Annotated in this window: 56 protein-coding genes (2 of these 56 cut by a window edge); 29 read left to right on the top strand and 27 right to left on the bottom strand. The window is 67.5% G+C overall.

What is annotated here, in order from left to right; genetic code table 11:
* Positions 1 to 37, top strand: the 3' portion of a protein-coding gene (locus ACFWO8_RS19550; protein WP_378952826.1) for an FAD-dependent oxidoreductase. Its footprint begins 1,550 nt before the window's first position; only the last 37 of its 1,587 coding nucleotides appear in the window; its start codon lies beyond the left edge, outside the window; the stop codon is at positions 35 to 37.
* Between the two features lie 57 nt (positions 38 to 94).
* On the opposite strand, the gene ACFWO8_RS19545 is transcribed toward ACFWO8_RS19550, so the two are convergent.
* Positions 95 to 856 (bottom strand): glucose 1-dehydrogenase, encoded by a 762-nt coding sequence (locus ACFWO8_RS19545; protein ID WP_378952823.1) that lies wholly within the window; start codon positions 854 to 856, stop codon positions 95 to 97.
* Positions 857 to 1,381: 525 nt separating this feature from the next.
* Between ACFWO8_RS19545 and ACFWO8_RS19540 the strand changes: the two genes are divergently transcribed.
* Both ACFWO8_RS19540 and ACFWO8_RS19535 read left to right on the top strand, forming a co-directional pair.
* Positions 1,382 to 3,694 carry an Hsp70 family protein gene (locus ACFWO8_RS19540; RefSeq protein WP_378952820.1) on the top strand — a complete coding sequence of 771 codons (2,313 nt, stop codon included), beginning with the start codon at positions 1,382 to 1,384 and terminating at the stop codon, positions 3,692 to 3,694.
* 213 nt (positions 3,695 to 3,907) lie between these two features.
* Positions 3,908 to 4,705: an HAD family hydrolase gene (locus ACFWO8_RS19535; RefSeq protein ID WP_378952817.1), complete on the top strand. Its 798-nt coding sequence runs from the start codon at positions 3,908 to 3,910 to the stop codon at positions 4,703 to 4,705.
* A 4-nt stretch (positions 4,706 to 4,709) separates the two neighbouring features.
* Here ACFWO8_RS19535 and ACFWO8_RS19530 read toward each other — a convergent pair whose 3' ends face one another.
* Positions 4,710 to 5,108 carry a VOC family protein gene (locus ACFWO8_RS19530; protein WP_378952814.1) on the bottom strand — a complete coding sequence of 133 codons (399 nt, stop codon included), beginning with the start codon at positions 5,106 to 5,108 and terminating at the stop codon, positions 4,710 to 4,712.
* 94 nt (positions 5,109 to 5,202) lie between these two features.
* Here ACFWO8_RS19530 and ACFWO8_RS19525 point away from each other — a divergent pair, with 94 nt between their 5' ends.
* Entirely contained in the window at positions 5,203 to 6,141 is a 939-nt protein-coding gene (locus tag ACFWO8_RS19525; RefSeq protein WP_378952811.1) for a helix-turn-helix transcriptional regulator, read from the top strand.
* An 85-nt stretch (positions 6,142 to 6,226) separates the two neighbouring features.
* Here ACFWO8_RS19525 and ACFWO8_RS19520 read toward each other — a convergent pair whose 3' ends face one another.
* Positions 6,227 to 6,922: an SGNH/GDSL hydrolase family protein gene (locus tag ACFWO8_RS19520; RefSeq protein ID WP_378952808.1), complete on the bottom strand. Its 696-nt coding sequence runs from the start codon at positions 6,920 to 6,922 to the stop codon at positions 6,227 to 6,229.
* Between the two features lie 14 nt (positions 6,923 to 6,936).
* On the bottom strand, positions 6,937 to 8,355 hold the full coding sequence (locus tag ACFWO8_RS19515) for an MFS transporter (RefSeq protein WP_378952805.1): 1,419 nt from the start codon (positions 8,353 to 8,355) through the stop codon (positions 6,937 to 6,939).
* Positions 8,356 to 8,457: 102 nt separating this feature from the next.
* On the opposite strand from ACFWO8_RS19515, the gene ACFWO8_RS19510 reads away from it, so the two are divergent.
* On the top strand, positions 8,458 to 9,081 hold the full coding sequence (locus ACFWO8_RS19510; protein WP_378952802.1) for a TetR/AcrR family transcriptional regulator: 624 nt from the start codon (positions 8,458 to 8,460) through the stop codon (positions 9,079 to 9,081).
* A gap of 303 nt (positions 9,082 to 9,384) precedes the next feature.
* Here the strand turns inward: ACFWO8_RS19510 and ACFWO8_RS19505 are convergent, their stop codons facing one another.
* The gene (locus tag ACFWO8_RS19505) at positions 9,385 to 10,371 is read right to left on the bottom strand and encodes a hypothetical protein (protein WP_378952799.1); all 987 of its coding nucleotides are present in this window, start codon (positions 10,369 to 10,371) and stop codon (positions 9,385 to 9,387) included.
* Positions 10,372 to 10,488: 117 nt separating this feature from the next.
* On the bottom strand, positions 10,489 to 11,100 hold the full coding sequence (locus ACFWO8_RS19500; RefSeq protein WP_378952796.1) for a hypothetical protein: 612 nt from the start codon (positions 11,098 to 11,100) through the stop codon (positions 10,489 to 10,491).
* Between the two features lie 150 nt (positions 11,101 to 11,250).
* On the opposite strand from ACFWO8_RS19500, the gene ACFWO8_RS19495 reads away from it, so the two are divergent.
* Positions 11,251 to 13,050, top strand: a complete 1,800-nt coding sequence (locus ACFWO8_RS19495) for an FGGY-family carbohydrate kinase (protein WP_378952793.1) — start codon at positions 11,251 to 11,253, stop codon at positions 13,048 to 13,050.
* Here the strand turns inward: ACFWO8_RS19495 and ACFWO8_RS19490 are convergent.
* From ACFWO8_RS19490 to ACFWO8_RS19470, 5 genes are all read right to left on the bottom strand, one after another.
* Positions 13,008 to 13,793 (bottom strand): sirohydrochlorin chelatase, encoded by a 786-nt coding sequence (locus ACFWO8_RS19490; protein WP_378952790.1) that lies wholly within the window; start codon positions 13,791 to 13,793, stop codon positions 13,008 to 13,010. The two genes, ACFWO8_RS19495 and ACFWO8_RS19490, sit on opposite strands and share 43 nt — an antisense overlap.
* Positions 13,793 to 15,088, bottom strand: a complete 1,296-nt coding sequence (locus tag ACFWO8_RS19485; RefSeq protein ID WP_378952787.1) for a sulfate adenylyltransferase subunit 1 — start codon at positions 15,086 to 15,088, stop codon at positions 13,793 to 13,795. Before ACFWO8_RS19485 ends, ACFWO8_RS19490 begins: the two co-directional genes overlap by 1 nt.
* Before the next feature lie 115 nt (positions 15,089 to 15,203).
* Positions 15,204 to 16,181, bottom strand: coding sequence for a sulfate adenylyltransferase subunit CysD (cysD, locus tag ACFWO8_RS19480; protein WP_228537684.1), 978 nt, complete (start codon positions 16,179 to 16,181; stop codon positions 15,204 to 15,206).
* Complete coding sequence (locus ACFWO8_RS19475) at positions 16,160 to 16,879, bottom strand: phosphoadenylyl-sulfate reductase (RefSeq protein ID WP_378952782.1); 720 nt, start codon at positions 16,877 to 16,879, stop codon at positions 16,160 to 16,162. The genes cysD and ACFWO8_RS19475 overlap by 22 nt, the downstream gene beginning before the upstream one ends.
* A 20-nt stretch (positions 16,880 to 16,899) precedes the next feature.
* On the bottom strand, positions 16,900 to 18,684 hold the full coding sequence (locus tag ACFWO8_RS19470; RefSeq protein ID WP_378952780.1) for a nitrite/sulfite reductase: 1,785 nt from the start codon (positions 18,682 to 18,684) through the stop codon (positions 16,900 to 16,902).
* Between the two features lie 435 nt (positions 18,685 to 19,119).
* Between ACFWO8_RS19470 and ACFWO8_RS19465 the strand changes: the two genes are divergently transcribed.
* From ACFWO8_RS19465 to ACFWO8_RS19455, 3 genes are all read left to right on the top strand, one after another.
* Positions 19,120 to 19,548 (top strand): SgcJ/EcaC family oxidoreductase, encoded by a 429-nt coding sequence (locus ACFWO8_RS19465; protein WP_378952776.1) that lies wholly within the window; start codon positions 19,120 to 19,122, stop codon positions 19,546 to 19,548.
* 105 nt (positions 19,549 to 19,653) lie between these two features.
* A complete protein-coding gene (gene hemW, locus ACFWO8_RS19460) occupies positions 19,654 to 20,874 on the top strand; it encodes a radical SAM family heme chaperone HemW (RefSeq protein ID WP_378952773.1) in 1,221 nt (406 codons plus the stop codon).
* Positions 20,875 to 21,196: 322 nt separating this feature from the next.
* Positions 21,197 to 21,439: a hypothetical protein gene (locus tag ACFWO8_RS19455; protein ID WP_378918832.1), complete on the top strand. Its 243-nt coding sequence runs from the start codon at positions 21,197 to 21,199 to the stop codon at positions 21,437 to 21,439.
* Between the two features lie 66 nt (positions 21,440 to 21,505).
* Here ACFWO8_RS19455 and ACFWO8_RS19450 read toward each other — a convergent pair whose 3' ends face one another.
* The gene (locus tag ACFWO8_RS19450) at positions 21,506 to 23,005 is read right to left on the bottom strand and encodes a hypothetical protein (RefSeq protein ID WP_378952770.1); all 1,500 of its coding nucleotides are present in this window, start codon (positions 23,003 to 23,005) and stop codon (positions 21,506 to 21,508) included.
* The gene (locus tag ACFWO8_RS19445; RefSeq protein WP_378952767.1) at positions 23,002 to 23,415 is read right to left on the bottom strand and encodes a hypothetical protein; all 414 of its coding nucleotides are present in this window, start codon (positions 23,413 to 23,415) and stop codon (positions 23,002 to 23,004) included. The genes ACFWO8_RS19450 and ACFWO8_RS19445 overlap by 4 nt, the downstream gene beginning before the upstream one ends.
* A 352-nt stretch (positions 23,416 to 23,767) precedes the next feature.
* On the opposite strand from ACFWO8_RS19445, the gene hrcA reads away from it, so the two are divergent.
* From hrcA to ACFWO8_RS19400, 9 genes are all read left to right on the top strand, one after another.
* Entirely contained in the window at positions 23,768 to 24,802 is a 1,035-nt protein-coding gene (gene hrcA / locus ACFWO8_RS19440; RefSeq protein WP_378952764.1) for a heat-inducible transcriptional repressor HrcA, read from the top strand.
* A 130-nt stretch (positions 24,803 to 24,932) separates the two neighbouring features.
* Positions 24,933 to 26,087, top strand: coding sequence for a molecular chaperone DnaJ (dnaJ, locus tag ACFWO8_RS19435; RefSeq protein WP_378952761.1), 1,155 nt, complete (start codon positions 24,933 to 24,935; stop codon positions 26,085 to 26,087).
* Positions 26,088 to 26,091: 4 nt separating this feature from the next.
* Complete coding sequence (locus ACFWO8_RS19430; RefSeq protein WP_378952758.1) at positions 26,092 to 26,832, top strand: 16S rRNA (uracil(1498)-N(3))-methyltransferase; 741 nt, start codon at positions 26,092 to 26,094, stop codon at positions 26,830 to 26,832.
* Positions 26,833 to 27,032: 200 nt separating this feature from the next.
* On the top strand, positions 27,033 to 28,097 hold the full coding sequence (locus ACFWO8_RS19425) for a PhoH family protein (RefSeq protein WP_378952967.1): 1,065 nt from the start codon (positions 27,033 to 27,035) through the stop codon (positions 28,095 to 28,097).
* 63 nt (positions 28,098 to 28,160) lie between these two features.
* The gene (gene ybeY / locus ACFWO8_RS19420) at positions 28,161 to 28,709 is read left to right on the top strand and encodes an rRNA maturation RNase YbeY (protein WP_378952755.1); all 549 of its coding nucleotides are present in this window, start codon (positions 28,161 to 28,163) and stop codon (positions 28,707 to 28,709) included.
* Positions 28,706 to 30,064, top strand: coding sequence for a hemolysin family protein (locus ACFWO8_RS19415; RefSeq protein ID WP_378952752.1), 1,359 nt, complete (start codon positions 28,706 to 28,708; stop codon positions 30,062 to 30,064). The genes ybeY and ACFWO8_RS19415 overlap by 4 nt, the downstream gene beginning before the upstream one ends.
* Positions 30,057 to 30,392, top strand: coding sequence for a cytidine deaminase (locus tag ACFWO8_RS19410; protein WP_378952749.1), 336 nt, complete (start codon positions 30,057 to 30,059; stop codon positions 30,390 to 30,392). Before ACFWO8_RS19415 ends, ACFWO8_RS19410 begins: the two co-directional genes overlap by 8 nt.
* Positions 30,385 to 31,296 carry a GTPase Era gene (era, locus tag ACFWO8_RS19405; RefSeq protein WP_378952746.1) on the top strand — a complete coding sequence of 304 codons (912 nt, stop codon included), beginning with the start codon at positions 30,385 to 30,387 and terminating at the stop codon, positions 31,294 to 31,296. Before ACFWO8_RS19410 ends, era begins: the two co-directional genes overlap by 8 nt.
* A gap of 84 nt (positions 31,297 to 31,380) precedes the next feature.
* Positions 31,381 to 34,227: a hypothetical protein gene (locus tag ACFWO8_RS19400; RefSeq protein WP_378952743.1), complete on the top strand. Its 2,847-nt coding sequence runs from the start codon at positions 31,381 to 31,383 to the stop codon at positions 34,225 to 34,227.
* A gap of 12 nt (positions 34,228 to 34,239) precedes the next feature.
* Here the strand turns inward: ACFWO8_RS19400 and ACFWO8_RS19395 are convergent, their stop codons facing one another.
* On the bottom strand, positions 34,240 to 35,667 hold the full coding sequence (locus tag ACFWO8_RS19395) for an amidase (protein WP_378952740.1): 1,428 nt from the start codon (positions 35,665 to 35,667) through the stop codon (positions 34,240 to 34,242).
* A gap of 142 nt (positions 35,668 to 35,809) precedes the next feature.
* Here ACFWO8_RS19395 and ACFWO8_RS19390 point away from each other — a divergent pair, with 142 nt between their 5' ends.
* The 5 genes from ACFWO8_RS19390 (at position 35,810) to ACFWO8_RS19370 (ending at position 39,472) form a co-directional block, all read left to right on the top strand.
* On the top strand, positions 35,810 to 36,676 hold the full coding sequence (locus ACFWO8_RS19390) for an alpha/beta fold hydrolase (RefSeq protein WP_378952737.1): 867 nt from the start codon (positions 35,810 to 35,812) through the stop codon (positions 36,674 to 36,676).
* The gene (locus ACFWO8_RS19385) at positions 36,663 to 37,262 is read left to right on the top strand and encodes a TetR/AcrR family transcriptional regulator (protein ID WP_378952734.1); all 600 of its coding nucleotides are present in this window, start codon (positions 36,663 to 36,665) and stop codon (positions 37,260 to 37,262) included. Before ACFWO8_RS19390 ends, ACFWO8_RS19385 begins: the two co-directional genes overlap by 14 nt.
* A gap of 47 nt (positions 37,263 to 37,309) precedes the next feature.
* The gene (recO, locus tag ACFWO8_RS19380; RefSeq protein WP_378952731.1) at positions 37,310 to 38,098 is read left to right on the top strand and encodes a DNA repair protein RecO; all 789 of its coding nucleotides are present in this window, start codon (positions 37,310 to 37,312) and stop codon (positions 38,096 to 38,098) included.
* 118 nt (positions 38,099 to 38,216) lie between these two features.
* Positions 38,217 to 39,035, top strand: coding sequence for an isoprenyl transferase (locus ACFWO8_RS19375; protein WP_378952728.1), 819 nt, complete (start codon positions 38,217 to 38,219; stop codon positions 39,033 to 39,035).
* A gap of 83 nt (positions 39,036 to 39,118) precedes the next feature.
* A complete protein-coding gene (locus ACFWO8_RS19370) occupies positions 39,119 to 39,472 on the top strand; it encodes a YbjN domain-containing protein (RefSeq protein ID WP_378952964.1) in 354 nt (117 codons plus the stop codon).
* Between the two features lie 4 nt (positions 39,473 to 39,476).
* On the opposite strand, the gene ACFWO8_RS19365 is transcribed toward ACFWO8_RS19370, so the two are convergent.
* Together ACFWO8_RS19365 and ACFWO8_RS19360 are read right to left on the bottom strand one after the other, a co-directional pair.
* Entirely contained in the window at positions 39,477 to 40,229 is a 753-nt protein-coding gene (locus tag ACFWO8_RS19365; protein WP_378952725.1) for an LGFP repeat-containing protein, read from the bottom strand.
* Positions 40,230 to 40,338: 109 nt separating this feature from the next.
* Entirely contained in the window at positions 40,339 to 40,947 is a 609-nt protein-coding gene (locus tag ACFWO8_RS19360; protein ID WP_378952720.1) for a TetR/AcrR family transcriptional regulator, read from the bottom strand.
* A 103-nt stretch (positions 40,948 to 41,050) separates the two neighbouring features.
* On the opposite strand from ACFWO8_RS19360, the gene ACFWO8_RS19355 reads away from it, so the two are divergent.
* On the top strand, positions 41,051 to 42,025 hold the full coding sequence (locus ACFWO8_RS19355; RefSeq protein ID WP_378952717.1) for a hypothetical protein: 975 nt from the start codon (positions 41,051 to 41,053) through the stop codon (positions 42,023 to 42,025).
* 73 nt (positions 42,026 to 42,098) lie between these two features.
* Complete coding sequence (locus ACFWO8_RS19350; protein ID WP_378952714.1) at positions 42,099 to 42,821, top strand: DUF1152 domain-containing protein; 723 nt, start codon at positions 42,099 to 42,101, stop codon at positions 42,819 to 42,821.
* Between the two features lie 7 nt (positions 42,822 to 42,828).
* On the opposite strand, the gene ACFWO8_RS19345 is transcribed toward ACFWO8_RS19350, so the two are convergent.
* The 5 genes from ACFWO8_RS19345 to ACFWO8_RS19325 are packed head-to-tail and all read right to left on the bottom strand — an operon-like array spanning position 42,829 to position 47,138.
* The gene (locus ACFWO8_RS19345; RefSeq protein WP_378952711.1) at positions 42,829 to 44,013 is read right to left on the bottom strand and encodes a Fic family protein; all 1,185 of its coding nucleotides are present in this window, start codon (positions 44,011 to 44,013) and stop codon (positions 42,829 to 42,831) included.
* Positions 44,014 to 44,054: 41 nt separating this feature from the next.
* Positions 44,055 to 44,807 carry an ESX secretion-associated protein EspG gene (locus ACFWO8_RS19340; RefSeq protein ID WP_378952708.1) on the bottom strand — a complete coding sequence of 251 codons (753 nt, stop codon included), beginning with the start codon at positions 44,805 to 44,807 and terminating at the stop codon, positions 44,055 to 44,057.
* On the bottom strand, positions 44,794 to 46,170 hold the full coding sequence (locus ACFWO8_RS19335; protein WP_378952705.1) for a hypothetical protein: 1,377 nt from the start codon (positions 46,168 to 46,170) through the stop codon (positions 44,794 to 44,796). The genes ACFWO8_RS19340 and ACFWO8_RS19335 overlap by 14 nt, the downstream gene beginning before the upstream one ends.
* On the bottom strand, positions 46,167 to 46,547 hold the full coding sequence (locus ACFWO8_RS19330) for a hypothetical protein (RefSeq protein WP_378952702.1): 381 nt from the start codon (positions 46,545 to 46,547) through the stop codon (positions 46,167 to 46,169). Before ACFWO8_RS19330 ends, ACFWO8_RS19335 begins: the two co-directional genes overlap by 4 nt.
* A 12-nt stretch (positions 46,548 to 46,559) precedes the next feature.
* Positions 46,560 to 47,138 carry a DUF3558 domain-containing protein gene (locus tag ACFWO8_RS19325; protein ID WP_378952961.1) on the bottom strand — a complete coding sequence of 193 codons (579 nt, stop codon included), beginning with the start codon at positions 47,136 to 47,138 and terminating at the stop codon, positions 46,560 to 46,562.
* 136 nt (positions 47,139 to 47,274) lie between these two features.
* Between ACFWO8_RS19325 and ACFWO8_RS19320 the strand changes: the two genes are divergently transcribed.
* Positions 47,275 to 47,541 (top strand): hypothetical protein, encoded by a 267-nt coding sequence (locus tag ACFWO8_RS19320; RefSeq protein ID WP_378952699.1) that lies wholly within the window; start codon positions 47,275 to 47,277, stop codon positions 47,539 to 47,541.
* A 92-nt stretch (positions 47,542 to 47,633) separates the two neighbouring features.
* A complete protein-coding gene (locus ACFWO8_RS19315) occupies positions 47,634 to 47,963 on the top strand; it encodes a hypothetical protein (RefSeq protein WP_378952696.1) in 330 nt (109 codons plus the stop codon).
* 16 nt (positions 47,964 to 47,979) lie between these two features.
* Here the strand turns inward: ACFWO8_RS19315 and ACFWO8_RS19310 are convergent, their stop codons facing one another.
* The 5 genes from ACFWO8_RS19310 to ACFWO8_RS19290 all read right to left on the bottom strand — a co-directional run bounded on the left by ACFWO8_RS19310 (position 47,980) and on the right by ACFWO8_RS19290 (position 51,547).
* A complete protein-coding gene (locus ACFWO8_RS19310) occupies positions 47,980 to 48,477 on the bottom strand; it encodes a hypothetical protein (protein ID WP_378952693.1) in 498 nt (165 codons plus the stop codon).
* Positions 48,478 to 48,482: 5 nt separating this feature from the next.
* Entirely contained in the window at positions 48,483 to 50,342 is a 1,860-nt protein-coding gene (locus ACFWO8_RS19305) for an alpha/beta hydrolase (RefSeq protein ID WP_378952690.1), read from the bottom strand.
* Positions 50,342 to 50,635, bottom strand: a complete 294-nt coding sequence (locus tag ACFWO8_RS19300) for a type VII secretion target (protein ID WP_378952687.1) — start codon at positions 50,633 to 50,635, stop codon at positions 50,342 to 50,344. The genes ACFWO8_RS19305 and ACFWO8_RS19300 overlap by 1 nt, the downstream gene beginning before the upstream one ends.
* A 107-nt stretch (positions 50,636 to 50,742) precedes the next feature.
* Positions 50,743 to 51,225, bottom strand: a complete 483-nt coding sequence (locus tag ACFWO8_RS19295; protein ID WP_378952684.1) for a Fur family transcriptional regulator — start codon at positions 51,223 to 51,225, stop codon at positions 50,743 to 50,745.
* Complete coding sequence (locus tag ACFWO8_RS19290) at positions 51,197 to 51,547, bottom strand: ArsR/SmtB family transcription factor (protein ID WP_378952681.1); 351 nt, start codon at positions 51,545 to 51,547, stop codon at positions 51,197 to 51,199. The genes ACFWO8_RS19295 and ACFWO8_RS19290 overlap by 29 nt, the downstream gene beginning before the upstream one ends.
* A gap of 188 nt (positions 51,548 to 51,735) precedes the next feature.
* On the opposite strand from ACFWO8_RS19290, the gene ACFWO8_RS19285 reads away from it, so the two are divergent.
* Together ACFWO8_RS19285 and ACFWO8_RS19280 are read left to right on the top strand one after the other, a co-directional pair.
* Positions 51,736 to 53,136: a glycine--tRNA ligase gene (locus tag ACFWO8_RS19285; RefSeq protein ID WP_378952678.1), complete on the top strand. Its 1,401-nt coding sequence runs from the start codon at positions 51,736 to 51,738 to the stop codon at positions 53,134 to 53,136.
* A gap of 128 nt (positions 53,137 to 53,264) precedes the next feature.
* A complete protein-coding gene (locus ACFWO8_RS19280) occupies positions 53,265 to 54,581 on the top strand; it encodes an acyltransferase (RefSeq protein WP_378952675.1) in 1,317 nt (438 codons plus the stop codon).
* A 148-nt stretch (positions 54,582 to 54,729) separates the two neighbouring features.
* On the opposite strand, the gene ACFWO8_RS19275 is transcribed toward ACFWO8_RS19280, so the two are convergent.
* Positions 54,730 to 55,816, bottom strand: partial view of a TPM domain-containing protein gene (locus tag ACFWO8_RS19275; RefSeq protein WP_378952672.1) — the 3' portion only. It continues 929 nt past the right edge of the window; only the last 1,087 of its 2,016 coding nucleotides appear in the window; the start codon falls outside the window, past its right edge; the stop codon is at positions 54,730 to 54,732.

Below are 55,816 nucleotides of genomic sequence, written 5' to 3'. Positions count from 1 at the left end.
GGAGCGCTCGATGAGGCGGCTGTTCGCTCGCGGCTGAGAACTGAAAACCGAAGGCCCGCAACGTCACTGGGAGACGATGCGGGCCTTTTGTTTCCTACTGTGCGGTGAACCCGCCGTCCGTGGCGACGGCCGCACCGGTGACGAAGGACGCCTCGCGGCTGAGCAGGAACGCGCACAGCGCGGCGATCTCCTCGGGCTGTGCGATTCGTCCCAGCGGGTGCAGTGCCACGATGGCTGCTTCGCCCTCCGGCGTCGCGCCCATCGACGCGCGGAACGCCGGGGTGTCGACCGCGCCGGAGATCAGCGCGTTGACCCGCACTCCCGCCGGGGCGGTCTCGAGCGCCACCGACTTGGTCAGTCCGACGACGGCGTGCTTGGCGGCCACATACGGCGCCACCTGTGCCATTCCGACCACGCCGAGGTTGGAGGCGTTGTTCAGGATCGCACCGCCGCCCGCGGCGATGATGGCTGGAACCTGGTGGCGCAGACCGTAGAAGACGCCGTCGAGGTTCAGGTCCATGTCGGCGCGCCATGACACGTCGTCGATCTCGGCGATCGGCCCGAAGGCGTTCACCGCGCCCGCGTTGTTGAAGGCCGCGTCGAGGCGGCCGTATTCGGTGAGCGCGGCCTGGACGAGTCGTTCGGCGTCGGCGTCGATGGTGACATCGGTCGCGACGAACAGCGCGCGTCCGCCCGCCGCCCTGATCTGGTCGGCGACCTGCTCCCCCTGGTCCTTGCCGCGGGAGCCGAGAACCACGGCGGCACCTTCGGACGCGACCCGCAGTGCGACCGCCTTGCCGATGCCGGAGCCGGCGCCGGTGATGAGTACGACCTGGTCGGCGAATCGAGTGGACATGCGTAGTGCCTTCTTTCCCTTGGTGTTTCGAAGATCCGGTCGGTGTCTCTCCGCTCTCTCAGTCAACCGGCGGGCGCCGGGCCGTGCTGGCGGGAATCGGTCGCTGCGTTGACGTGTCACTGAGTAGTGGGCCTACTCCGAAATCAGGGAATGTAATTCGCCGTCAGTGAACGCGCATCGGTAGTAAATGAATTGGTTACCGGTCGGTAAGTGCGCTTAATGGCCGGGATAACAAACTCGAAGAATGTATTTAATGGGGGCTCTGTCCGATTACTCGCAGGTAGCTGCCTCTCGGAGTCTGTGAATCGCCGGTGGGGCGTTCAGGGGGGTGGATATTCCATCTTCAACCTTCTCACCTGCGTGAATTGTGTTGCCATGGCTCATGGTTGCGGATTCCGTATCAATCCGGCAGCAATTCGCGGACGTGCCAGTTAATCTGGGCGAGCTGTTTGGAAGACGACCGCGGCCACATGGTGCGCTCGCGTGCTGGACGTGGTCACGGTGCGTTGACGGGATAGCAAAAACATGACCAGAGGTCTGGGCTTGAGTATCGGTGCGGTCAATGCGATTTCGGCGGTAGTCGCCGATGATCCAGCCAAACCGGCGGTGCGCACACGACGCACCGCACTGACATTCGACGAAGCGGGCAGGCCCCGCATCGGCGCGATCAACGAATTCGCTTCGGCGATCACGGATTTCGCGGACCTTACCCGCGAACCGGAGCCGATGGTGATGGGTGGGCGGTTCTACTCGGCGACCAATCTGATCGCCGCCGTGGTCACCGGTCTGATCGAGCTCGCCGAACCACCTGCCGGAATCGTCTTGACCTATCCGGCGGTCTACACCGACAAGCAGGTCTCGTTACTCGGCCAGGCGCTGCATCTCGCGGGCGCCGGTGAGGTCCTGCTGGTGCCCGAACCGGTCGCCGCCGCGGAATGGCTCGAGGTCGATCGCGGCCCACTGGAGCCGGGCTTCGTACTCGTCTACGACCTAGGTGCCACCAGCCTCGACCTGACCGTGCTGCGCGTCGGTCCCGACTGGCCGCATCACCCGATGGTCGGAACCCCAACGCGGTCCGCCGATTTCGGTGGCAAGCCGCTCGGTGAGATGGTGGCCCGTTACGCGGGTGAACCGGGTCTGGGTCGGGCGACCCAGACCCTCACCTCCATGGTGAACATCGACGCGCTGCGCGCCGAACACATCCGCGACACTTTCCCGCTGGTCAGCAAGAGTGTGGCCGCGGCGGGCCTGCGGCTGGCCGACCTGTCACGCATCCTCGTCGTCGGTGGTGCCTCGCGCCCACCCGAAGTCGCCCGCACCCTCGCCGAACTCGGCGTTCCGCTCGTCACCGTGGCCGACCCCGGCCAGGTGATCGCCTCGGGCGCGGCAGGTTTGGCGGCTCGCAGCTTCGCGCCCGAGCAGCAGACCGATGGCCCGGTGCCGCACGTGGCGGTGTTCTCCAGCGCGGCAGTCGTTTCCGCGCTCGCCATGTCGGCGATGACGGTGTTCGGCAGCCCCTTTGATCCCGGCCTGATGCCGGTCCTCGACCGGTTCCCCGCTCTGGGCGCCCCTGTCGACGCGCTGCTCTACGACATGAGCGCCGACCTCCTCGCCGCTCGAACCGCCGGGCTGGTCAGCGATGTCGACCCGGTCACCGGCCGCATCCGGGTGGCGGGCGTGGCCGCGGCCCGCAGCGCCTACGAGAACTTCATCGCCCCGGCGACCGCGCCCGGCGGCAAGTCGCGTCCCGGCGTGTCCGCGGGCAGCGGCGCCGACCGCGGCGGCCCCGGCCACCAGGACGTCCGCAACGACTGTAAGTCGCCGATCCTCGCCCGCACCACCTACGGCGACCCGGCCCGCTTCATCAACCCCTTACCCTTCGGCCCGCAGGCCGCCCAACCCCAGAACGCACCGACGAACCCCGGGGCGCCCGAACTTCCCCATGGCGGCCCGATCTCGGCCCCCGGCACCCCGGAAGTGCCGGGCACTCCGACCGCACCCGGCGCAACAGTTCCCGGCACTCTGCCGGCGGCCGGTACCGCGCCGGCGCCCGGCACGGCGCCGACGGACGGCACATCCACACCGTCCGGAGGTACCTCCACTCCGACCGGTGGTACCTCCACTCCGACCGGCGGGACATCAGCTCCGAGTACGGGTGGTGTCTCCGTAGAAACCGGGGGATCGGCACCGACCGGTGGAACTGGCACTGGCACCACACCTTCCGATCCCAGTGGATCGGGCGGCGGCACCTCGGGCGGAACACCGACGGGCGGTACCACTAACGGCGGTGCCACGGGAGGTTCGACCGGCGGTGGAACCACCGGCGGTACAGATACTTCCGGCGGCGCTGCGGGCGGTGGCACTTCAGGTGGCGGTGCATCGACAGGCGGCAGCGGAGGCGGTGCGTCCGGCAGTGGTGGCTCGGGCGGTGGTGCATCGGGCGGTGGAGGCTCGGGCGGCGGTGCGTCCGGCGGTGGATCTGACAGCGGTGCCTCTGGTGGGGGCGCATCAGGTGGTGCTTCGGGTGGCGGTGCTTCGGGCGGTGGATCCGACGGTGGTGGCTCGGGCGGTGGCGCGTCCGGTGGTGGTGCTTCGGGCGGTGGCGCGTCCGGTGGTGGTGCTTCGGGCGGCGGTGCGTCCGGTGGTGGTGCTTCGGGTGGTGGTGCGTCCGGTGGCGGATCGGACAGTGGTGCGTCCTCCGGCGGCACATCTTCCGGTGGCGCATCGTCTGGCGGTACATCGTCTGGTGGCGGCTCCAAGGGTGGCGCGTCTTCGGGAGGCTCCGCTGGTGGCGGTGGTGGCGGCGGTGGTGGCGGCGGCGGCGGTTCTCGCCGCTGACCGACCAGCCATGTCGGAGCTCGCGACGGTAAGTGCCGCACCGGATGTCGGGTCGTCCCGCCTAGCGCAGGTGGAACGGGGCGGTTCTCGCCGCTGACCGATCAGCCACGTCGGGCCAGCGACGGCAATCGCCACATCGGATGCCGGGTTGTCCCGTCTGGTGCCGGTGGTGAAACGGGGGTGGGTGTCGGTGGGGGCGGGCACAATAGGGCGGTGGCTGTACTTGGGGGAGCGCCGAAACTGATCGCGCTCGATGTGGATGGGACCCTGCTGGCGACAGGGTTCGCGATCAGCGCGCGGGTGGGGGCGGCGGTACGAGCGGCGGTGTCGGCGGGGGCGCATGTGGTGGTCACCACCGGGCGAACCCTGCTCACCACGCGCCCGGTGCTGAGCGAGCTCGGCCTCGCCGAGGGACATGCGTTGTGTTCCAACGGCGCCGTGCACATCGATGTGGCGCGTGGCGAGCCGGTCGCGGTCCAATCATTCGATCCCGGGCCCGCGGTGCACGCTCTGCGCGCGCTGTTCCCGGAGATGATCTTCGCCGCGGAACGGGTAGGCGTCGGCACCTGGGCGACCGGGCATGGGCCGGGGGAGTTCTCGATCGGCGATTTCCAGCTCGTCGACCACCTCGAACTGAGCAGTGTGCCGACGCCGCGCCTCAACGGCTGGTGGCCCGACGGCAGCCCCGACGAAATGCTGCGCCTGCTGCAAACCTTCGACGTTCCCGATGCGTCCTGGGTGCACGGTGAGTACGGCCCATGGCTTACCGTCTCGCGCCGAGGCGTGTCCAAAGGCTGGGCGCTGGAACAACTTCGGCATCTTCTCGGCGTCGAAGCCGAAGCGACCCTGGCTATCGGTGACGGCTTCAACGACCGCGAGATGTTGCGCTGGGCAGCACATTCGGTGGCCATGGCCGGCTCGCCCGATGCGGTACTCGCCCTGGCCGACGAAGTGACCGGCGACGTCAGCGAGGACGGTGTCGCCACCGTCCTCGAACGCTGGTTCGCCTGAATCCCTAGGACGTCATCGCCACATAGTGCGGGTTGGCCATGATCCCCAGCACATTGCCGAACGGATCGAGAACCGCGGCGGTCGCGAAGCCCGCGCCTTCGCCGCGCTCGGTGATCGGCTCGTACTCGGTGGCGCCCAGCTCGAGCAACCGGGCGAAGGTGGCCGCGAGATCGTCGACCTGCCAGAAGACCACTCCGCCCCCGCCCGGCGCGTTGCGCGCACCCGCCGGGGCGTAGGCGCGATTGATGATTCCCGGCTCGGCCTGCAACGGCCCGAGCCGGAACTCGTAGTATCCGCCGGGAACTTCGTAATACGGTGCGATGCCGAGGAATTCGCTGTACCAGTCCTTGGCGGCGGTGAGGTCGTCGGCGTAGTAGGTGGTGGTGGCCATTCCGCGCAGCATGTCTGCTCCATTCGGTTGTCGCTTCGGTGTGAAAACGACTTTGCCAGCCAAAGTGCTCACCAAATGAGCACTTTATTCGGCAGAATTGCCGAGTATGCGAGCCGACCGATTGGTAGCCACCCTTTTGTTGATGCAGGCGCGGGGGCGGGTGACAGCCGCCGAGGTCGCCGCCGAGCTCGAAGTCTCGGTGGCAACGGCCCGGCGTGACCTGGAGGCCTTGTCGGCCGCGGGCATCCCGGTCTACCCGCAGTCGGGTCGCGGGGGTGGTTGGTCGCTGATCGGCGGCGCACGCACAGACCTGTCCGGACTCACGGCGGGGGAGACCAGGGCGCTGTTCCTGCTCGCGGGCCCGGCAGCACAGGCCGCCCCCGAACTGAAGTCGGCTCTGCGCAAACTGGTTCGCGCCCTCCCACACACCTTCCGCGCCGATGCCGCCGCCGCGGCCGACGCCGTTGTCGTCGATCCGGCCCGCTGGGGGCGCCCTGATCCGCAAGCTCCCGCGGTACTCGACACGGTGCGGCGGGCGGTGGTCGATCGCCGCCGCGTCCGCATCGACTATCTGCGCAAGGGCGAACGCACCGTCCGCACGATCGATCCATGGGGCCTGGTCGAGAAGGAAACGGTCTGGTACCTCATCGCGGGCACCGATCGTGGGCAGCGGACCTTCCGGCTCGACCGCATCGCCGAGGTCGTCACTCTCGATGAAACGGCCGACCGGCCGGCCGATTTCGATCTTCAGGCGCAGTGGGCGCAGATTGTCGAGCGGATGGAGGGCCGTCGCGCCGCCGTCGCCGCGACGGTCCTCGTCTCCCCAGGTCTCGCCCCGATCCTGGCCGACCAACAGGGCCGCAACTGCACCCTGCTCGGCCCGAGTCCGGACGGCCGGGTGCGAGCTCAGATCACCGCCGACACCGCCAAGATGCTCGCCAGGCAACTGGCGGGCTGGGCCGGGGACGTCGAGGTCGTCGGCCCCGCCGAGGTCAGATCCGAACTGGTGGCACTCGGCACTCGATTGGTGCTCGACAACAAGTAAGTGCCGCGTCGGCGGACCAGTCGTTACAGACTCAGCGGCGGGTTGGGGGCTCTACCGGGCGACCCCTTCGACCGCCCCGCAGCCACTACGACCTGTCGATGAGCGGGGCCAGCGACCTGACCACCTCACTGGCCACCACCGCGTGCCCACTCGTGGTGAAGTGGATGAGATCCGCGCTCATCAACTCGGGGCGCGACCGCAGCGGATGGTTCCAGAGCTCGGTGAGTACCGCTTCGAAGTCGGTGGCGAGCGACCGCAGCACTTCGTTGAGCGCGATCATCCGCGGCCGCATGCCTCGCATCGGCGCCATCCGCTCGACTTCCCACACGTCGGCCATGGTGAAAATCGACAGCTGTGCCCCGGTGGCGGCCAGCGCGGTGAGAATCGTCGACAGATTCTCGTGCAGCTGATCGACATCACCGCCCGCCGTGAACAGATCGTTGCCGCCGCAGCTGACATGCACGAGATCCGGTGCGAAATCCAGGATGTCGGACAGCTGCCGGTCGATAACTTGACCGCTGGTGGCCCCGATCCGGCCCGTATTCCGGTAGGTCAGTGTGGGATTCACCGCGGCGAGGTCCGCCGCGACCCGATCGGCCCAGCCGGTCGGGGCGTAACCGGGACTCCGATCGCCGGTCCCCGCGGCGATGGAATCGCCGAGCACCGCGAAGCGCTGCCACGGTGCCCCCGCGAGCAGCGCGGCCGTCTGCTCCGGCGCCAGCACGAGCGGGTCGTCGGCTTCGAGGGTGAACTTCACGGATAGTGGTGTGCTGGAAGACATATCGTTCTCCTGGTTCAGTTGATCGAACGGGCCTGTGAAGGCAAGGCGAGCACCACGGCGACGGCGACGTTGATCCCCGCGCCCACGGCGAACAGAAGGTGGAAACCCCTGAGCGGGTCGTCGGCCGTCGCCGAGAAGATCGCCGCCAGAACGGCGATGCCGAGCGCCCCGCCCACCTGACGAGCGGTGAGGTTCATCCCGATGCCCGCCGCGAACTGTTGCGGTGGAACAGAATTCGCGGCCGCCGTGCCGAGCACCGTGACGACGATGCCGATCCCGCCGCCGCCGAGCACACCGGCGGGAATCCACGCCGTCCACAGCGTGGGTTCGGGACCGAAGGCGTCGGTGCTCATCCAGGCCAGCGCGGCCGTCGACATCAGAGCACCGAGCACTCCCACCCACCGCTGGCCGCTCGCTGTCGTAATCCGCCCGGTGGCAACGGCGGTCACCATCGATGCCACCGCACCGACGGTCAGTGCCGCCGCCGACTCGAGTACGGAGTAGCCCCAGATCGCGTTCAGGAACAGCGGCCCGGCCAGCAACCACGCGAACATCGAGGCGCCGAACAGGAACGACCCCGCGTTCGCGAGCGCGAATTGCCGCTCACGCCACAGCGATACGGCGACAGCCGGGTTGGCATGCCGACGTGAGCGAGCCAGTGCGAACACCGTCAGCGCGATACCACCGAGCAATGCGACGAGGGTGCCGGGCGCGGTCCAACCCCATGACTGACCTTCGGTGACGGCGGCGACGATCGCACCGAGTCCGATCGCGATGGCGATCGTGCCGAGCGGATCGGGCAGCGCCGTCTCGCTCGCGGTCTTGTCGCCGCCGGGCAGCCTCAGCCCCGGCACGATCAACAGCAACGCGATCGGCACATTGATCAGGAAGACCGCACGCCAGCCGAACACCTCGACCAGCGCACCGCCCAGCGCCGGACCGACCACCGCCGCGAACCCGCCTGCCGCCGACCAAGCGCCGATGGCGGCGCCGATCTTTGCCCGAGGCGTGGCTTCCAGGACCAGTCCGAGTGCCGCGGGCACCATGAATGCCGCCGTGATGCCCTGCAGGACACGTCCCGCGATGAGCCAGTCCGCGCCGGGTGCGAGCCCGCACAGCAGGGAGGTGACGGCGAATCCGGCCAGTGCCAGGGCAAACAGCCGCCGACGGCCAAGTGCGTCGGCGATGCGCCCCGCCGGCGTGAGTAGTGCGGCGAAGGCGATCGCGTAGCCGCTGACGATCCAGGTCAGCGTGCCGGTGGAGGTGCCGGGATAACTCAGGGCGATCGTCGGGAACGCGATGTTGACGACCGAGAGGTCGAGGAAGGCGATGAATCCCGCGCCCGAGGCGACCGCGAGGGTGCGGCCTGCGGCGCTGTAGTCGGGAGTCGCTGTGCTGAGCGGATCTTCGGGCCGAGCTGACACGTCGGTCATGCGGAATCCTTCGAGGGGAGAAATAAGAACGTACGATCGTTCGTAAATAAAAGTACGACCGATCGTTCGCCTTTGCAACCCCGCGGTGGAACAATGATTCATATGACCCAGCTGACGGAACCGAGCGACCAGCGGTTGGCCAAGGGTGCCCGTGCCCGCGCCACCATCGCCCGTCGCGCCGCCGAACTAGCCTCCGTCGAAGGCCTCGACGGCCTCAGCATCGGCAGGCTCGCCACCGACCTCGGCATCAGCAAAAGCGGCATCGCCACCCTTTTCGGCACCAAGGAAGTCCTGCAACTCGCCGCCGTCCAAGCCGGTCGTGACATCTTCATCGAACGAGTCATCACGCCCGGCCTGCGCGCTCCACGCGGCGGAATCCGGGTTCGCGCGATGGTCGAGAGCTGGTTCGCCCACATCGAGAATCCCCCTTTCCCCGGCGGCTGCTTCCGGGTGGCCACCCTCACCGAATTCAGCAGCAAGCCAGGCCCCGTGCGCGACGCCGTCGTCGCCGACCACGACGACTGGCTGTCCTTCCTCGCCGACGAAGTCCGCAAGGCCCAAGCCATGGGCGAACTCACCGACGCCGACGCTGATCTCCTGGTCTTCGAACTGGACGCGATCCTGAGCGCCGCCAATATCGCCCGCCAGACCGGCGATTCGGCCCGCGTCGAGGCGGCCCGCACAATCGCGACCCGCCTGTTGTCGGACGCCCCGAGCGGGACCTAGCCGGGCGGTCTGTTGGCGCGTGTATGTCAGGTCTGGCACGGCGAGAACCCGCCGCTTCGGCGAAGGTAACTACGGCCAGTGATCTTCGGGTGCATGGGCAACTCAGCGGAAACGGGCTTACGCACCCTGTGCCACGCCGCCGACCGTCAACATCTCCGGCCGCCGACGCTCCCGGTGTGGCGCTGAGTACGCGGAGAGGCGGGCAGCGGTCGCCCGATGCAAGAACGGCGCCGCTACCGATGTGGTAGCGGCGCCGAGGTGTCGGATGTGTTCAGGACGTCGGGTTCGAGGTTATGCCTCGGATCAGTGGTGATTGCCGTGATCAGGCGCCTGCTGGGGAGTTGTGGTGAGGGTGAAGGCGGAGGTGCGGACGATGTCGTTGTGTTTGAAATCGAGGAATAGGCGGTAGGTGCCCGGGCCGGGAACTGCTGTGTGGAAGGTGATTTCGGGGCCCGAGGGGGTGATGCCGTCGCCGGGTTCGCCGTTGGGGTGTACGTGGACGTACGCGAGATCTCCGGCGCGCAGGATGACGAGGTGGCCGAAAGCGGCAAGGTAGGGCTGTAGATCGGTCACCGGCTCGCCGTTCTTGCGCACGGTGAGCGTCAGGAGATCGCCCTCGGCGCGCAACTCGCCGTCCACGGTCACCTCGTAGCCGTCGACCTCGGTGGCGCGGGCTACCGACGGAACTGGTTGCGGTGCATAGTGTCCCGCGATTGCCAGGTCGGCGCCGAGCGTGATCGTTCGGCCGAGTGCGCGCGGGGCGATGTCGGTGAACACGCGGTAGGCGCCAGCTTCCGGGAGGTCGAGGCGGATCGCCCAGGTGCCGTCGGCCTCGCGTACCGGATGGACGTGCCAGAACCCGGTCAGCTCCCGCCGCGCGACGATCAGATGCAGCTCGCGATCGTGAATCGGATCGAACTCGGTGACCGCGGTTCCGTCCGGCCCGAGAATCCGGAACCGGAAGTCGATACCGCCCGGCTCGGCGATCGTGGTCTCCAGATCGAGCGTGTACCCGTCCTGGGTGACCAGGAGGCCGCCCGGAGCTCCCGCGGCGTGGCCGGCGTGGCCGGCGTGGGCGGCGTGGGCGGCGTGGGCGTCTCCGTGGTTCGCGTGCTCACCGGTGGAGGCGGCCTGCTCGGGGGTGGTGTGCTTGCCGTGATGCTGGTGCGCCGCATGGTCGTTGGTATCGATTCCGTGTGCGGCGTGGTTGTCCTGGTGTCCGGCGGGCTGGGTCGCGGTGTCGGCGTGACCGGCGTGAGTGTGGTGTCCGGCGTGGGCGTTGGTGGTCATTGTTTCGCCTCTCTGAGTTCGCTGTGCGTTGCTACGAACATATACCCCCAGGGGGTATGCAGGGAAGGGGGATGGCTATGTGATGTGGATCACGGACGATCGACTGGTCGTGGTCGGTCAGCGCTGGGCGTTCCAGAAGCCGATGGCCATCGCTCCCCACCAGCAGGCTTGGGAGATCGCGCCCGAGGTGGCGCCCCACATCAGCAATCGGGGTGGCAGTGGTGCTGCCGAGTGGTCCGCCAAGCGCCTGCTCAAGACCGTGGTCTGTAATCCGTTGACAGTGAGCAGCGCGGTCAACACCATCTTGGTCTGCGTCAATGGGGAATCGAGGTTCGGCTCGAGTACGCAGCCGCTGGCCACCAGCGCCGCGAGGCCGAGCCAGATCGGCACGTGCATCCGGGAGACTCCGGTCATCGCCTCGGCGAGGGAGCTGCGCCCGAGCAGCCATAGAGCGGCCAGGTAGTCGGCGATCAGGACACCGCCGAAGCCGAGCGTCAGCCCGGCGAGGTGAACGAACAGTCCCGCGGTGTGCAGTGCCGGGTCCGGGTTCACATGGGTGGCGATCCACAGTGCCGCGCCGAGGAGTCCCGTCGATGCCAGTGCCGCGGCGGTGACGAGCCACCAGGAGTCGAGCAGGCCGATCGGCCCGGACGGTTCCGGGGCGGGCCAGCGACCGCCGCGCGGTATCGGGGCCGGGGCATGTGGCGTGCCCAAGACCGTCGGTGTCATCACGATATTCGGTCGTATGACCAGCAAACCCTCTGGCATGGATGCCTCCGCCTGGTGTCCCAACAAAATGTTAGGAGAGGCTAAACTAGATCTTCGGTTCAGGTAAAAACGTTCTCCGGTGGCACGTCGGCCGCGAGAGATTGGTGAGGGATGACAGTCGGCTGGGGAGTATCCATCGGTGCGCGGAACACCGTCTGCGCCGCCGTCGGTGGTGGCACCGATCCCGTGATCACCAGCGGTCGGACCACGGCGGCGACCGACTCCGGTGCGAACCACCGGATTCTCGGCTTCGGTGATCTGACCCTCGCCGCCGAGCTGTCCTTCGCGCCGGCCGCCGCTGCCGCTGATCTTGTCGCCGGGGTTCTCGGTGCGGCGATGGCCGCCGCGGGCGCTGTCGCCGAGCACACTGTGCTCGCGCACCCGGCGGTCTACACCGAGCAGCACATCACCGCGCTGCGCCAGTCGCTCGTGCGGGCGCAATTGGGCGAGGTCGAGCTGGTGGCGGAGCCGATCGCGGTCGCGATGGCTCTCGACCCGATCGAACAGTCGGCGGAACCGAACGAGAAATCCGGCGATGCCACGGATTCGATGCTGGTATACGACCTCGGCGCGACCTCCCTCGACGTCACCGCGGTCGTGCGCGACCGGCAGGGGCATCGGATTGCCGGTCGGCCGATTCGGTCCTATGCCTTCGGTGGCCGGTCCACCGCAGCGGCCGTAGCCGCCATGGAGCACGATCTGGCCCCCACGGACGAACCGGTCGCCTGCTCGCCGGATCCCGTCCGGACGGCGGCGGTTCGCGCGCAACTCGTGCGGGATTCGCTACCGCTGGTGCACGAATGCCTGCGCACCGCAGGGCTGTCCGCTGAACATCTCGGTGCGCTTCTCCTTGTCGGTGGCGCGGCCTCGCCGCTCGAGGTGGCGCACACACTGGCCGATGCGCTGGGCTGCCCGGTCGTTCGCGGTCACGTAACCGCCGAGTCGGTCGCCCGTGGTGCCGCACTGCTCGGGGCCGGGCGGTCGGCCACCGACACCGTGCTGGTGCCGGTCCGGCGTCCGATGTCGCGTACTGCGCTCGCCGGTGCCGCGCTCGCTGTGCCGCTGCTCATTCCGGCCGTACTCGGCTTGTTACGTGCCGACGACGGCAGGCCCGGAGTCGTGGCGGCGGCGCCCGGTCGGATTCTGCCTGCACTGCCTGTCGACGCGCGGGCAGGGGAACCCGCGCCGTTTCCGGGCGCGGTCGCGGCCCCACCGGAGCAGTTTTCGGTCGTTCCGGTGATGTGGTGGAACCGCCGCGCGGCAGTTGTTGTGCCGGAGTTGCTGCGAACGCAGGCGGCTTCCCCTGGTTCGGCGAACCAGCCTGCCATGGGTCCGTCCACGACGTCTCCCGCGCTCGAAGCCGGCGGGCCCGTCCAGGAAGGCTCATCGAGCGTGCCCATGCCCAACCCGCAGTGGATGTCGAATCCGGCTTCGCCCGGTGACCGCGAGCAGCAGGCGCCCACACCGTCGACATCGCCGCCGTCGACATCGCCGCCGTCGACACCGCCTCCGCCGTCGCCGTCGACACCGCCTCCGTCGACACCGTCGACACCGTCGACACCGTCGACACCGTCGACACCGTCGACACCGTCGACACCGTCGTCGCCGACACCGCCGTCGCCGTCGATCGAGATCCCGGCGCCAGCGCTACGCGATTCCCCCCGATCGCCACCTCCCGACCAGTCGGGATCGATCCCCGGCCCGGTGTCATCGACCACGGAAACAGTCACGCCCGCAATGGAATCGACTACCCGAACCGTCGCGTCGAGCACGGAGTCGTCCGCAGACGTCGTCGCGGATGCCGGGTCGACGGTCGATGCGGCCGCCGAGACGACCTCCGAGGCGAACTCGGCCGGAGCGCCGGTGGCTCAGGCGGACAGTTCCCATTCGGCGCCGAGCGCGGTGTCGTAGCGATCCCATACGACCTCGGCGAGTGCCGGGTGGGAGCCGAGTGCCGGGGAATGGACGAGTTCCGGTGCGGTGGTACGCAATCGGTCGGTCAGTAGACCCGGCGCCAGGAACCACGGCGCGACGACGATGTGCTCCGCGCCGTGGGCGCGCAGTCGTACGGTCGCGGCCGACACGGTGGGTTCGCTTGTCGCGAAGCAGATTTCGGTGCGCAACCCGGTGCGCCGGGCGACCTCGACGGCGACCTCGGCGGTGCGCTCGTTGGCGCCGGCGCGCGAGGAGCCAACCGCGGCGACGGCGATACCGATGCGGCCACCGGGGTAGTCCGTGGTCGCTTCGGTGATCCGCTCACACAGGGCGGCGATCAGTCGCGGATCGGGGCCGAGCACATCGGCCTGAACCAGGTCGAGCAGCGGGTGCCTGCGCCGGGCGGCATCGAGCAAGCCGGGCAGATCGACGCGGGCGTGGAACGCGCTGCCCAGCAGCAGCGGCACCACGATGGCATGCGAACAGCCTTGCGCCGCAACAGCATCGACCACCTGGTCGACGGACGGCGCGTTCAGATCGAGGAAGGCCAGCCGCACGAGACGATCCGGTCGTGCGGCGGCGACCCGATCGCGCACGGCCGCCGCGTTCGCCGCGGAACGCGGGTCACGGCTGCCGTGGGCGACCAGGATCAGCGCGGGCTCGCCACCGCCGCGCGGCGCCGAAGCGGCACCACGCGGCGGGGCGGGCAGGCGATACATCAGACCGCGGTACCGACCTCGACCGAAGTCAGCACATCGCCGACCAGGCCGGCCGCGAGAGTGTTGCCACCGGCGGGGTCGATCAGCAGGAACGATCCGGTGTGCCGATTGGTGCGGTAGTCGTCGGCCGGGATCGGCTCGGCCAGTCGCAGCGAGACCCGACCGATGTCGTTGAGCTCCAACGACTCCGGGCTCGGCTGTGCGGTCAGCGTCTGCTCGTCGAACCGCTCGACGAGCGCCCCGACGATGGCCTGGGTGGTCTTGGCGCCGTGCTTGAGCAGCAGTCGCGCGCCGGGACGCAAACCCTTGTCGCCGAGCCAGCACACCGTCGCGTCGAAGGTGTCGATTGACTCCGGCGCGTCGTGCACGGAGGCGATGATGTCGCCGCGCGAGATGTCGACCTCGTCGGCCAGGATCAGTGTCACGCTGCGCCCGGCCTGCGCGACGGCCAGTTCGCCGTCGGGGGTGTCGATCCGCTCGACGGTGGTCTTCTTACCCGAGGGCAGCACCACGATCTCGTCACCGGGCGAGACCGAACCGGCCGCGATCTGACCCGCGTAGCCCCGGTAATCGGGGTACTCGGCGGTGCGCGGACGGATCACGTACTGCACCGGGAAACGCAGACCCAGTGCGTGCGTGCCGGTCGAATCCGCGTCCACCGGAACGGATTCCAGATGCTCGATCAGCGAGGGGCCGTTGTAGTACGGGGTGTTCTCGGAGCGGCTGGCGATATTGTCGCCGTGCAGCGCCGAGACCGGGATCTCGATGACGTCTTCGGTGGCCCAGCCCAGCTTCGAGGTGAGGTCGTTGAACTCGGCGGAGATCTCGGCGAACACCTCGGCCGGGTTGTCGACGAGGTCGATCTTGTTCACCGCGAGCACCAGGCGCGGCACGCCGAGCAGCGCCAGCACGGCCGCATGGCGACGGGTCTGCTCGATGACGCCCTTGCGCGCGTCGGTCAGCAGGATCACCAGCTGCGCGGTGGACGCACCAGACACGGTGTTGCGCGTGTACTGCACGTGCCCCGGTGTATCGGCGAGCACGAAAGACCGCTTGGGCGTAGCGAAGTAGCGGTACGCCACGTCGATGGTGATGCCCTGCTCACGCTCGGCGCGCAGGCCGTCGACGAGCAGCGACAAGTCGGGCGTGGACAGCCCACGGTCGACCGAGGCGCGGGTCACGGCGTCGATCTGATCGGCCAGCACGGACTTCGTGTCGTAGAGCAGCCGTCCGACCAGCGTGGACTTGCCATCGTCGACAGAACCGGCGGTGGCCAGCCTCAATAGGTCGGACATCAGAAATAACCCTCTCGCTTGCGGTCTTCCATGGCGGCTTCGGACACACGGTCGTCGCTCGCCCCGAGTCGGGCACTGTGCGCCGCGTTCGGTCTGGTGAGTAGCTCGGAACGCATCAGAAATAGCCTTCGCGCTTGCGGTCTTCCATGGCGGCTTCGGACACACGGTCGTCGCCGCGAGTGGCGCCACGCTCAGTCAGTCGTGACGCCGCGACCTCGGCCAGGATGGCCTGGTTGTCGGCGGCGTCGGAGATGATGGCGCCGGTGGTGGAACCGTCGCCGACGGTGCGGTAGCGCACCGAACGGGTTTCCAGGACCTCGTTCTCGTTCGGGCCGCCCCACACGCCGGGCGTCATCCACATGCCGTCGCGGGAGTACACCGGACGCTCGTGCGCGTAGTAGATCGACGCCAGGTCGATGTCCTCGCGGGCGATGTAGCGCCAGATATCGAGCTCGGTCCAGTTGCTCAGCGGGAACACACGCACGTGCTCACCCGCAGCGTGCTTGCCGTTGTAGAGGTTCCACAGCTCGGGACGCTGCCGCTTCGGATCCCACTGGCCGAAGGCGTTGCGCAGCGAGAAGATCCGCTCCTTGGCACGCGAGCGCTCCTCGTCACGACGGCCGCCACCGAAGACCGCGTCGAAGCGGTGCTCGGTGATGGCGTCGAGCAGCGGCACGGTCTGCAACGGGTTGCGGATGCCGTCGGGGCGCTCGGTCAGGCGACCGTCGGCCAGGTACTCCTCGACCGAGGCGACGTGCAGGCGAAGGCCGTAGCGCTCGACCACCTTGTCCCGGAACTCGAGTACCTCGTCGAGGTTGTGCCCGGTGTCCACGTGCAGCAGCGTGAACGGCAGCGGCGCGGGCCAGAAGGCCTTGAGCGCCAGGTGCAGCAGGACGGTGGAGTCCTTGCCGCCGGAGAACAGGATCACGGGGCGCTCGAATTCGCCCGCGACCTCACGGAAGATGTGGATCGCCTCGGATTCCAGCGCCGCGAGGGTGTCGAACTCGGTCAGGCCGAGTTCGCGTTCGGTGGTGTTGGTACTCACAGGCTCACTCCCAGTGGTGGTGATGGTCATGATTGGTGCAATCCGCATTCGGTCTTGGCGATACCGGCCCAGCGGCCGCTGCGCGGATCGGACCCCGGCTCGGGCTTGCGCGTGCACGGTGCGCAGCCGATGGACGGGTAACCCTCCTCCACCAGGGGATTGACGAGAATGCCGTTGGCCTCGATGTAGGCCTGCATCTCGTCGTCGGACCACGGTGCGATCGGGTTGATCTTCACCAGGCCGAAGGCTTCGTCGAACGAGATCAGCGGCGCGTTGGCGCGGGTGGGCGCCTCGACGCGGCGGATGCCGGTGATCCACGCGTTGTAGCCGCTCAGCGAGCGCTTCAGCGGGACGACCTTGCGCAGGCGGCAGCATTCGGCGGCGTCACGGGCGAACAGATCCTTGCCGAGCAGTGCGTCCTGCTCGGCGACACTGGCCTCGGGCCCCACGTTGATCACGTTCACGCCGTACACGGCCTCGACCGCGTCACGGGTGCCGATGGTCTCGGCGAAGTGGTAGCCGGTGTCGAGGAACAGCACGTCCACGCCGGGGCGGGTCTGCGCGGCCAGGTGGACCAGCACGCCGTCCTGCATGTTCGAGGCGACGATGTAGCCGTTCCCGAAATTGCGATCGGTCCAGGCGATCAGGTCGGCCGGTGAGGCATCGGGGCCGAGTTCGGCCGCGCCCTGCTCGGCGAGCGCGCGCAGTTCGTCTTCGGACAGCTTGGCCGCGAGATTCGTTGTCACAGTGGGGATCTCCTCATCGACTATCGGAGGTCGGCCTCGTCGGCGCGTACAGCCCACACCGCGAAGCGTTCACCGGATTCCCGGTTCTTGACGAAGTTGCGGACGACGCGATCGATGTAGTCACCGAGCTCGACGCTGGTCACCTTGTGCTGACGCAACTTCCGGCCGAACGCGCTGTCCAGGCCGAGGCTGCCACCGAGATGAACCTGGAAACCCTCCACCTGATTCCCGGTGCCGTCGTCGACGAGCTGGCCCTTGAAGCCGATATCGGCGATCTGGGACCGGCCGCACGAGTTCGGGCAGCCGTTGATGTTGATGGTGATCGGCACATCGAGTTCGGCATTGATGTCGGCGAGGCGCTGCTCGAGTTCCGGCGCGAGCACCTGTGAACGCTTGCGGGTCTCGACGAAGGAGAGCTTGCAGAACTCGATACCGCTGCACGCCAGCAGGTTTCGACGCCAGACCGACGGGCGGGCCTGTAGCCCGAGCGGTTCGAGTTCGTCGATCAGCGCGTCGACCTGGTCGTCGGCGATGTCGAGGACGATCAGCTTCTGGTACGGAGTGAAGCGGATGCGGTCGGAGCCGTACTTCTCGGCGGCATCGGCGACCTTGTTCAGGATGGTGCCCGAGACGCGCCCGGCGATGGGGGAGAAGCCGACGGAGTTCAGGCCGTTGCGCAGCTTCTGCACACCGACGTGGTCGATCGGCTTGGCGGGCTGCTCGGGGGCGGGGCCGTCGATGAGCTTGCGCTTCAAGTACTCGTCCTCGAGCACCTGACGGAACTTCTCGATGCCCCAGTCCTTGATCAGGAATTTCAGGCGAGCCTTGGTGCGCAGGCGGCGGTAGCCGTAGTCGCGGTAGAGCGAGACGACCGCTTCCCACACATCCGGCACCTCGTCGAGGGGCACGAAGGCACCGACGCGCTGAGCGAGCATCGGGTTGGTGGACAGACCGCCACCGACCCACAGATCGAGGCCGGGACCGTGCTCGGGGTGGTTCACGCCGACGAAGGCGATGTCGTTGATCTCGTGCACCACGTCCTGCTGGCCCGAGATCGCGGTCTTGAACTTGCGGGGAAGGTTGGAGTACTCCTTCTTCCCGATGTAGCGCTTGACGATCTCGTCGATCGCCCAGGTGGGATCGATGATCTCGTCGAGTGACTCACCCGCGAGTGGCGAACCGAGGACCACGCGCGGGCAGTCGCCGCACGCCTCGGTGGTGTGCAGACCGACCGACTCGAGCCTGCGCCAGATCTCCGGGACGTTCTCGACCTCGATCCAGTGGTACTGGACGTTCTCGCGGTCGGACAGGTCGGCGGTGTCGCGGCCGAACTCGGTGGAGATCTGCCCGACGGTGCGCAGCTGGGCGGCGCTGAGCGCGCCGCCATCGCAACGCACCCGCATCATGAAGTACTTGGCTTCGAGCAGGTCGATGTTGTCGTCGTCGGTAAAGGCGCCGTCGTAGCCCTCTTCGCGCTGGGTGTAGAGACCCCACCAGCGGAAACGGCCACGCAGGTCGGCCTTGTCGATCGAGTCGAAGCCGCCCTTGGCGTAGATGTTCTCGATCCGCGCGCGAACGTTGAGCGGGTTGTCGTCCTTCTTGGACTGTTCGTTCGGGTTCAGCGGCTCGCGGTAGCCGAGGGCCCACTGGCCTTCGGAGCGGCGGCGGACCGGCTTGCCGGTGCGGGCGCGCGGCGCGACCGGGGCATCGGTGCTCGGGCGGGCCGGGCGCTGGGCAGCTGAACGCTCAGTGCGGGCCTGCGCCGTCGACTGTTCGGTCGAACCGGCGTCGGTGCTCGACGTCATGGTGGGGTCGCTCCTGCGGGGTGGTTGGACATCCGTGCTGAAGGCGCGAGGGGCTGGCTCGCGTCAGGCAGTCAGCGGGCCGATGAAAGTCGAAGGCACCGGGGGATACCCGGGCATGGACGCCGCTGCGCTACCGGTGGAAACCGGGCCGACAGCAGGCGCTACAGACACGCTGGAAGTCGACGTGGCGACGGGCCACGAGTCGTACTCCAGTTGCGTGCATGTGCCTATTGTGCCACGTCAGCCGGGTCGTTCCGACAGCAAGGAGATATTTCCCGCACTTTTGGGGGAAATCCCCTGGACGGCCGTCCTGTTCTGTGACGGGGGTCATAGCTCGCCGCCCGGAACCGGCCTGTGATACGCCCGAGCCCCCGCGTGTGCGGTGCGGCACAGCGCGGTTGACCTGGAGTGCGCTCGAGGTTGCACAGTAGTGGCATGAGCAACGACGCCACCACCGCCGGTCAGACCCCCGCCGATCTCGACACCGAACTCGTGGCCATCCGCGCCGTCGTCGACGGTATCGCGCACGCCCAGGCCAACGAACTGGCCGAGGAGTTCGTCGCAGTCTTCCGCGAAGACGCGATCTGGACCACCGGCCACGGCAGGCGTCTGTTCGGCCGCCCGGCCATCGCCGAGTTCACTGCTCAGGTGCTGCCCGGCGCGACGACGCACGGCACCGCGACCTACGAGGTCGAGCACGTGCTGTTCCTTCGGCCCGATGTCGCCGCCGTCAAGATCCGCCAGAGTTACTTCACCCTCGACGGCGAGCTGTCCGGACAGGGCACGCCGATGTACGTGATGACCAAGGAAGGCGGCGCCTGGGTACTCACCGCCAACCAGAACACGCCCGTCGTGGTCGAGTGACGCGCCGGCCTGGGTGGATTCCGCCGAGGGCCGCCGCGGGGATCGCGCGCTGTTCCGGGTGAGGGGGTGTGCTCGGCGTTTTCCGGGGCCCGGCAGACTGGAGGGGTGACTACCAGCGCTGCTTCCGGGGCTCCCGGCGTGACACCGGCCGATGCCGAGCGCCCGGCGCTGCGCGATTTCGGGGACGGCGCGTTCGGGGTGTACGTGCACGTGCCGTTCTGTGCCACCCGCTGCGGGTACTGCGACTTCAACACCTATACGGCGGGGGAGCTGGGTACTTCGGCGTCGCCCCAGTCGTGGCTGGAGGCCTTGCGCGGCGAGCTCGCGACCGCCGCGGTCGAGTTCGGTGCCCTGCCGAGCGCGACGCCCGAAGTGTCGACGATCTTCGTCGGCGGCGGGACACCGTCGCTGCTCGGTGGTGACGGGCTGGCCTCGGTGCTGGATGCCGTGCGAGCGAACTTCACCCTGGCCGCCGATGCCGAGGTGACCACTGAATCCAACCCGGAATCCACCTCGCCCGAGTTCTTCGAGCGGCTTCGCGCGGCCGGCTACACCCGGATCTCGCTCGGCATGCAGTCCGCCGCACAGCACGTGCTGAAAGTGCTCGACCGTACGCACACCCCGGGTCGCGCGGTCGCCGCGGCGAAGGAAGCGCGCGCGGCCGGGTTCGATCATGTGAACCTCGATCTGATCTACGGCACCCCCGGCGAGACCGATGCCGATCTCGACCTGAGTCTGGACGCGGTGCTGGCCGCTGGTGTCGATCATGTTTCCGCCTACTCTCTGATCGTCGAGGACGGAACCGCGTTGGCACGCAAGGTCCGCCGTGGTGAACTGCCCGCACCCGACGACGATGTCCTCGCCGTCCGCTACGAACGCATCGATGCCCGCCTCGCCGCCGCCGGTCTGACGTGGTACGAGGTATCCAATTGGGCCGCAAGTGATTCCGCCCGCTGCCGGCACAACCTCGGCTATTGGGACGGTGGTGACTGGCTCGGCGCGGGCCCCGGCGCGCACAGCCACGTCGGCGGCGTTCGCTGGTGGAACGTCAAACATCCCGCCCGCTACGCCGACCGGGTCGCCCTCGGTGGACTCCCCGCCGCGGGCTGGGAAGCCCTCACCGCCGACGAGCGCTACACCGAGCACCTCATGCTCACGGTCCGCCTCCGCACCGGCCTGCCCCTCGCGGACCTGGCCCCGTCCGCCGCCCCCGCCCTCGACCGGATCATCGCCGACGGCCTCGCCCACATCACCGGCGACAACCTGGTCCTCACCGACCGAGGCCGTCTCCTCGCCGACGGCATCGTCCGAGACCTGCTCAGCTGACCGTCGAAGGCCGCGCTGGAGGTTTCTCGGCCGATCCGCGGTGGTCTTGTCCGACGGTTTGTCGACTCAGCGGTTGCCGGTCGACAGGCTGTTGAGCACGTCAGGGAATCGCGCGGGCGGTGATGTCATCGTGATCTGAATTTCGAGATTTTTGCGGTTTGTGATCGAACCCGAAGATTGCCCGGTCATCGTGGGGTATCAAGCCAATGCACACCTGGTGAGGGGCCCGGAACATTGGGGTGCTCTAAGGGTATGTTCGGTGGGTTCGGGGTGGAAGATAACGATTAGGGGCGTACGCTTCAACTCGATCCTAGGGAGTTATATGTCCACCGAACGGCACATCACCCTCGTCCACGAGCAGAGCGAATTCGCTGAAGCGCGCTCCGCTGAGAAGGCGGAGAACGCGCGTCAGTGCGCGGTCGCCGCGAGGACGGTAGCGTCGCACTCCAACGACGCCGACGACTGCGGCGCGTTGCTGGCGATGCTCGGCCTGGATGCCCTCGCGGGCAAAGAGGTCGGCGCTCCCGACTCGGCCGCTCGCTGCGGCGCAGCTGCGCGAGTCTGATTCGGCATCGGCCGCCCGCCTGGGCGGCCATTGCTGAAGAGTCCCGTCGACTCGCTGACATCGCCGTCAGCCCCGAGTCGCCGGTGAGCGCTGCTCACCGGGCACGAAGTCATCGCCACCCCCGATCACCCCACCTGCTACCGCCGGTCGTGGCTCACCGAGCAGCTCCGCGGTATTCGCCGACGTGATCAAGTACTCCGGCAGCCCGCGCACGGCATCCACGCCCGGTGCCTGCGGTGTCGGCGGTGCTCCGCCGCAATGGAAGAAACGATCGCCCGACCTGGCTGGGGTATGCCCCGATGGCGGGTTTGCACCGATGACCGGGCCTGTCGATCCTGGAATGCTGTGCCCGGTACCCGGCCTCGACACCTCACGCTGATCGGGTGGTCGGTACCGCGCAGCGCCATCCGACGTTCGGTCATGGGCCCCCGTCGTGGTGACGATCGGCCTCGCACGCCCGGCCATCGAGTCGACCGATGGACCGCGCCCTCTCGAAACGAGCGCGGGGTCGATGGTCGCCGCCGAAGTCCCCGTAGGTGCTGTGAGCAGCCCTGAGCCGCCCGGTGTCGTCAACGTCGCCGTAGCGCTGGGCGGCGTCGTAACGGTGGCCACCGTCGACGCCGTGGCCTCCCGCGTAGCGCTGCCCGAACGCGCCGCCTCGTCATCGGATTCCGGCGACCGGCCTTCGGCTACGTCCGGACCGTCGGTGCGAGCTCCCGTTCCGCGACCATCGCGTCCCACCGTTTCCGAATCCCCGGTCGCCCTGTCCGGGGCCGTGCTCTCCCCGGTCGAGGCGGCCCCGTCTCCGGCCGAAACCTCGACCGGCGACGGCGCGCGTCGCCCGCCCCGCGATTGCCCCGCGGTACCGATCAACAGCTGTCGATCGCCCGGCCCGCCGGAGTCGAATGACCGAAACGGCGTGGATAGCAATGGAATACGAGCGATCAACTGGGCGAACGGCAACACATACCGCTGCCGCATCGCGGCTCGGGCATTCTCCTCCGCGGCCGAAGCCGCACCGTGCGCTGATGCTGAGCCCGTGGTGTGGACCGCTCCACCCACCGACCACGCCGAGGCTCCGGTTCCCTCGACAACCGGCGACCCGACCGCGTACTTGGTTGCCACGATCGCCTCGGCAGCCGCCCGAACCACACCCGGCAACTCCTCCAGCGCGACTGTCAGTTCGTGCGCTTGTGCGACATAGCCTTCGACCGCGGAACCGGCCGCGTCGGCCCCCACGCCCGACCAAGCCAGCGCGAGCGATCCATCCACCGCGTGCCGGAAAGCGCGTAGACCGTCGTCCCACCACCGCGCTATCTGCTCGAACCTATCCGCTTGCGCCAACGCATCGGTGACCTCGAGCGCCTCGAATGCCGCGACGATCTCCCCGTGTCGCCAAGAATGTGTGTTCTCCCCACCACCGGGAACACCGACCTGTGTGTGACCGCTAGCGCTACCGGGATGCGTGCTCTGGCCGACGCCGGGAAAACCCGAATCCGGGGCGCCGCTGGAAATGCTCGGATTCGTATCGCCGCCGAGAATGCCGCTCCGCTCGCGGCGAGTCATCGTGACTCCACGGAAATATGTTGCCCCGCAGAGAGTTCCACCGACGTAAGTCGGTCAGCCCACTCTTCGTCGGCAACCATCATCAGATCGCGCACGTCCCGGAACGACTGGCGAATATCGCGCACGATCCGCGTATGTCCATCCAATGTGGCAGCGATGCTGTCCTCCTTCGCCGCGGCCACGCAACGCAATCGCGCCACCAACGTGGCAGCGGATACCAACCCCGCTTCCGCCTCACCCAATCCCCAATGCGCCTGATCGCCGACTTCCACGGCAAGTGCCCGAATCCGCGCGATCGCCCGCAGAAACTCTTCACACGCATCGTCGATCCGGGCGAACTCCGCCGGCCGCACCGCGACCGCGCTCGATCCGATATGCCACGCCTCGTCGACCCCACCCGGACGCACCACAGTTCCCTCCCCGCACACTGTCGATAGCTGAAAATTGCTGGTAGAACGCCTGATCCAGTCCCGAACCTACGCCCGCCCCCAGAGCCCGACAACCCCCGAAATCCCATCTGTGGATAACTCGGGCCTGTGGATAACTCGCAGCCGTGCTCGACCGAATCGGCAGGCCGAACACCGCCACCGAAGCCGAATATCCCCGGATGACAGTTCGATGCCGGACACCCGTGCGATCCGGCGATCGGGAACAGGACAATTAGACTGGACAACAAGACGCTGCGAGCGTCGGCGTGCGACCCTGTGCGAACGCAGCACGGTAGGCATGACGTACCAAGCACGAGCGAGGAAGGTGGGGTCGATGGCGTCGAGCACCGAAGATCGACGTTTCGAGGTCCTGCGAGCGATCGTCGCGGATTACGTCGCCACCAAGGAACCGATCGGCTCCAAGTCCCTCGTGGAACGGCACCACCTCGGCGTTTCCAGCGCCACCATCCGCAACGACATGGCGGTGCTCGAGGCCGAGGGCTACATCACCCAGCCGCACACGAGCTCGGGCCGCATCCCCACCGACAAGGGCTACCGCGAGTTCGTCGACCGGATCGCCGAGGTGAAACCGCTCTCGGGCGCCGAACGCCGGGCGATCATGGAATTCCTCGAATCCGGTGTCGATCTCGACGACGTGCTGCGCCGTGGCGTGCGCCTGCTGGCCCAGCTCACCCGCCAGGTCGCCGTCGTGCAGTACCCCACCGTCTCGGCCTCGATCGTGCGCCACATCGAGGTCGTCGCACTCAACCCGGCCCGCCTGCTGCTCGTCGTGATCACCGATACCGGTCGCGTCGACCAGCGCATCGTCGACCTGGGCGCGGTGATCTCCGATGAGGACCTCGCCGCCGTGCGTGGGCTGCTCGCCGGCGCGATGGACGGCAAACTGCTCTCGGTGGCCAGCGCGTCGGTAGCCGGTGTGCCGGAACGGGCGCCTGCCAAGATCCGCGACGTGCTCGTTCGCGTCTCCACGGTCCTGGTGGAGACGCTGGTCGAACATCCCGAAGAACGCCTGGTCCTCGGCGGCACCGCCAACCTCACCCGCAATGTCGCCGATTTCGGCTTCCCCGGTTCGATGCGCAACGTGCTGGAAGCACTGGAAGAACAGGTCATCGTGCTCAAACTGCTCGCCGCCGCGCAGCAGCCGGGCCAGGTGATGGTGCAGATCGGCGAGGAGACCCAGGTCGAGCAGATGCGCGGTACCTCGGTCGTCTCCACCGGCTACGGTGCGGCCGGTGCCGTACTGGGCGGAATGGGCGTGCTCGGCCCCACGCGCATGGACTACCCGGGCACCATGGCGTCGGTGGCGACCGTCGCCCGCTATATCGGCGAGGTGCTCGCCGAAAGGTGAAGCCAGCTCGGGAACGACAACTACCGGACTGTTAAGGTCGATACTTCGGCCGGTAAAGTTGAGTGGATTCGACTAAAGGATGCGCCCGGCGCTCGGCCGGCCCACACCGACCAAGGACTAGAGAACTCACGTGGCACGGGATTACTACGGACTGCTCGGCGTCGGCAAGAACGCCACCGACCAGGAGCTCAAGCGCGCTTACCGCAAACTGGCCCGCGAACTGCACCCCGATGTGAACCCGGACGAGGGCGCACAGGCCCGCTTCAAGGAAGTCTCCACCGCCTACGAGGTGCTGACCGACCCCGAGAAGCGCCGGATCGTCGACCTCGGTGGTGACCCGCTCGAAAACGGCGGCGGCGGAGCAGGATTCAACGGTGCGGGCTTCGGCGGTCTCGGCGACGTCTTCGAGGCCTTCTTCGGCGGGATGAGCGGCCAGGGCGGTGGCCAGCGCAAGCCGCGTGGCCGTGTGCAGCCCGGCGCCGACTCGCTGATCCGCACCCGGCTGAGTCTGGCCGAATGCGCGGTCGGTGTCACCAAGCATCTGACCGTCGACACCGCGATCCTGTGCGATGTCTGCGTGGGCTCGGGTACCAACGGCAATTCCAAGCCGGTCCGCTGCGAGACCTGCGACGGCGCGGGCGAGGTGCAGTCGGTGCAGCGCTCGTTCCTCGGCCAGGTGCTCACCTCGCGTCCCTGCCCCACCTGCCGTGGTGCGGGCGAGACCATCCCCGACCCCTGCAACAAGTGCGGTGGCGACGGCCGGGTCCGCGCTCGTCGCGAGATCGCCGCGCCCATCCCGGCCGGTGTCGCCAGCGGTATGCGGGTTCGCCTGGCCGCGCAGGGCGAGGTCGGCCCCGGTGGCGGCCACGCCGGTGACCTCTACGTCGAGGTCGTCGAGCAGCCCCACGACACCTTCGTTCGCGACGGCGACGACCTGCACTGCACCGTCCGGGTGCCGATGGTGGACGCGATCCTCGGCACCACCGTGGTCGTCGACACCATCCTCGACGGACCGACCGAGCTCTCCATCGCGGCGGGCACCCAGCCCGGCGAGGTCATCCAGCTGCGTGCGCACGGCATGCCGCGCCTGCGTTCGGGCGCGCGTGGCGACCTGCTCGCCCACCTCGACATCGTCGTGCCGAGCAAGCTCGACGGCAAGCAGACCGATCTGCTGCGCAAGTTCAAGGGCATGCGCGACAAGGATCGCGCCGAGGTGATGTCGACCCAGTCCGAGCACAACAGCGGCTTGTTCGCCCGGCTGCGCGCGTCGTTCAGCGGGCGCTGAGTCCGTGGCCGCGACGGTCTTCTATCTCGATGAGGTGCCCGAGCCGGGCACCGTCGCGGTGCTGGACGGTCCGGAGGGTCGTCATGCCGCGACCGTGCGCCGGATCAAGGTCGGCGAGCCGATCACCCTGTCCGATGGGCACGGGGTACTGGCCGACTCGGAAGTCGTTGCGGCCCAGAAGGATCGGCTCGAACTGGCGGTCCGCGACCGTCGTGTCGCCGCGCCGCCCACCCCGGCGGTGACCGTGGTGCAGGCGCTGCCCAAGTCGGACCGCTCCGAGCTGGCCGTGGAGTTGATGACCGAGGCGGGCGCGGACCTGATCGTGCCGTGGCAGGCCGCGCGCTGCGTCGCGAACTGGGAAGCCAAGGCCGCCAAGGGGATCGAGAAGTGGCGTGCCGCGGCCAAGTCCGCAGCGCGCCAATCCCGTCGGGCCTACATCCCCGAGATCGCCGGACTGCACCGCACCCGCGACCTGGTGGAGCTGGTGCGAAAAGCCAAGGCGGACGGTGCGATCGTCGCGGCCCTGCACGAATCCGGCGCGGGCAAATTCACCGAACTGCCGCTGGACGAGGCGAGCGAAGTGGTGCTGATCGTCGGCCCCGAGGGCGGCCTCGACGCCGCCGAGCTGGCCGCATTGGCAGAGGCCGGAGCCGATATCGTGCTCCTCGGCCCGACCGTCTTGCGCACCTCCACCGCGGCCGCGGTCGCGCTCGGTGCGCTGGGGGCGTTGACCTCACGCTGGTGAGCAGGAGTGAACCGCCAGGGATCGGGTATTCCGATGGGGTCGAGATCGGCATACCACGGGCGCATTTTTAACCACTGTGCGGTGTCGGTGCTCGGCGGTAAACTGATCTCATCGAACACCAGGTCGAAACCGGAAGCAGGCTGTAGCCACTTTTGAAGAACTCAGGCGAGATCGGCAACCCCACCAACCCCGTATCAGACATCGGCACAGGCGGAAACAATGCTGGTCCCGCGGCGCGAACCGTGCGTTCCAGCATCGAGCTCGCCCCGGAGTCGGTTTTCGGTTTCCTCGGCTCGGCCGACCAGAACCTGCGACAGCTGGAGAAACTGCTCCCGGCCGACATCCATGTCCGCGGCAACACCGTCACCATCACCGGTAAAGCGGGCGATGTGGCGCTGGCCGAGCGGGTCATCGAGCAGCTCGTCGCGTTGACCGGCCGTAACCGGGTGATCACCCCCGAAGCGGTTCGCCACACCATCTCGATGCTCACCGACGAGGGCGTGCACGAATCGCCCGCCGAGGTGCTGAGCCTGGACATCCTGTCGCGGCGCGGCAAGATCATCCGCCCCAAGACGCTGAACCAGAAGCGCTATGTCGACGCGATCGACGACAACACCATCGTGTTCGGCATCGGTCCCGCCGGCACCGGCAAGACCTACCTGGCCATGGCCAAGGCGGTGCAGGCCCTGCAGTCCAAGCAGGTCACCCGCATCATCCTGACCAGGCCCGCGGTCGAGGCGGGCGAGCGGCTCGGCTTCCTGCCCGGCACCCTCAACGACAAGATCGACCCGTACCTGCGTCCGCTCTACGACGCCCTGCACGACATGATGGACCCCGAAGCCATTCCCAAGCTGATGGCGTCCGGTGTCATCGAGGTCGCGCCGCTGGCATACATGCGTGGTCGCAGCCTCAACGATTCGTTCATCATCCTCGACGAGGCGCAGAACACCACGGCCGAGCAGATGAAGATGTTCCTCACCCGCCTCGGCTTCGGCTCGCGGATGGTGGTCACCGGTGACATCTCGCAGGTCGACCTGCCCAACGGGCAGCGCTCGGGTCTGCGGGCGGCCGCGGAGATCCTCATCGATATCGACGACATCCACTTCTCGGAGCTCACCAGCGCCGACGTGGTCCGGCACCGGCTGGTCTCCGACATCGTCGACGCCTACGACCGCTTCGAATCCGACACCCGCGCCGTGCCGGGACCGCACTACCCGGGCAATCGCGCCCAGCGCAGAGCAGCCGGTCGCACCGACCGCCGCTAACCGGCGCCACGCTGGCCCGATGCCGCTCCCGGCGGCGTCGGGCCAGCACCGTACCCTGAACAGGTGAGCATCGAGATCGCCAACGAATCGGGCATGGACGTTCCCGAAGAAGACCTGGTCAGCGTCGCACGTTTCGTGATCGCCCGGATGGACGTACATCCGGCCGCCGAACTGTCGATGGTGCTCGTCGATCTCGACACCATGGCCGACCTGCACGTGCGCTGGATGGACCTGCCCGGCCCCACCGACGTGATGTCGTTCCCGATGGACGAGCTGGAGCCCGGCGGTCGCCCCGACAGCCCGGAGCCCGGCCCGTCGATGCTCGGTGACATCGTGCTGTGCCCGGAGTTCGCCATGGGTCAGGCGCAGAAGGCCGACCATTCGCTCGACCACGAGCTGGCCCTGCTCACCGTGCACGGCGTGCTCCACCTGCTCGGCTACGACCATGCCGAGCCGGACGAGGAGAAGGAGATGTTCGCGCTGCAGGCCCAGCTGCTCGAGGAGTGGTACGTGAGCCTGCGTGAGGAACAGCGCCGCGCCGAGCTGGCCGAGCGTGACGACCGACTACTCGGCAAGGCAGGTTTCACCGCACCCGGTGAAGGCCCCGCGTGACAGCACTGACCCTGATCCCGCTGGCGATCGGATTGATCGGAATCGGCGGGGTGTTCGCGGGCGTCGACTCGGCACTGAACACGGTGTCACGGGCCAGGCTCGACGACATGGTCCGCGAGGAGCGCTCCGGCGCCGTGCGACTGCGCAAGATCGTCGACGACCGCCCGCGGTATGTGAATCTCGCTGTCCTGCTGCGTATTCTGTGCGAGATCACCGCCACCGTACTGCTGGCCGCGGCGACCTTGGACCTGTGGAACGAGAGCACGGCGCTGCTGGTCACCGCGATGCTGATGGTCGTTGTCTCCTACGTCGTGATCGGCGTCGGCCCGCGTACCCTCGGCCGTCAGCACGCCTACTCGATCGCGCTGGCCGCCGCCGTGCCGCTGCAGATCATCGGCGCGGTACTCAGCCCGGTGAGCCGGTTGCTGATTCTGCTCGGCAACGCGATCACTCCCGGTAAGGGATTTCGCAACGGCCCCTTCGCTTCCGAGATCGAGCTGCGCGAGGTGGTCGACATGGCCCGCGAGCGCGGCGTGGTGGCCGACGACGAACGCCGGATGATCCAGTCGGTCTTCGAACTCGGCGACACTGCGGCCCGCGCGGTGATGGTGCCGCGCACCGAGATGGTGTGGATCGAGGACGACAAGACCGCCGCCCAGGCGATGTCATTGGCCGTGCGCTCCGGCCATTCCCGGATCCCGGTGATCGGCGAGAACGTCGACGACGTACGCGGCGTGGTCTACCTGAAAGACCTTGTGCCCTATGCCGATCGCGCCCGCAAGGTGTCGGTGCGCGAGATGATGCGGCCCGCGATCTTCGTGCCCGATTCCAAGCCGCTCGATGAACTGCTCGACGAGATGCAGCGCCGCCGCAATCACATGGCACTGCTGGTCGACGAGTACGGCGGTATCGCGGGACTGGTGACCATCGAGGACGTGCTCGAGGAGATCGTCGGTGAGATCGCCGACGAATACGACACCGACGAAACTCCGCCCGTGGAAGACCTCGGCGACGGCCGCTACCGCGTCTCGTCGCGGCTTTCGGTGGAAGACCTGGGGGAGCTGTACGGCCTCGACATCGAGGACGACGACGTCGACACGGTGGGCGGGCTGCTCGCCCACGAGCTGGGCCGCGTCCCGTTGCCCGGCTCCAAGGTGACCGTCTACGGGCTGGTGCTGCGCGGCGAGGGCGGCGCCGACGCGCGCGGGCGCATGCGGGTCAACACCGTGCTGGTGCGCCGGGCCGCCGATAAAGAGAAGAAGACCGACAAGCCCCGCAAGGGCATGACCGACGAGGCAACCGCCGACACCGACCAGGTGCGCGTGCCCGACGACAACGGAGAAAACCATGAGTGAACTGGACGCCGAGGACAACAAGCTGCTGGTGCTGGCGCGTGGCGCGCTGGGCCGCACCGGCGGCGCGAGTGGTGCCGCGGTGCGCGACACCGACGGCCGCACCTACGCCGCCGGCGAGGTAGTGCTGACCGCATTGCGCCTGACCGCATTGCAGGCCGCCGTGGCCGCCGCGATCTCGAGCGGCGCGGAGGGTTTCGAGGCGGCGGTCGTCGTCGGCGGTGACGCCGACGACGCGGGCATCGGCGCGGTGCGCGAAGTCTCCCCGTCGGCCTCGGTCGTCCGCACCGACCGCACCGGCGCCGTGCTGAGCGAGGTGCACGGTGGCTGATTCCGGCAAGGAATTCCATTCCGGCTTCGTCTGTTTCGTCGGTCGGCCGAACACCGGTAAGTCGACGCTGACCAACGCGCTGGTCGGCACCAAGATCGCGATCACCTCCTCGCGCCCGCAGACCACTCGCCACACCATCCGCGGCATCGTGCACCGCGAGGACGCCCAGCTGATCCTGGTCGACACCCCCGGCCTGCACCGCCCGCGCACCCTGCTCGGCCAGCGTCTCAATGACCTGGTCCGCGACACCTATTCCGAGGTCGACCTGATCGCGCTGTGCATCCCGGCCGACGAGAAGATCGGTCCCGGCGACCGCTGGATCGTCGAGCAGATCAAGATGATGGCGCCCAAGACCAAGATCCTCGGCGTGGTCACCAAGATCGACAAGGTGGGCCGCGACGAGATCGCGCATCAGCTGATGGCGCTGGTGAAGCTGCTCGGTCCTGAGTCCGAGGTCGTCCCGGTATCTGCCGTGAAGGGCGAACAGGTCGAGGTGCTCGTCGACGTGATCGCCTCGCAGATGCCCGAGGGCCCGGCGTTCTACCCCGACGGTGAGATCACCGACGAGCCGGAGGAAACCCTCATGGCCGAGCTGATCCGCGAGGCCGCGCTCGAGGGCGTGCGCGATGAACTGCCGCACTCGCTGGCCGTGGTCATCGAGGACATCGAGCCCTATGAGGCGAACGAGGACATGCTCGAAGTGCATGCCCTGCTCTACGTCGAGCGGCCCAGCCAGAAGGCGATCATCATCGGCAAGAACGGCGCCCGCCTCAAAGAGGTCGGCACCAATGCCCGCAAACAGATCGAGCACATTCTCGGCACCCGCATCTACCTGAACCTGCACGTGAAGGTAGCCAAGGATTGGCAGCGCGACCCGAAACAGCTGGGGAAGCTGGGCTTTTGACCGTTTGAGTGTCGGCGGTTCGGGGTATCGTTCGGCGAACACGCCGGTTCGTTCGGCGTGGTCGCTGATCGTCCGGGGGAGGCCGTGGAAGTGCCCGATGCCAATGATGTCGGCAAGCTGCTGGAGCTGCTGCGGGCGCTTGAGATTCCCGACGCCCGCCCGCGCGTGCTGCGCACACTGGTACACCGGCGGCGCGCCCTGCCACGCCCGATCGTCGAAGTGGTCGGCGTCGCCGGGCATACGGCACTGGTCGCCGAAATCTACAGCTGGCTCAGTGAATCCGGTGGCAGGCGGGCGACGCCGCGCGTCAAGATCGACCTGCACGCGCCCGACCTGCCGCGCACCCTGCTCACCCCCGACCTCAACGCGATCGACGCGGGCCCGCACGCGGGAGACCAGGAGATCCCCGGCCACTGCCTACCGATCGTCGGGCAATTGGTGGCCGGTTTCGCCGCCGACGACACCGCGATGGGCGCGATCAAGTTCCCGCGCTACCGCACCGCCGACTGGCTGACCCGTCAGCGGGTGACCTCCGACGAATCCGAGGCGCCCGACGAACTGCGCCGCAGGCTGCCCAAACTGCTGCGCAGCGGCTCGCCGACCAGTCGTTCCGATACCGCCGAAGGCGTTGCGGGCGACACGATTTCGCGCGTGGTCTTCGGTGTGCTCGCGCTGTGGCCGGTGCTGCGGTTGTGGCTGTGGGTGTCCGGGCGCATTCCCGGTATGTCCAAGGTGACGCGGTGGTTCCTGCGCCAGCGCTATCTTGCGCCCGAATTGTCGGGCAGTTTCCTGGGTTTCGCGTCCAGGCTCACGGCGTCACACCGGGTGGACGAGAACGAGGAGCAGGTTGCCAAGCTTCTCGTGCACGCGTTTCTCGAGGACCTGCGCGATGCCTACAAGCGACGGATCTGGCGCCCGTCGAGCTGGCGGCGTACCGCGTATCCGGTGGCGTTGCTCGGTGGTCTGGCCGAGAGCAGCGACGGTGCGCGCATCCTCACCTGGATCAACGAAATCCGTAACGAGACCGGACTTTTCGATCCGCTGGTGGTCGTGGCGCTGCGTGACGAAGGGCCGAGCCGCGAGGTCGGCGAGCTCTCGCACATCAGCGATCTGCGCCCGCTGCGCACCCTGGAAAGTCTCGCCGACGCTCCGACCCCGCAGCCGCTCGATCCGCTGCAGGAGTGGTTGCGCGAGATCGACAACCGGCGCACTCATCGCCAGGCCGACGCCTGGTTCCTGCCGTTACGCGCGATCCTGCCGCCCGACACCACCCCGCGCGTCAGCGATGCCCGATTCCGTGGTCTCGCACTGCCGCCCGCACCGCCACTCGCCGCGCGCAGCTGGTTCGTCGGTCTGTGCGTGCTGATCCCGATCGTGCTCGCCGTGGGCGCGACGCTGGTCTACTTCCCGCCGCTGCGTGGTGTCGAGTGTTCGCATTGGCCGTGGACCGGCGGTGTCTCGGTGAGTCTGCGTGACGGTGAATGTGTCGGCCGCAGCGACAACCCCCGGCAGACCTTCGCCGACGACCCAGAGTTGTCGGCGATGCAGCGAGAAGTGTTCCGGCTCAACGTCGCCGCAGCGAACGCGCGCAAAAACAATCCGAACCGGCCGTTGGTGTCGCTGGTGTATTTCGCCGGCCTGAGCTATGTCGACGCCAATGTGCGCTACCCGCATGCTCAGGTCGAGGAACTGGCCGGTCTGGCCGTGCAGCAGCGTCGCGCGTTGCTGGCCTCCGATGAATCGGAACCGTTGCTGCGCATCATCATCGCAAATGGTGGCTCCGATATGCGCCACGCCGGTTGGGTGGTCGACAACGTGCTGCGCAAGCTCGTGGCCGAAGACCCCAGCGTGCTCGGTGTCGTCGGGGTCGATCGCAGCAACGACGAAACCCGCAGGGCCATCAACCGTCTCGGCGAACTCGGCGTTCCCGCAGTCGCGACGACCCTATCGGCCGATGGTCTCGAACAGGCGTCTCCGCTGTACTTCCAAGCGGCACCGAGCAATAGGGTGCAGGCCCGCCTTGTCGCCGACTACGTGCAAGGTGCCCGTGATCGTAACGGTGCTCCCCGCTACGACAAGGTGGCGATCTATCACCCCGAGGTCGTCGGTGACCTGTACGTGAACACCTTGGTCGAGGATGTACGAGCAGAGCTCACCGAACGTGGGGTGGCGCACGAGAGTATGAGCTGGCGCGAACAACAGCAGCTCTATCGGTTCCCCGCACCGTGCGAGACCGCCGGATTCGACCGCCACACCCTGCTGTTCTTCGCGGGCCGCAACGACGACTTCCCGACCTTCGCCAAGTCGGTGAGTCGCGGCTGCATCAGCGGCGAGGGCCCGGCGATCCTCGGCAACGACGCGGTGACCAGGGTGATCACCGATCCGAAAGCCACCGCCGCACTCCCTGCCAACCTCACCGTGCGCTACGTGGCCAAGGCATCGCCGGTCATGCTCGGTGGCGCCGATTGTGTGCGTGGCATCGGCAAACTCGGCGATCAGCCGGTGCCGTTCGAGCATGAGCGGCTGTGCAGTGAACTGGCGGGCTTGATCGAGGACCTGCGTGGTTACCCCGGCCTCGCCGACTACCAGCCCACCTGGGCGGGTGATCGCACCGGTCTGGCCTTCGATGTGAGCGGGCTGTTCCTGCAAGCTGTGCGCAGCAGCCGTGGCGTCCTGGCGGACAACCCGCCGAACCGCACCGCCATCGCGGTCCAGTTGCGTGAGTCCGACTATCGCGGCGTCACCGGCACGCTCGGCTTCTCGACCAGTCGCGTCGCCGACGGCTCATCGATCGCGGTGCTTGTCACCACCGCGGTCGGCGGCACGGGCCCGCAGCGCTGCCTGATGATGTTTCCTCGGCAGACCGGTCAGAACGGCTGTCCGTCGGGCACGAAGAGCGATCTCGAAGGGTGGGTCGAGCCGACCAGGTAGGCACCCGGTGAATCACCACCACCGTTCGGGGCGGTGACGGTCCCAGTGCAGTTCCGATTCCAGCTGGGCCGCAACGGAAATCAGCAGTGGTTCACTGTCGGCGGTGCCCATCAGTTGCGCGCCGATCGGCAGCCCGGATTCGGTGAAACCGGCCGGCACGTTCACGCTCGGCCAGCCGAGCACGTTCCACGGCCACGTGTACGGGCACGCTGCGGTGATCAGATTGTTGGTCGCGCCGATGCCGATGCCGTCGATCTCTTCCACCTGCGGGGGAGGGGTCGCGGTGGTCGGCGCCAGTACGAGGTCGTAGTCGTCGAAGAAGGAACCGATGCGCTTGTGCAGCAAGGGTTCCGCGAGCCGCGCCGCCGTGAGTGCGGGCCCGCCGAGTACTCGGCCGATGCGTGAGTTGGCAGTGGTCCGCGGGTCGACAACGGCCCCTGGCATATCCCGGTGCACCCGGCTGATCCCCGCCAGCGAGCGCGGCAGGAAGGACGCGCCGATCATCAGCCCGTAGTGCAGGTTCGTCACGGTGACGGTGTGGCCGAGTGCGCGCAGCGTGCCGGCGAGCGCGTGCACCGCCGCCGCGATCTGCGGATCGAGCGCGGTCTTGGTCGCGGTGTACGGAATATTCAGGGAGACAGCGATTCTGAGCGTGCCGGGATCGCGACCGACCGCCGCGCTCGCATCGATCGGGGCGGGCTTGTGCCGGTCACCGTCGTCCGGTCCGGCGGCGATGTCGAGCAGTAGTGCCGCGTCACGCACGGTGCGCGCGAGCGGGCCGTTGACGGTGAGTCCGTTGAACGCCTCCGCCAGCGGCCAGGTGGAGATGCGCCCACGCTGCGGCTTGATCCCGATCAGGTTCGTCCACGAGGCCGGGATGCGCACCGACCCCGCACCATCGGAACCCAGTGCGGCAGGGACCAATCCGGCCGCGACCGCCGCCGCCGACCCACCCGATGACCCGCCCGGCGTGCGTGTGCGGTCCCACGGATTGCGGGTGTGCCCGAACGCGTCACCGCTGGTGAACGGCAACTGCCCCAGCTCGCACGTATTGGCCTTGCCGACGATCACCGCGCCCGCCGCGCGCAACCGGCGCACCGATTCCGCGTCCGCGGTCTTCGGCGCGAACTCCCCACCGCACCCGAACGCGGTGACCTCACCGCTGATATCGGTGTCGTCCTTGACCGCGATCGGCACGCCGAGCAGCGGCAGCCGCACCCCTGCGGCCCACCGCGCATCCGCCTCGGCGGCCTCCCGCAGCGCGGCCTCGCGACGCACGACCCGGAACGCGTTGAGCGTCGGCTGTGACGCCTCGATCCGGTCGAGCGCGTCGGCGACGGCGGCAACCGAGGAGATGCTGCCGTCGGCAATGGCCGCGGACAGGTCGGTGAGGCCGAGATCGGCCGAGGGGTTCGGCGCGATGTGGTCGGGCGCGGACATGTGAGCTCCGTCTCTGCAGGTAGTTGGCTCGACGGTAACGCGAAGCTGGTCACCCGTCCACATCCCCTAGGGTGGGTATAGACATACATACGGGATGTATGTAACAGTAGATATGCCCAGCATCCGACCAGGGGAGGACCCCATGGGAATCAGCTCAGCACTCGGCCCGGCGCACGAGATCGCCCTGTCGTCCGGCCGCATCCGCTATCACGACACCGGCACCGGATCGCCGGTCGTGTTCGTTCACGGACTGCTCGTCAACGCCGACATCTGGCGCGGGGTAGTGCCCGGCCTCGTCGCCGCCGGACACCGCTGCCTCACACCCGACTGGCCACTCGGATCCCACACCATCCCGATGCCCGACGCCGACCTCAGCCCCACCGGCATCGCGGACCTGATCGCCGAGTTCCTCGACGCACTCGACCTCACCGATGTCACCCTCGTCGCCAACGACACCGGCGGCGCGCTCACCCAGATCCTGATGACCCGCCGACCGGAACGGATCGGGCGCGTCGTCCTGGCCGCCGTCGACTGCTACGAAGTGTTCCCGCCCCAGCCCTTCTCGAGTCTGCTGAAGGTGGCGAAGATTCCCGGCGCGATCGGCCCGCTGCTGGCACCGATGCGCTGGAAGTTCGCGCAGCGCCTGCCACTCGGCTTCGGCTGGGTGACCAAACACGAACTGCCGCAAGACATCGCGCAGTCCTACCTGGGGCCCGCCCGACGCAGCGCCGCCATCCGCGACGACCTGCGCCGTTTCGCCGCCAGTGTGGACAACCGATTCACCATCGCCGCGGCCGAACGCTTCCCCACGGTCGATGTGCCGGTGCTCGTGGTGTGGGCGACCGAGGACAAACTGTTCCCGATGGCGCTGGCGCAACGGCTGGTCGCCGATCTACCGCGGGCGAGCCTGCGCACCATCGACGATTCCTACACATTCGTCCCCGAGGACCGGCCGGAGTTGCTCACCGAACTGATCGTGGAGTTCACTCGGCTGCATGCAGCGCCGTAGTCAGGAGGATCGTTCCCGCACTACCCGAGCCGCGCTCGAGCAGGCAGGCCGCAGCCTGTTCGCCGAGCGCGGCTTCGCCGGTACGTCGGCCGAGCAGTTGGTGGCCGCCGCCGGTGTCACGCGTGGCGCCCTGCACCACCACTACGGCGACAAGCGCGGACTGTTCCTCGCCGTCCTCGAACAGGTCGAGACCGAGGCCACCGCGGAGATCGCGAGCGCCATCACCGCTGTCGACCGCGCCGATGTCATCGGCGGGATGACCGCGGGTCTGGCACGTTTCCTCGACATCTGCGCCCGCCCGGAAATGCTGCGCATCGTGTTGATGGACGCCCCGACCGTCCTCGGCTGGCCCGCTTTCCGCGAATTCGAAGCGCGCCACGGCCTCGGCCTCATCACCGCCGAACTGCAACGCGCCACCGACGCGGGCCTGATCCCGGTCGCCCCGGTCCCGGTACTCGCGCAATTACTGCTCAGCGCCATCACCGAAGCCTCGCTCATCGTCGCCCACGCCGATGACCCCGAGCGCGCCCGCATCGAAACCCAGCAATCGCTGCTGGTGCTCATCGCCGGCCTGCTCCAGTCCTGATCCGTGTCCGTGAGTCCGGTGTCGGGCCCGCATGCAAGACTGGCCACGTGCGGTTGTATCGGGATGAGGCGATAGTGGTTCGCCAGCACAAGCTGGGCGAGGCCGATCGCATTGTCACGCTCCTGACCAGGCAGCACGGGCTTGTCAGGGCGGTGGCGAAGGGGGTACGGCGCACCAAGTCGAAGTTCGGGGCGCGGCTCGAGCCGTTCTCCTACATCGACGTGCAGTTGCACCCGGGCCGCACACTCGACATCGTCACCCAGGTCATCACCGTGGAGGCGTTCGCCGCCGACATCATCGACGACTACGGCCGCTACACCACCGCGTGCGCGATCCTCGAAACCGCCGAACGCCTCGCGGGTGAAGAACGCGCACCCGCCCCGAAGCTGCACGTACTCACCGCGGGCGCTCTGCGCGCCATCGCCGCCAAGCAGCGCCCGCACGAACTGATCCTCGACGCTTATCTGTTGCGCGCCATGGGTTTTGCCGGTTGGGCGCCCGCGCTCGACGAATGCGCCCGCTGCGCCACCCCCGGCCCGCATCGCGCCTTCCACGTGGCAGCGGGCGGCGCGGTCTGTGTGCACTGTCGCCCACCGGGCGCGAGCACGCCTGTCACCGGGGTGCTCGATCTGCTCGTGGCCCTGTTGAAGGGGGAGTGGGCCTACATCGACAGCGTCCCCGACAATGTCCGCCGCCAGGCCAGCGGTCTCGTCGCCGCTCATCTGCAGTGGCATCTGGAACGTCAGCTGCGCACGCTGCCGTTGATCGAGCGGTCCCGCATCGAAGCCCCGACCGTGGATCGGTCCGACGCCGCTGTCGTCGGCCGGGTCGGCTGAACAGCCCGACACCCCGAGCCTGCGTTCGCAGGCCGGTCGCAGCGCGCGACGCTCGAGTGAGGACCGGTACGCCCGTCAACCCGGAGCCCGTGCAGCCCGCACCCGGCGATCAGGCAGGATGGATGCCGTGATCCTGCGTCGTGACTCTTCTCCCGCGAGCAAGCCGGACGGCACCCGCACCGTGCGCCCGCCGTCCCAGCATCCCTCCGGCGCGCGCCCGCCCGCGATCCCGCCGGAGCTCGTGCCCAACCACGTCGCGCTGGTGATGGACGGCAACGGCCGCTGGGCCCAGGAGCGTGGCCTGCCGCGCACCGCCGGACACGAACGCGGCGAGGCCGTGCTCATGGACTCCGTCGAAGGCTGCATCGAGATCGGCGTCAAGTGGCTCTCGGCCTATGCCTTCTCCACCGAGAACTGGCGGCGCAGCCCCGACGAGGTGCGCTTCCTGATGGGCTTCAACCGCGACGTGATCCGCCGCCGCCGCGACGAGATGCACGAGATGGGTGTGCGGGTGCGCTGGGCCGGGCGCCGACCGCGCCTGTGGCGCAGCGTGATCAAGGAACTCGAGGTGGCCGAAGAGCTCACCAAGGACAACGACGTGATGACGTTGACCATGTGCGTCAACTACGGTGGCCGTGCCGAAATCGCGGACGCCGCAAGGGAAATCGCGCGCCGGGTGGCCGCGGGGGAGATCGACCCGGAGAAAGTCGACGAGGCCACCGTCGCGAAGTACCTCGACGAACCAGACATGCCGGACGTCGACCTGTTCCTTCGCCCCTCTGGTGAGTTCCGAAGCTCGAACTTCTTGATCTGGCAGGCCGCCTACGCCGAATTCGTCTACCAGGACACGCTTTTCCCCGACTTCGACCGGCGTAACCTGTGGGACGCGTGCCTGGAATACGCCAAGCGCGACCGTCGCTTCGGTGGCGCCAAATGAGCGACAGTCACGACGGAGCCGACATGGATGCGCTGCTCACCCCGGAACTCGACCTGCAAGCACGCGCCGGTGCCTGCCTGCAGATGCAGGACATCGAAGTCCGCGTCGACAACGACCGGTCGCTGGGATTCGAGTACGACGGTGCCCTGTGTTCGATCCGCGCGGTCACCCTCGCCCCCGGCCTCACCGTGCTGTCGCTGACCAGCGTGCTGGCTTGGGATCGTCCGCTCAAGGCGGCCCTGCACAAGCGCGTCGCCGAGCGTAACAACGAGATCCAGTTCGGTTCGGTCACGCTGATCGCCCGTGGCCAGCTGGGCGACGTCATCCTGCGCTACACCTTCCCCGCCGAAGGGCTGGACGACGGCGCCCTCACCACCATGCTGCTGCTGGCCCTGTCCGGCGCGAGCCGAGCCCGTCAGGGGTTGCTCGCGCCGTAACGCGTCAGTTGCTGGGCTTCCAGGTGATCTTGCCGCCCTGGAAATCCTGGGCCTTGCCGCCCTGGTAGTCGTATTCGTCGCTGGTCGGGTAGCCGTAGCGGCCGCCCTCGGCGCCCGCGCGGATCCAGTCGGCCTGGATGTTGCCCCAGACCGCGTGCGCACCGGTCTTCGATGTCCAGTAGATGGCGCCGGTCGGGAACATGGTGAACTGGCCGTCGCCCTTGCCTGCCGCGGAGACGTCGGTGAGCGGGAAGCCGAGCGGGCTCGACTCCCAGCCCAGCGCGCCCCACTTGTCCAGGATCGGGCCGCTGATCTGGTGCGCGCCGGTGCCGACGGACCAGTAGATCGAGCCCTTCTGGAAGTGGTTGTAGCGACCGCCGCCCGACGGGGTGGACTGCTCGCGGGTGGTCGGGTAGCCGAGCTTGCCCGACTCGTTGCCCGTCTGGGCGAACTTGTCGCGGATCTGGCCCGCGACGGTGTGGGCATTGGTGTCGGGATGCCAGTAGATGGCCGCGTTGTTGGCGAAGGTCTGGTACTTGCCACCGGCCGCCGCGTCGGCTTCCGGGGAGGTGGGCTCGCCCAGCGCCGGGCCGCCGGCCTGGTCGTATTCGGTCTCGATCGCGCCGCCCACCTCGAATCCGCCGATCATCCGGGCCTGCGCGGTGCCTGCCATCGCCGCGGGCAGCGCGGCCGCGACGGTGAGGGTCGCCAGCGCGGCCAGGCCGCGTGATCGAAGGGTTCGACGGTGCAATGTCACAGGAAACTCCCTGGTCGGATCGGTATTCAACGATGTCCGGCGCTCGGGACCCCCTCCGGTGCCGCACCCGAACCTACCCGTTGGGCGCCGGTGGCAACAGTGGTCTTGCTCACCGGGGGTGATGGGGTGGTCCCGGCAGCATTACCTCGAGGCCGCGGGCGAAATCGTCGGGTTCGACATCCCCGAGCAGCAGGTGCTGCAGGATGAACCCGGGCAGCAACCCGATGATCGTCTTGGCGATCACGTCGGAGTCGGTGCCGGGGGGCAGCCAGCCGGTTTCGCGCAACCGGTCCGCGTACTCGAACCACAGCGCGCGCATCGACGCGATGGCCGCGCGCACCGGGACGGCTGCCTCGGTCGAGACCAGGGCCAGCGCCCATGCCTGCGGGGCGAGCCGCAGCGGCCCGTCCGGTCCACTCCGCTTGACGATCTCGGTTGTCAGCAGCCGGATTACTTCGGCTGGGGGAGGCAGGTTCTCGCTGCGGATGATCTCGGCGAGCCGCTCGCGCAGCGGCCCCATCGTGCGGCTCACCAGCGCGCCGATGATCTCGTTCTTGCTGGTGAAGTACCGATAGACCGCGCCTGCCGACATCCCGGACTCGGTGAAGACATCCTGCATCGAGGTCTCGTGGAACCCCTTGCGGGCGAAGCACAGCTGCGCGGCGTCCAGGATCTGCTGCCTGCGGCGTTCCAGGTGTTCTTCGCTGACTCGGGGCATGGGTCAAAAGTAAAACGAATGTCCGTTCTTGACAAGTGAGGTGGGTGGTGTCACGGTGGAGACACCAAAAAGAACGAACATTCGCTTTAAGGGGATAACCGCCATGACGATCACCCGCCGAGCAGTAGCTCTCGGCCTCGCGGTCACCGCGATCCAGGCCATGATGCTGATCGCCTTCGCCTGGCCCACCGTCAACCTGGCCCCGCGCGACCTGGCGATCGCCGTCGCGGGTCCCGGCTCCGTCCAAGTCGCCGAGCAACTGCGGCAGCGCGATCCCGAAGCCTTCGAGATCACCACCGTCGCCGATGCCGCCGAGGCGCGAATCGCACTGTCCGACAACGAGATCTACGGCGCCATCGTCACCGGCAACGGCGCACCGCAGGTCCTGGTCGCCTCCGCCGCCTCACCCGCCGTCGCCCAGCAACTCACCGCCGTCGCCCAACAACTCAGCGGGCTACCCGCCGCGCAAGTCCAGGACGTGATCGCGACCGACCCCGACGACCCACGCGGCGCGGGCTTCGGCTCGATGGTCCTCCCGCTCGTCATGTCCGGCATCGCCGCAGGCGTCCTACTCACCCTGCTGATCCCGTCTCTCAGCGCCCGCCTCGCCGGCCTGGCCACCTTCGGTATCGCAGGCGGCCTCCTCAGCACCCTGGTCTTCCACACCTGGCTCTCGATCCTGCCCGGCTCCTACCTCGAACTGGCCGCCATCGCCGGCCTCGCCTCCTTCGCCGTCTCCGCGACAATCGTCGGCCTGGCCGCCGCCATCGGCCGCCCCGGCATCGGCCTCGGCGCCCTCACCATGCTGCTGATCGGCAACCCCTTCTCCGCCGCTACCTCGGCCCCCGAACTCCTGCCCCAGCCCTGGGGCACCCTCGGTCAGTTGCTCCCACCCGGCGCAGCAGCCTCCCTTCTCCGCTCCGTCGCCTACTTCAACGGGGCAGGCGCCCTCACCCCACTCGCCGTTCTACTCGCCTGGGCAACAGGCGGCCTCGCCCTCCTCGCCTTCGCCGCAGCGCGCACCCGTCAGATGAGCACGCCCACCGCAGCTCCTGAGCCGGTCGCTGTACCTGCCTGATCCCCCACGCGAAGATGCTCCGCACGAAGAACTTTCGTGCGGAGCATTTTGGCGGTGCTGTGAAAGCATCTCCGTGAGAGCGGGTTCGATACGGTATTCCCCCGTACAGGTTGCCGACCATGGATTCGCCGACCAGGTATTCATGGTTCGCAAGGGCGGAACCGCCTCGGTCCGTGCCGCATACGAATGGCTGGCGCGTGAGCTGGACCTCGACGGCGTCGTGCTCGTCGATGGCGGTACCGATCTGCTGATGACCGGTGACGAGGCGGGGCTCGGAACGCCTGTGGAAGATGTCACGAGTTTGCTGGCTGCCTCGGCGCTGGACTTGCCGGTCAAGCTCGCTGTCTGCGTCGGGTTCGGCGTCGACACTTTTCATGGTGTCTGTCACGCCCACTTTCTGGAGAATGTGGCCGCCCTCGCCAAAGCTGGCGCCTATCACGGGGTTTTCGCACTCACGCCCGGGATTCCGGCGGTGGACTCTTGGCTCGACGTCGTCTCCTGGGTGCAGCGCCGTAGCCCTGGCCGCGAGAGCATTGTGTGCGCGTCGATCACCGATGCGTCGTGCGGTGAGTTCGGCAACCATCATTCGCTCGCCCGCACCGGGGCAGATGACGCTGAACTGTTCATCAACCCCCTGATGTCGATGGTGTGGGGGTTCGATCTCGATGCCGTCGCCCGGCGCGTTCTCTATCGCAGCCACATCGAGCACGCGGCAACGCCATTCGAAGTCGCAGCCGCCATCGAAGCTTTCCGGAGCGAGGTGCCGCTGCGTCCGTGGCGAAACATTCCGGTGTGAGCAGCAGCTATTCCTGGGTCGGGTCCGTGATTTCCGTCAGCTCGTATGACGTATTTCGGCCGCTCGAGTCGGAGCGACGCAGTACTCCGAGGTCGATCAGTTCGTTGATGTCGCGGAGGGCCGAGGCTTGCGAGGTCTTGGTGATGATCGCCCATTTTCTGGTCGTCAGTTTTCCGTTGAAACCATCCAGAATTCGATTGAGCATTTCGATCTGGCGGGTGTTCTTTGCCGTCGTGTGCCAATTGCGCCAGAAGCGAGCTTTTGCTAGGGCTGCGTCGATGGTGTTGTCGGCGTTGTCGATGGACCGGTGTAGGGCATCGAGGAACCAGAGCAGCCAGGGGGTGACATCGAGGTCGCCTCGTTGGGTGCTTTCGAGGATGGCGTAGTAGTTCTTGCGGTCGCGCTGGATCTGGGCGGACAGGCTGTAGAAGCGGCGGGGGCTGTTTTCGGAGCGGGCGAGTGCGAGATCGCCTATTGCGCGGGCGATTCGGCCGTTTCCATCATCGAAGGGATGGATGGTTACGAACCAAAGGTGCGCCAGACCAGCTTTCACTACCAGGGGTTCGGGGGTTTCCGCGTCGAGCCAAGTCAGGAATCGGTGCATGTCCTCGTCGAGGCGGGATGCGGGAGGTGCTTCGAAGTGGACAAGCTGGCGACCGTACGGTCCGGAGATCACCTCCATCGGGCCGGTCTCGTCGGTTCGCCAGCCGCCCACGCGGATTCGCGAGATGCCGGAGTAGCCGGTGGGAAAAAGTCCGGCGTGCCAGCCGAACAGGCGCTCCGCTGTCACGGGTCGGTCATGATGGCGGGTGGCATCAAGGATCATGTCGACGACACCGTCGACCCTGCGGTCAGTCGGGGTTGTCGCGCCGATATCCACGCCGAGTCTGCGGGCGATCGACGATCGGACCGACGCCGCGTCGAGTAACTCGCCTTCGATGGCGCTCGACTGCACGACGTCGGTGGTGAGTGCTTCCAAACCGGCGCGTTCCTGTGTGGCGTCGTCGGCGTGCGTGAGTCGGCCATGTAGGCGTCCTTGCGCGAGTGTGACGGCTGCGGTCGGTTTGGCGAGCAGTGCGGCGTCATAGGTCAAGCGAGGCCAGTCGGCTGCCTCCCAGATGTACCTACGGGTCGTCATGCAGCGATTGTATCGCTTATTCGCTGCAGAATCTGAAGCGAATAAGCGATACAATCGCTGCACTGTCGCCGCCCGATTGCCCTGCGCGGTGGTCGTTAGTGGCCGAATTCTTGGTGGTAGCGCTGGGCTCGGGTGAGCATGCGGTGGATTCCGGCGATCATGCGGTCGGTGGGGAGGGGTTCGGCGATGATGGGGTCGCCGGTTTTTACGTAGTAGCGGCCGTCGGGGTAGTCCATCCACCAGAAGGTGCGGGCGGGGGTGGGGCGGGCGTCGAGGGCGGGGCCGGAGAGGGCGGAGACTTCGCCGAAGGCTTGGCGGGGGCGGCGGAAGATGGTGTTGAGCTGGTCGGCGGAGGTGAGTCGGCCCGCTCGGTATTCGAAGTGGTCTTCTTCGGCGGCCAGTTGGTCTCGGCGCACCTCGACCGGGGGTTTCTTGCCCGGTTTGGTGCGGGGGAGGGCGGCTACGGTCAGGGCCGCTACCTGGATGGGGGTGCAATAGGTGAGGGTGACGCCTGCGCCGGTGTCCTCCGTGGTGCCGGGTGCTTGTTGCAGGGTGGCGCCGATCGCGCCGCGGACCGCGCCGTGGAAGCGGATGATGTTCGAGTTGTCCTTGCCTACATAGCCTTTGGATTCGACTCTGGCCTCGGGGTCGAGCAAGACGGACAGGGCGCGCTCCACCGCGGGGTCGTATTTGCGGAGGAGGGTTTCCACGGCCGCCTCGCGCTGCTGCTTCAGCTCGTCGAATTCGGTGATGTCGGTGCGGTATTGGAGGGGGTAGGGGAGGCGGTCGCGGCCGTAGCCGGACCACAGGATCTCGAACTCGATTCCGGTGAATTCAGTTCGGTGCACTGTCGTTGTCTCCGCCGATCACGGGGGGTACGGTCCTGATCTCGTTCGTGCCGAGCAGGAGGTCGGCGTTTTCCTGGGTGATCAGGTAGTCGGGGATGGCTTTGGTTCGTTCCTCGTCGGAGTTGCCGCGACCCGCGCCGGGGGCGCCCATGCCACCGATACCTGCCGCGCCGCGACCGGTCCCGGAAGAAGTTGTGCCCGAGCGGGTTCCGGCTGCTGCTGCTGCCGCGGGGGACTGGCTGCCCGGGACGGCGTTGCCGGGGGATGCGCTCGTCGGGGTGCCGCCGCCGGCGCGGGGAGAGCCGCTCCCGCCCTGACCGCTGCCACCGCGGCTGCCGACGACTGAGCCGCTGCCACCAGGGCTGCCGACGACTGAGCCGCCGACGCCGGGGCTGCCGACGACTGAGCCGCCGACGCCGGGGCTGCCGGTCCCCGGAGTCGCCACGCCGGGGCTGGTCGGTGTTGTAGCGGTCGGTGTTGTGGTGGATTGCGATGTGGTGGTTGTGCTTTGAGGTGTGGTCGAGCCCGGCTCGGTCGAAGACGGTGTGGTGGAGGACGGTTCGGTGCCGGAATCCTCGGGCATCGCGCCGTCGCCAGACGAATCCGCTGTCGGGTCTTCGGTTGTGGTGCCATCGGTGGTCGAACCATTTTGGTTACCAACGGTGTTCGTATCGCCGTTGCTTCCGGGACCGCCGTCGTCGCCGGCAATGGTCGGTGCTGCAGGCAGGAAGGGGACGCCGTTGTCGGTTTGACCGGCGACCTGGCTGTACACGGAGCGCAGGATCCGTCTGCCCTCCTGGGTGGCCTCGTCGCGGTTGTGGTCGTCGACCTTCATCACGCCGTCGGTGGGCAGCGACTTGCCGGTGACGTTGGTGCGCTCGGTGAGGCCGGGCATCAACGCCTGGGTCTGCTCGATTCCGGTGCGCATCTCGGTCAGTTTGAGACTGATCGCGGTCGCGGCCTGAGAAAGCGGAATCGATTGCTGGGCATAGTTGTTCACGGCGGCTACCGCAGCGGAAGCCGCCGCGCCCGTCCACCCGCTGTGGCCGTCGGCGCCGGTGATGGTGCGGGCGAACTGCTGGTTGAACCCGATGAACGTGCCCATCAGCGCACCGCCGATATTCGCCCACGCGGTGACCGCGTCATCGACGAGCTGCGGTTTCATCGCCGCGACCGCTGCCTGCATCTGCTCGAGCGTCATGCTGTCGTAGCTGTCAGGGGTGGTGATGTGCGGTGGTTGGATGTCGCCGCCGAAGATCGTGGAGTAGTTGCCCGCGAGCTGTCGGTCATAGATCTTGGCCCGCTCGGTATTCCACTGCTCCTGTGCGGCGATCACCCTGCTCTTGTAGTCCTCGTAGGTCACAGGTGTTCTCCTGTCGCGGAGATCGCGGCGCCGGTAGCTTCGTCTTGGGCGACGAAGTTCGCAATCGCTTTGGCGACAACCTCTTTCGCTGTCTGGACTGCCTCGATGTGCTGCCGGAGCACAGTATCCAACGCGCGATCGCCGCCGGATGCGGTCTGGGAGAACTTCTTCTCGAGGATCGCACTGGAGTCGAACGAACCGAAGCCTGAGATGCGACCCACTCGCTCGACCGACAAGAACACCTCTTCCAACCGACTGATGTGGTCATCGCACACGCGGTCGAGGTCACGGCCGACTTCCGGATCGAGTGCCAACTCGCCCGCGTTGGCTTGGGTCAGCAGTTGGTTCCACTGATTCGGATCGATTCCCAGCACCATGCTGCCACCTCGTCAGTTCGCTGGGAGGTACTGGGCCAGAGCTGTACTGAGTCGAGTCGCCTCGGCGCACGGCTCAGGCGGGTTCTTCGCTGAGACGCGGTTCTGCAGGTGGAAATCGACTGATCCGTTGGTGACCTCAACGCTGACGTAGCACGCAAGGTCGTTCGCGGACCCGACTGGCCGGAACTGTAGTGCCTTGAATGCGCCGATCGTCACGTCGGCAAAATCGGTGTATTCGGTTGTCCGCTGACGAGACTCGGCCAAGGTGTGCTCGGACGACATGAGCGCCAAGCTGTACTGGTTTCCTGGGTCTTTCCAGGCGCAAACCTTCCACCCGGTGAAGTCCACCCCGGCGACGTCTTTCGATTTGCTCCCGGCATTCAGCCCAGCTCCACTGATCGCCGAATCCGGCAACGAACACGGATCCCACACCTTCGCCTCGGCATCCACCGAGGTAGGACTCGCCGCCACGCTCACAGCACTCGTCTGCGGACCAGCCGTCCCCTGCTCCCCGCCCCCACACCCCACAACAGCCGACCCCACCGCCACGACAACGCCGACCACTCTCGCCGTACTGATTCGAACTGTCATTTCCGCATCCCTCCCAGAGCGCCGGTGCCCACCCATGACGTCCCCCGAGATCGTAGCCACTCTTGCGCCCATCGTGACAGTTCGATACCAGTGAATCGGCAGTATGCAGCCAAATACCAAGTGTATGGTCTTAAGTATGGCGAACACCAAGAAGGTGACGGTGACGATCCCCGCGGACCTGATCGACGAGATCCGGTCCGAAACCGGCGAGCGCGGACTGTCTTCCTACGTGGCGGAAGCGCTGCGCGCCAAACGGGATCGTGATCGGCTGACGGAGCTGGTCGATTGGTTGCAGGCTGAACATGGTCCGGTGACAGCCGCTGAGCAAGCGGAAGCGTTGCGCGAGTTGGAGATGCTGGACGCTGAGCACGGTCGCCGCCGTGCACAGGGCGACGTCGCGTGAAGGGTAAAGCGCGTGCGGCACGAACCGCACCGCTACGGACCTTTGTCCTCGACAGCGAGGCGCTCTCGCTCGCGGTTGGGGGTGACCGCAAAATGATCGCTCGTCTCGAGCTCGCCGCCCGAGGCGCGGCCGATGTCGTGACGACACCGATGACGTTGGTCGAGGCATACGACGGCACAACGACCGAGCAGCGATGGGATTGGGTTCTGTCGCGCATGGTCGTGGCTGAGATCGGCAAGGACGAGGCGCGCAAGGCCAGACGGGCCTTGACTACCGCAGGCTTGCACGGGCACGAATACGCCATCGACGCGGTACTGGCCGTCATCGCGGCAGCACAGCGGGGGCAGGTCACCGTCTTCACCTCCGATGTCGACGATATGGAGAGTTTGCTTCCGAGCACAATCGCTGTCGTCAAGGTGTGAGCCATCGGCGATATCTCTACTCCGCCGCGCAGGGTGAGGAGGCGGTCATCGAGAACCGCACTTCTCTTGTCGGCCCGACAGAGGTGTCGCGGGACGACGAGACGGTGTAGCCGTGTGCATCGCGGTAGAACCGATTCGCCGGGTCGTCGTCCGGCCGCTGGCTCGGTTCGAGTGTGAATCCCCGCGTGGTCATCGCTGCGAGGTTGGCCATCGCACGGTCGATGAACTCCTGGGACGGGTTCACCTCCTCCATCGTGACGCGGAGCCGCCATGGCGGCCCTTCCGACATCATCGAGTCGTTGGTTCGACAGCCGACGCCAGAATAGGGCAGAGGGGCGCGTTCGATCCTCACCTGTTGCGGCCAGACGAGTTCGAGATTGTGCTCGACAATCGGACCCGCTTCGGCGACGGTCAGCCCCGTTGCGTCCTTGATCTCCTGGTTGGTCGGACCTTCGTTGATCAAGGCGCCGCACCCGGTCAGAGTCGCGGTGGCAAGCACCGCAAGTGCGGTCATCATTCTCATTTGACGTCGATCTTTTCGCCGAGTTGGGGGTTGTCGGTGATGCGAGGGTTCGCGTAAGGGTCGAGGTTCGGATCGCCGAAGGCATCCGCGAGGGCGCCGGCACCGGCGGCCTTCGCCGCGTCGAACGCTTCCTTGCCGCCATCGCCGTTGTCACCCAAACCGATATCGACATAACGTGTTTCGATTCCGCGCTCGACGTACGCGGTCGCGTCCGATCCGCTGATAACACCGACGATGTTCTCGAACGCCGTCGAGTTCGGATCGTCCCAGTACTTGCCGTGCCCGTCGGATCCGAAGACGACCTCGTTCGGATGGTCGGTGGATCCGTCACTGTAGAAGCCAGTGTCCAGGCGGGTCACGCCGGGCAATTCGTCGGGATCGCCCCCGAGCAGCTCGGAGGCATGGGGGTTGCCGGGAAGTCCCACCGCTCCTGGAATCCGCAGTCCCTCATGGGGATACGACTGCACAACACCGATCAAGTCACCAGGTGCGGTCATCGAATATCGCTGGACGTCCGGGTTCGGGTTGTTCCAGCCCGTGTCGAAAACGCCTGTGCCTGCCGACGATGCGTGCAGAATCCGGTCGGCACGCAAACCGAGCTGCTCCGCCGAGCCGACGATCGAACCACCGTAGGAGTGCCCGACGTAGGAGACGGGCGTACCGGGTGTGGTCGCCGCGACTTCCCGGTCGATTTCGCGGCCGAAGTCGACAAGCCGAGGCGCCATGTCCGCCGCGAACCCGGGGCTCGGCGCACCGTCGGAAGGACTCGTAAGACTCTGGGGGAAGTCGCCCTCCATGTAGAGGAAGACCGGACTCCCGGATTTGTCCGCCAGGTTCCACGCCGCAACGTGGTTGGACCCGGAGCCATTGAGATTGGTACTGGTGCCGGGTACATAGACGCCGACGCCCGGCGCACCGGACTTCATCTCGCCGATCATCTCGATCATCCGACCGTTGCCTTCGGTGCTGAACATGACGAACTTACGGTCGACCATATCCAGCCGCGGGGTCGCGTCCTTGCCGGTCGCCGCGGCCGCTGCAGCGAGAGTGCCCGTGCCTTCGGGATTCGGCACCGGCGCCAGCATCGCCTCCAACTGCGTGATCCTGGACTCGTCCCGATTCGGCTCAGCCCTCTCCGAGGTGAGCGCGTTGCGGACGTTGATCTCATTGGCCTCGATCCGCATCACGAACGGCACCCCGTTCAGGTTGCCCAGCTTCTCCGGCGCCGCGATCACCAGTTGGCGTTGCGCTTGCGCACTCAACCCGGCCAGGAAAGTCGCCCGCTCATCCGGCGACATCGATGCCAATCGGATCGCCACAGCATCCGGATCCTGGACCGACCCGTCGGCGAGCGTGATGTCGGGTTGACCGTCGCGCATCGCGCCGAGGTCGCCGACAGACTCGCGCAGTCGCGTACCGAACACGTTGTCGAGGCGTTCGATTTCGTCCAGCCCGCTCATCAGGTTGAGCTGGAAAACCCCTGCGTCGCCTTCCTTTTCCGGATCGGGATGAGTCACCCGTCCGTCGGCGGCAACCGCGAAACCTTGTGCGACCGCGAGGTTCTTCTGGTCCAGCACATAGGTTTTGGAGTGGTTCAGGCCCTGATAGGCATCTTCGGCATCGTCGGCGACCCGCAGCAGCACGGTGCGCACCTCATACCCGTGATCGACTTCCTCGTCGATGCGTCGCGACGCCGCGTCCTTGGTTTGTCCGTGCCAGCTACCCGCCGTCGACACCGCGCGCGAGCAGTCGTCGACCGAGGTCGAGAGGATGTCGGCATTGGCACGGGCGGCTTCGGCGGCGCGGTGCAGCCCTTCGAGATTCCAGGTGTCGAGTTGGGGGATCGTCGGCCGCATCAGCGGGTACCGAGCTTCCCGATTTCGCCCGCGGTCTCGGCATCTTTGGCCTGGATATCGGCCGAGAATCTGTCGACCAGATCTGCCAGCGTCGTGTATCGGGTCGCGATCGAGTCCATCGCCTGCGAAGCCGGGTCGGCCAGTCCGCGCACGGCGGCGAGTACATCACTGCCGTCGCCGGTCGCCTCGCCTGCGGTCGCCCAGCTCAGCGCGTCGACCTCGCCTGCCTCCCGCCGCCAGGCCGTCGCCATGGTCTTCAACTGATCGGGCTCGACGCCCAGGGTCCCACTCACGATGTCCCCCTCCTTCGCTGCCGAAGGACTACGCGTCCATGTGGACCGGTCCCCTCGTGAAGGTTGGACGGGGCACGCGAAGCGAAGGTTCCATCATGTGACGTGAGTCACACTGATGCGGGTTCGTCCTCGTCCGCCTCGGCTCGGCTGCGCACGCAGTCGCGGCAGGTGCCGAAGATCTCGAGCGTGTGGCTCACCTCGGTGAATCCGTGGTCGCTCGCGATCGTCTCGGCCCACGCCTCGACCGTCGGGCCCTCGACCTCGACGGTGCGGCCGCAATGGCGGCAGACCAGGTGGTGGTGGTGGCCGCTCGAGCACTGGCGGTAGACGGATTCGCCGGTGTCGGTGCGCAGCACGTCGACCATGCCCGCGTCGGCGAGGGACTGGAGGGTGCGGTAGACGGTGGTCAGGCCGATGCCCTCGCCGCGTTTGCGGAGCTCGTCGTGCAATTCCTGCGCCGAACGGAACTCGTCGATATTGCTGAGCAGGGCCGAGATGGCACTGCGCTGACGGGTGCTGCGAACCCCGACCTGCTTCGCGGAGGTGTTGTCTGCCAACGGATTACCCTTCCTCGGCGTGGGCGACGGCATCGACGACGATGTGCGCCAGATGATCGTCGACGAGTTCGTAGAGCACCTCGCGGCCCGAACGTTCGCCGTGTACGACGCCCGCCGATTTGAGAATGCGCAGATGCTGGCTGACCAGCGGCTGGGTGACGCCGAGTGCGTCCACCAGCTCGTGCACGCAGCGCGGCGACTCACGCAACTGCAGCACGATGGCGATGCGTACCGGCGCGGCGAGTGCCCGCAGCAGCTCGCCCGCGTCCTCGAGCACCGTGCGCGACGGCACGGCGGCGGGGGCGGGGGAGTGGTACGGGTTGTGCTGGTGCGCGGGCGCGGCCTCGGTGGTCATGAACCAACTCCTTAATGGAAACAGATTCCATTTTGATATGCATGGTTGCGCATGTCAAATGACGCGCCGCGCTGGACACCTCGGGTGCTGCTAACTCACTGGACGGGTGCCGATACGCTCTATTGCAATACGAACGCTACGTCGTAGGGCAAGAGAGCCGACGTAGCGAACATTCCGACTCGCAGTGGATGGAGAAATCTCGCGTGGCACCCAAGTCGAAGGTGGACACCGTTGCCAACCTCGCCAAGCGCCGGGGTCTGGTCTACCCGTGCGGTGAGATCTACGGAGGCACCAAGTCGGCGTGGGACTACGGTCCGCTCGGCGTCGAACTGAAGGACAACATCAAGCGGCAGTGGTGGCGGACCATGGTCACCAGCCGCGACGATGTCGTCGGCCTCGACTCCTCGGTGATCCTGCCGCGCCAGGTCTGGGAGGCATCGGGCCACGTGGCCACCTTCTCCGATCCGCTGGTCGAGTCGCTGCACACGCACAAGCGTTACCGCGCAGACCATCTCATCGAGGCCTACGAGGCCAAGCACGGCCGCCCGCCGGCCAACGGCCTGGCCGATATCAACGATCCCGACACCGGCCAGCCCGGCAAGTGGACCGAGCCGCGCAACTTCTCCGGCCTGCTCAAGACCTTCCTCGGCCCGGTCGACGACGAAGAGGGCATGCACTACCTGCGTCCCGAGACCGCGCAGGGCATCTTCGTCAACTTCAAGAACGTCCAGGAGACCGCGCGCAAGAAGCCGCCGTTCGGCATCGCCCAGATCGGCAAGAGCTTCCGCAACGAGATCACCCCGGGCAACTTCATCTTCCGCACCCGCGAGTTCGAGCAGATGGAGATGGAATTCTTCGTCAAGCCCGGCGAAGACGTCGAGTGGCACAAGTACTGGATCGACGCCCGCCTGTCCTGGTACACCGACCTCGGCATCGACCCGGAGAACCTGCGGCTGTTCGAGCACCCGAAGGAAAAGCTGTCGCACTACTCGGCGGGCACCACCGACATCGAGTACCGCTTCCGCTTCCAGGGCAGCGAGTGGGGCGAGCTCGAGGGCATCGCCAACCGGACCGACTACGACCTCAAGACGCACTCGGAGCACTCCAACGTCGACCTGAGCTACCGCGATCAGGCCAGCGGTGAGCGCTACACGCCGTATGTCATCGAGCCCGCGGCCGGTCTGACTCGTTCGCTGATGGCGTTCCTGGTCGACGCCTACACCGTCGATCAGGTGCCGACCGCGAAGGGCACGACCGAAGAGCGCATCAGCCTGCGCCTGGATCCGCGCCTCGCGCCGGTCAAGGCCGCGGTGCTGCCGCTCTCGCGCAACGCCGACCTGACCCCCAAGGCCAAGGACCTCGCCGCCCAGCTGCGCCGCAACTGGAACGTCGACTTCGACGACGCGGGTGCCATCGGCCGCCGCTACCGTCGTCAGGACGAGATCGGTACCCCGTTCTGCATCACGGTCGACTTCGACACCATCGACGACCAGGCCGTGACGATCCGCGAACGCGACTCGATGGCCCAGGAGCGCATCGCCCTGGACAAGGTCGAGTCCTACCTGGCAGCGCGGCTGATCGGCGCCTGATTTCTCAGGTCGCAGAGCCCGCACCGGCAAGCCGGTGCGGGCTCTTTCGCGTCCGAGGTCTGGGCGGTTGATCACACCGCGTAGCTGACGGTTTGCGTTGGGTGGGCGCTTGCCTCACGATCTTCGTTGTGCTGTGGGAACCAGAAGACGTGATGCGGGTGCTCGACCCGTCCGAACAACGATTCGTGCGGCACGCGACCTTCACCGGGCGGTCGGTCACGGTGCGCGGGGAACTGGACGCTGCTGGGCTCGGCGCGGCCTTCGCGACGCTGCAGCGGAGGTTCCCGATTCTGGTCTGCCGGATCGTCGAGGACGCCGACGAGAACGGAATCCTGTTGCGCCCCGGGCATATCGAAGCCGTCGGTGCGTGGGTGAGTTTCGGAGAGCCCGACGAGGTCCGGATTCCGGCCGAGTCCATGGACCCCGGGGCCCAATTGGCGTACCTGGATGTGGTTCTCGCTGAAGAGGATCGGGCACGGGTCACGTTGTTCGTGCACCACAGCGTGGCCGACGCGGGCCATTGCGTCGAACTGTTCGCGCGGTTGTGGGACTACTACACCGACTATGTGGAGCTCGCGGCCGATGCCGCTCACGCCGACACCGCAGCCGTCGTCGCGGAGCCGGAGACCGGGGCCGGTGTGGCGCGGGAGTATCCGGCGTCGCTCGAGGCGCTACTGGCACACCGGGGGATCCGGCGTGGACGGCGGTCGGGGCTCGAGCCGGTGACGCGTCCGCTCGTCGCCGCTGAACCGGTGAGCGGGGTCGAGCGGTCGGAGGCTCCGGCCTGCCTGGCTCGGCCGGCGCGGATTCAGCTGGACACGATCGCGACCGCGCGGGTGCTCGACATGGCTCGCGCGCATGCGGTGAGCGTCAACGGGTTGGTCACCGCCGCGGTGTTGCGGGCCTATGCCGATCTCTCCGGTGCCGACAGCGTCTCGTGCGTGTATCCGGTCGACCTGCGCAGGCGCCTCGACCCGCCGGTCGGCGCGGAAGCGGGCACCAACCTATCCGGCCTCGCCGCGTTCCGCGCGGATGCCGCCGACACCGAGGACCTCATCGTCCTCGCTCGCCGGATCGGCACCAGCCTGCACAACGACCTGGCCGACGGCGTGATCGAACAGTCCGTCCTGCACTTCCCGGACTTCTTCGGGCCCAACCGAATCCACTCCACCGCAGGCCATATCGCCCTCACCAACACCGGAACGGTGCCAACGTTCCGCGCCCCCGCCGGGCTGATCCTCGACGACTACGAGATCGTTTACCTCTCCGCACACCCCCGCTCGTCCACGGGGGCGTCCGCGGCGGTCACTTTCCTCGTGTACACCTATCTCGGCAGGTTGACCATCGGCCGGTTGGGCGGGGGAGCGCTCGCCACCGACTTGCTCGATGCTGTGGCCGCAGAGTTGTCCTGGTCACCCGCCGACCGGGAAGCCGCGACCGCCTGAGTTCGACCGGGGCCGTCGCCACCGACCGGGGCCGTCGCCACCGACCGAATGGCCGCAGCTGCCGCGGAATCGTCCTTGGTCGCCCGCGGGCCACCGCCTGAGTTCGATAGAGGTGTGCGGTGATCGGCGTTGCTTTCTGCCGCCTGGATCAGAATCTGCCGCCCCGGCTGACTCGCCGCGATCCCGACGATCCGCCGAATGAGCCCGGCCGATAGCCGCCGCCACCGCCGCCGAAACCACCGCCGCCGAAACCGCCGCCGCCGAAACCGCCGCGCCGCGAACCGCCGCTCATCGTGCCGCGCAGGAGCTCGTTCAGCAGGATTCCGCCCAGCACCGCACCGGTCTGGGAGCCGCCGCCCGACATCGGCTGGCGGGTTTCCCAGGCCTGCACGCTGGCCTGTGCCTGCTGCATCGCCCGGCCGCCGAGGTCCGCGGCCGTCTGCGCGCTGACGAGCGCGCGGTCGAGGTCGCTACCTGCGAGTGCGCGCGCTTCGTCGAGATGGCGTTGCGCCTCCGAGAGCCGGGTGCGCGCTTCGGCATCGACACCGCCGCGGCGGGTGGTGATGAAGGAGGACGCCGCGTCGATGCGTGCGGACGCGTCGGTGAGGGTGCGGTCGAGTCTGCGCCGCAGATCCTCCACGGCCAGTTTGCGATCCGACGCCGCCGCGATCGCCCGGTCCAACTCGGCATCCGCGGTGACCGCGTCGTGGAAGGTGCCGAGGGGATCGCTGTCGGCGTTCGGGGTATTCATGGCCTCGGTGGCGGAAGAGACCGCGGCGGCGAGGTCGGCGCCACCGAATTCGGTGAGACTCTTGGCCGAGCTCAGGTCGGCGCGCAGTTCGTCGAGGGCGGCAGGCAGACCATCCCGCGCCTGCTGGATATTGGTCGCGGCCTGGTCGACGGCATCGAGCAAGGTCGCGGCCTGCCCGATCGCGCCCTCGGCCGCGCGGATCGCCGCGACTGCGCCACCCTGCTGCCCGACCGGCTGCGCGAGCGCGGTGCGGGCGTTGTCGATGTTGTTCTCGGCGAAGGTGATTCGTTCCTGCGCCATCCGCACGTTGTCATGGATCGGCGCGATGACCGAAGGTGGGTAGGTCGAATCAAGCCGGGCGAGTTCGGCTTCGGAGCCCGGCATGCGCGCGGTCAGTTCGATGATGTCGCGGGTGAGCGCGTCCAGCCGGCCCGGCGCGTCGATGAGCAGATCGCGCATGGCGTCGAAATCGGTGACCTGCGCA

The organism is Nocardia sp. NPDC058480 (genome assembly GCF_042720495.1).
Taxonomy (GTDB): domain Bacteria; phylum Actinomycetota; class Actinomycetes; order Mycobacteriales; family Mycobacteriaceae; genus Nocardia.
Note: the sequence above shows the minus strand (reverse complement) of the source record. Positions and strands in the feature narration are given on the sequence as shown.

What these genes read in the sequence shown, in the direction of transcription:
- ACFWO8_RS19545 (WP_378952823.1), bottom strand. Translation starts at nt 856, where the DNA reads ATGTCCACTCGATTCGCCGACCAGGTCGTACTCATCACCGGCGCCGGC.
- ACFWO8_RS19540 (WP_378952820.1), top strand. Translation starts at nt 1,382, where the DNA reads ATGACCAGAGGTCTGGGCTTGAGTATCGGTGCGGTCAATGCGATTTCG.
- ACFWO8_RS19530 (WP_378952814.1), bottom strand. Translation starts at nt 5,108, where the DNA reads ATGCTGCGCGGAATGGCCACCACCACCTACTACGCCGACGACCTCACC.
- ACFWO8_RS19525 (WP_378952811.1), top strand. Translation starts at nt 5,203, where the DNA reads ATGCGAGCCGACCGATTGGTAGCCACCCTTTTGTTGATGCAGGCGCGG.
- ACFWO8_RS19520 (WP_378952808.1), bottom strand. Translation starts at nt 6,922, where the DNA reads ATGTCTTCCAGCACACCACTATCCGTGAAGTTCACCCTCGAAGCCGAC.
- ACFWO8_RS19515 (WP_378952805.1), bottom strand. Translation starts at nt 8,355, where the DNA reads ATGACCGACGTGTCAGCTCGGCCCGAAGATCCGCTCAGCACAGCGACT.
- ACFWO8_RS19510 (WP_378952802.1), top strand. Translation starts at nt 8,458, where the DNA reads ATGACCCAGCTGACGGAACCGAGCGACCAGCGGTTGGCCAAGGGTGCC.
- ACFWO8_RS19505 (WP_378952799.1), bottom strand. Translation starts at nt 10,371, where the DNA reads ATGACCACCAACGCCCACGCCGGACACCACACTCACGCCGGTCACGCC.
- ACFWO8_RS19500 (WP_378952796.1), bottom strand. Translation starts at nt 11,100, where the DNA reads ATGACACCGACGGTCTTGGGCACGCCACATGCCCCGGCCCCGATACCG.
- ACFWO8_RS19495 (WP_378952793.1), top strand. Translation starts at nt 11,251, where the DNA reads ATGACAGTCGGCTGGGGAGTATCCATCGGTGCGCGGAACACCGTCTGC.
- ACFWO8_RS19490 (WP_378952790.1), bottom strand. Translation starts at nt 13,793, where the DNA reads ATGTATCGCCTGCCCGCCCCGCCGCGTGGTGCCGCTTCGGCGCCGCGC.
- ACFWO8_RS19485 (WP_378952787.1), bottom strand. Translation starts at nt 15,088, where the DNA reads ATGTCCGACCTATTGAGGCTGGCCACCGCCGGTTCTGTCGACGATGGC.
- cysD (WP_228537684.1), bottom strand. Translation starts at nt 16,181, where the DNA reads ATGCGGATTGCACCAATCATGACCATCACCACCACTGGGAGTGAGCCT.
- ACFWO8_RS19470 (WP_378952780.1), bottom strand. Translation starts at nt 18,684, where the DNA reads ATGACGTCGAGCACCGACGCCGGTTCGACCGAACAGTCGACGGCGCAG.
- ACFWO8_RS19465 (WP_378952776.1), top strand. Translation starts at nt 19,120, where the DNA reads ATGAGCAACGACGCCACCACCGCCGGTCAGACCCCCGCCGATCTCGAC.
- ACFWO8_RS19455 (WP_378918832.1), top strand. Translation starts at nt 21,197, where the DNA reads ATGTCCACCGAACGGCACATCACCCTCGTCCACGAGCAGAGCGAATTC.
- ACFWO8_RS19450 (WP_378952770.1), bottom strand. Translation starts at nt 23,005, where the DNA reads ATGACTCGCCGCGAGCGGAGCGGCATTCTCGGCGGCGATACGAATCCG.
- hrcA (WP_378952764.1), top strand. Translation starts at nt 23,768, where the DNA reads ATGGCGTCGAGCACCGAAGATCGACGTTTCGAGGTCCTGCGAGCGATC.
- ACFWO8_RS19410 (WP_378952749.1), top strand. Translation starts at nt 30,057, where the DNA reads ATGAGTGAACTGGACGCCGAGGACAACAAGCTGCTGGTGCTGGCGCGT.
- ACFWO8_RS19395 (WP_378952740.1), bottom strand. Translation starts at nt 35,667, where the DNA reads ATGTCCGCGCCCGACCACATCGCGCCGAACCCCTCGGCCGATCTCGGC.
- ACFWO8_RS19390 (WP_378952737.1), top strand. Translation starts at nt 35,810, where the DNA reads ATGGGAATCAGCTCAGCACTCGGCCCGGCGCACGAGATCGCCCTGTCG.
- ACFWO8_RS19385 (WP_378952734.1), top strand. Translation starts at nt 36,663, where the DNA reads ATGCAGCGCCGTAGTCAGGAGGATCGTTCCCGCACTACCCGAGCCGCG.
- ACFWO8_RS19375 (WP_378952728.1), top strand. Translation starts at nt 38,217, where the DNA reads ATGGATGCCGTGATCCTGCGTCGTGACTCTTCTCCCGCGAGCAAGCCG.
- ACFWO8_RS19370 (WP_378952964.1), top strand. Translation starts at nt 39,119, where the DNA reads ATGCAGGACATCGAAGTCCGCGTCGACAACGACCGGTCGCTGGGATTC.
- ACFWO8_RS19360 (WP_378952720.1), bottom strand. Translation starts at nt 40,947, where the DNA reads ATGCCCCGAGTCAGCGAAGAACACCTGGAACGCCGCAGGCAGCAGATC.
- ACFWO8_RS19355 (WP_378952717.1), top strand. Translation starts at nt 41,051, where the DNA reads ATGACGATCACCCGCCGAGCAGTAGCTCTCGGCCTCGCGGTCACCGCG.
- ACFWO8_RS19330 (WP_378952702.1), bottom strand. Translation starts at nt 46,547, where the DNA reads ATGGTGCTGGGAATCGATCCGAATCAGTGGAACCAACTGCTGACCCAA.
- ACFWO8_RS19325 (WP_378952961.1), bottom strand. Translation starts at nt 47,138, where the DNA reads ATGACAGTTCGAATCAGTACGGCGAGAGTGGTCGGCGTTGTCGTGGCG.
- ACFWO8_RS19320 (WP_378952699.1), top strand. Translation starts at nt 47,275, where the DNA reads ATGGCGAACACCAAGAAGGTGACGGTGACGATCCCCGCGGACCTGATC.
- ACFWO8_RS19315 (WP_378952696.1), top strand. Translation starts at nt 47,634, where the DNA reads ATGATCGCTCGTCTCGAGCTCGCCGCCCGAGGCGCGGCCGATGTCGTG.
- ACFWO8_RS19310 (WP_378952693.1), bottom strand. Translation starts at nt 48,477, where the DNA reads ATGACCGCACTTGCGGTGCTTGCCACCGCGACTCTGACCGGGTGCGGC.
- ACFWO8_RS19305 (WP_378952690.1), bottom strand. Translation starts at nt 50,342, where the DNA reads ATGCGGCCGACGATCCCCCAACTCGACACCTGGAATCTCGAAGGGCTG.
- ACFWO8_RS19295 (WP_378952684.1), bottom strand. Translation starts at nt 51,225, where the DNA reads ATGCCGTCGCCCACGCCGAGGAAGGGTAATCCGTTGGCAGACAACACC.
- ACFWO8_RS19290 (WP_378952681.1), bottom strand. Translation starts at nt 51,547, where the DNA reads ATGACCACCGAGGCCGCGCCCGCGCACCAGCACAACCCGTACCACTCC.
- ACFWO8_RS19285 (WP_378952678.1), top strand. Translation starts at nt 51,736, where the DNA reads ATGGAGAAATCTCGCGTGGCACCCAAGTCGAAGGTGGACACCGTTGCC.